Here is a 56642-nt window from a genome sequence, read left to right as displayed (position 1 = left end):
GCGACCCGCTACTACCGGGCGGTGTGGCGTCGGGACCGGTCGGCCGCCAGCGCCGCGTTCGGGCTGGCCCGGCTGCGGCTGGCCGACGGCGACCGGGCGGCGGCGGTGCGGTTCCTCGACGGCGTCCCCCGCGTGTCCCGGCACTACGACGCCGCCCAGGTCGCGGCCGTGCGGGTGCTGGCCGCCCGGCTCGGCGACGACCCGCCCGGCGCGGAGCACCTCAACGAGGCGGTGCGCCGCCTCGGCCGGCTGCGGCTGGACGGGGGCGCCCGGCACGGGGAGGCCCGCGACCGGATGACGGCGGTGCTCCGGCAGGCCGCCCTGGGCCGGGTCCTCGTGCACGGCGCCGCCGGCCTGGCCGGCGGCGAGACGCTGGGCGACGCGCCGTCGGAGCGGTCCCTGCGGCGGCTGCTGGAGAGCTCCCTGCGGGACCTGGCCCGGCAGGCGCGCACGGCCAACGACCACGGTGTCCTCGTCGACCGGGCGAACGCGGTCCGGCCACTGACCTTCCTGCGATCACGGTGAGGAGCGACCCGGTGTCCAGCGCGCTCGACTTCGACCTGCGGATCGACCACGACCGCTTCCTGTCCACGGGAGACCGCCAGTTGCACGCGATCCTCACCGTCACCGCGTCCGCCGGGGCGGGCGACGGCCCGGCGGAGGTCGACGGGGCCCGCTACGCGGAGGTGATCGTCGTCGACTGCTCCGGGTCCATGGCGCACCCGCCGACGAAGCTCGGCGCGGCCCGGCGGGCCACCGCCGCGGCCGTCGAGATGCTCCCGGACGGGGTCCGCTTCGCCGTGGTGGAGGGCACCCACGAGGCCCGGATGGTCTACCCCGCCCACCGGGGCCTGGCCGCCGCCGCACCGGCCACCCGGGACGCGGCCCGGCGCGAGCTGGGCCGGCTCGCCGCGGCCGGCGGCACGGCGATCGGCAGCTGGCTGGAGCTGGCCCGGGAGCTGCTGGCGGAGCACCCCGAGGCGATCCGGCACGCCCTGCTGCTCACCGACGGCCGCAACGAGCACGAGACGCCGCAGCGGCTCGCGGAGGTGCTGGCGGCCTGCGCGGGGCAGTTCGTCTGCGACGCCCGGGGCGTCGGCGACGCCTGGGAGCCCCGCGAGCTGACGCGCGTCGCCGAGGCGCTGCACGGCACCGCCGACGCGGTCCGTCGGCCCGAGGAGTTGGAGGCCGACTTCCGGGCGACCATGCGGGCCACGATGGCCAAGCGGGTGGCCCGGGCGGGCCTGCGGATCGCCGTGGTGCCGCCGGCGCGGGTGCTGTCCTGCCGGCAGGTGCATCCCACGATCATGGAGCTGCCCGTGACGCCGGTCGACGACCGGTCCGTGGCCTGCGCGACCGGCTCCTGGGGGGGCGGAGAGCCGGGAATACCACCTGTGCCTCGAGGTGGACCCGGCGGGCCGGCCGACGGGCGAGGACCTGCGGGTCGCCCGCGTCGACCTGCTGGTGGACGACGCCCCGGCCGCCCGGCCGGTGAACGTCCTGGCGCACTGGACGGAGGACCTGGCCCTGTCCAGCCGGATCGACCCGCGGGTGGCCCACTACACGGGGCAGGAGGAGCTGAGCCGGCTCATCGCCGACGGCTGCGACGCGTACGACACGGGCGACCGGGCGACCGCCGCGCAGCTGCTCGGCCGCGCGGTGGAGCTGGCCACCGCCGCCGGTGACGCGTTCCACCTGGAGCAGCTTCGGCTGCTCGTCGAGGACGTCGACGCCACCTCGGTACGCCTGCGCGACGACCTGCCCCGGCTCGACGTGATCAGCGTGGCCGTGCGGTCGTCGGTCACGGTGCGCGACCAGGGGCCGCGGGCGGCGTCGGGGCCCGTGCCGGCCGCCGACGCCCCGCCCCGGGTCTGCCCGGCCGGCCACCGCTCGCCGCCGGACGCCCGGTTCTGCCAGCGGTGCCGCCACGAGTTCACCGACCCCGCCGACGCCGGCCCGGTGCCGACGTGAGCGGCACGGCGCTGACCAGCACCACCCGGCGGACGCTGCTGCGGTTGCTGTGGGCGCTGCTCGCCGCGAACGCGGTCGCGCTGGCCGGCTGCCTCGCGGTCTTCCTCGGGGTGCAACGCACCACGGAGGCCGCGTACGACCGTTCCGTGCCGGCGATCCTGGCCGTGTACGACACCCAGGTCGCCCTGCGGGAGGCCCACGGCGCGGCGGTGGCCAGCTTCGCCGCCGGCACCCGGCTGCTCGCCGGCCCGGGCGAGGACTACCAGAACCAGATCGCCCGCGCGGGCCAGCACCTGGCCGAGGTCGCGGAGGACAACGCCGCCGGCGACGAGGGCAGTCGCGACATCCAGGTCGTCGAGGCGTCGCTGGTCACCTACACCGGTCTGATCGAGCGGGCCCACGCGCGCTTCGCCCAGCCCGGCGGCGGGGCGCTGGGCGCCGCCGCGCTGCGCGACGCGTCGGGCCTGTTGGAGGAGATCCTGGACCGCCTCGACCTGCTGAGAGGCAAGCAGGTCGCGGCGCTGGATCGGCAGGTCGACGGGACGTGGACGGGCCCCGCGATGGTCCTGCTCTGGCTGCTGCAGGTGCTCGTCCTCGGCGGGCTCCTGGTCGCCGCCCAGCTGTTCCTGCGCGACCGGTTCCGGCGGGTGCTCAACGCGCCGCTGCTGCTGGCGACGCTCGCGGTGGTGGCGATGGGCGGCACCACCGCGACGAGCCTGCGCTCGACCGACCAGCTCGCCGACGCCCGGACCGAGACGGGTTCGGCTGCCAGGGCCCGGGAGACGCAGCTCACCTCGCTGGTCGATCGGGACGCCGGGCGGCTGGCCGCCCTGCTCGCCGCCGCCTACGCACCGACGCCGTGCCCGGACACGGTCGCGCAGCCGCGCCCTCCCCGGAAGGCGGCGTCGGACGACGGGCCCGATTCTCCCGCCGGGAAGGCGTGGACGCACAGTCAGGAGGCCACCACGCTGGCGGCGCGGGGCGCGAACAGCCGCGGCGGCGAGATCGTCCTGCTCGCGGCGTCCCTACTCGCCGCCACCCTGGTGATCTTCGGGCTCCTGCCCCGACTAGAGGAATACAGGTATCGACAGCGATGAGACGCGGCGCGCTCGCCCTGGTCCCGGTCCTGCTCGTCGGCGCCGGCCTGGCCGCCTGCGCCCATTCCCCACCGCCGCGCACCCTGAGCGTCGTCGCGTCCTGGTCGACCGACGGCGAGGGCGCCACCGAGGAGGAGCGGAGGCGGCGCAGCGAAGCCGGGCCCTTCCTGGCGGTGTTGGACGCCTTCATGAAGGAGCACAAGCACAAGATCAAGGTCAACTACCAGGGCACCCGGGACGTCAGCCAGGTGCTGCGGTCCGGGGCCGACCGGGGCCGGCCGCCGGACGTCGCGGTGCTGCCCCGGCTCAACGACCTGAAGACGTACGTGCAGAGCGGCGACCTGTACCCGCTCGACGACGTCCTCGTCCCGGCCGAGCAGCCGGGCCTGGCACGGCAACTGCTCCAGCTCACGCCCCCGAACGGCACGCATGCCCGGGTGTACGGGCTGTCCGTCGCCGTGCACGCCAAGAGCCTGGTCTGGTATCGGACGGACGGCCCCGCCGGCCCCACCGTGCGCAGGTCCCCGGCGACGTGGGCGGAACTGGTCGCCCTGACCCGCGACATCGAGACGCGCGGGATCGTGCCGTGGTGCCTCGGGATGGGGGCGCAGCCGCAGTCCGGGTGGCCCGGCACCGACTGGATCGAGGACATCCTGCTGCACCGCTCCGGGCAGACCGTCTACCAGCGCTGGGCGGCGGGGCAGCAGGCGTGGAGTTCGCAAGAGGTGCGGGAGGCCTGGCAGGCGTGGGGCGCGCTGGTGGGGGCGGGGCGGCCCACCCGCACCCCCCTGCTCACCAACTTCGACGTGGCGGGGCGGGGCATGTTCGGCAGGAGCCCGAGTTGCCTCCTCGACCATCAGGGCTCGTTCATCGTCCGCACCTACCAGGGGTCCGATCCGGACAGTCCGCCACCCGCGGTCGGCTTCTTCCCCTCGCCCACGTTCGGCCCGACGGCGGGCGCGCCGGTGCGGGAGATCTCCGAGGACGTGGTGGGCATGTTCGCGGACTCGCCGGAGGCCCGGACGTTGATCCGTTTCCTGGCCGGCGAGCAGGCCCGCCAGGTGTGGCGGGCGGCGAACGGCGGCCTGGCCTTCACCCTCAACGCTCAGGCCACTGCGGCGGCCCACCCGGCGGGCCTGCCGCGCCGCATCGCGCAGACCCTCACCACCGCCACGCTCTGCCGCGACGCCTCGGACATGATGCCGGCGGCGATGACCGCCGCGTTCCACTCGGCCGTCCTGCAGTACCTGGACGATCCCGCGTTGCTGGGCAGCCTGTTGACCGAGCTGGATATCGTGCGGAGCCAGACGCGGGAGGACGAGTGGCTGGGGCTGCCGTGCCTCAGCCCACCGGGGTAGCCATCGAGAAGGGACAGTGGATGAGCGAGGTGGTCGAGTTCGCCCTCGACGGCGGGGGGACCGTGCTCGTGGCCGTGGACGAGACGCCGGGGATCGCCCCGGCGTCCGTCGCCGACAACGTGCTCCGCCGGGCCGGGGTGAGCTTCAACAAGGCGATCGGCCAGGCGCGGGACGCCGCGTCGGCCGCGCTGACCGAGTTCCGCTCCATGGTGGACCGACCGGACGAGGTGGAGATCAGCTTCGGGATCCAGCTGACGGCCGACGCGGGCGCGCTGATCGCCCGCACCGGCGTGCAGGGGCAGCTCCAGGTGACCGTGCGCTGGCACCGGGAGCCGAGCGCCTGAGCGGCGCCGTCGGGGTGACGTCGTCCGCCGGCGCTCACACCCCGTCCTGACCTGCGCGTACGCGGCGACATCGGGCCGCCCGGCGATCCGCCGGGCGGCCCTTCGCGTGCCCGGAGTCCATCCCGGCGACGCTGCGTGAGCGCGTCGGGACCGGGCGAACGGGATCGGCGCTGGGCTTGCGCGGGCTACTAAACCGGTCTAGCGTCCCTCTCCAACGGGGGGCGTTTGTTGCAGCGGTGTGAACCGAGCATTGCCGGACTATGGCCGAGAGGATGCCGCGCGTGGGACCGAGCCGACCGACCATCACCGACGTCGCGAAGGCGGCCGGAGTGTCCAAGGGCGCGGTGTCCTTCGCCCTCAACGGGCGTCCCGGGGTAGCCGAGGAGACCCGCGCCCGCATCCTGGCCGTGGCCGCGTCGCTGGGCTGGACCCCGAGCCACCGGGCCCGGGCCCTGTCCGCGTCGCGGGCGTTCAGCGTCGGCATGGTGATCGCGCGGCCGCCCGAGCTGCTCGGGGCCGACCCGTTCTACCCGTCGTTCATCGCCGGCGTGGAGCGGACCCTGTCCGACCGGGGGCAGTCGCTGGTGCTCCAGGTGGTGCCGGACCTGTCGGTGGAGGAGACCAGCTACCGCCGGCTCGCCACGGCCGAGCGGGTCGACGGGGTGTTCGTGCTCGACCTGCGGCTCGGCGACCCGCGGATCGCCCTGCTGGCCGAGCTGGGGCTGCCGGCGGTCACCATCGGCCGGCCGGACGTGCCCAGCAACCATCCCGCGCTGCTGGTCGACGACCGGCCCGGGGTCACGGCGGCCGTGGCCCACCTGGCGGGGCTCGGGCACCGCCGCATCGCCCACGTCTCGGGGCCGCTGCACTTCCTGCACGGCTCCGTGCGCCGCCAGGCGTGGGAGCAGGCCCTCGCCGACGCCGGCCTGACCGCCGGCCCGTGCGTCGAGTCGGACTTCTCGGCGGCCGGCGGTGCGCAGGCCACCCGCGCGCTGCTGGACACCGACGACCCGCCCACCGCGATCGTCTACGGCAACGACCTGATGGCGATCGCCGGCCTCTCGGTCGCCGTCCAGCTCGGCATCAGGGTGCCCGACGAGCTGTCGATCACCGGCTTCGACGACACGGAGCTCGCCGGCTACGTCACCCCCACCCTCACCACCGTCCGCACCGACCCCTTCGGCTGGGGCCGGGCCGCTGCGGACGCCCTGCTCGACCTCATCGACGGCCGGCCCGGCGCGGACATCCCCACCCCACCCGCGCCGCTGGTCGTGCGCGGATCGACGGCGCCACCGCCCACCCGACACCCCTGAACAGAGCCCACCACACCCCGACCCCAGCACCGCCTCACCCGCACCGCCGACGGCCACCGGCCCGGCGGGCGGACGAACCTGACCCCGTCCCGGATCGGAGAAGACATGAGACGGACCCTTCCCGCCGCCCTGCTGACCGTCGCCCTGGCCGCCACCGCCGGCTGCGGCGACTCCGGCGGCGGCGACGCCGGCAAGGCCAACGCCGCCCGCGGCCCGATCACCATCTGGCTGTCCAACAACGCCGAGGAGGTCGCCTGGGGCAAGGCGATGGTGCAGGCGTGGAACGCCCAGCACGCCGACCAGACGATCACCGCCCAGGAGATCCCGGCCGGCACCAGCTCCGAGGAGGTCATCGGGGCGGCCATCACCGCCGGCAACGCCCCGTGCCTGATCTTCAACACCGCCCCCGCCGCCGTGCCGCAGTTCCAGAAGCAGGGTGGCCTCGTCGCGCTCGACTCCTTCGCCGGCGCCACCGACTACATCACCGAACGCACGGGCGAGACGGCCGGGCAGTACAAGTCGCCGGACGGCAAGTTCTACCAGCTGCCGTGGAAGTCGAACCCGGTGATGATCTTCTACAACAAGAAGGTCTTCGCCAAGGCGGGCCTCGACCCGGAGAAGCCGCAGCTGGCCACGTACGACCAGTTCCTCGCCGCCGCCCGCAAGATCAAGTCTTCCGGCGCCGCCCCGGCCGCCATCTACCCCGCGCCGACCAGCGAGTTCTTCCAGTCCTGGTTCGACTTCTACCCACTGTTCGCCGCCGAGACCGGCGGCAAGCAGCTCCTCGACGGCGGCAAGCCACAGTTCAACTCCCCCGAGGGGCAGCGGGTCGCGGAGTTCTGGAAGACCCTCTACGCCGAGGGCCTGGCCCCCAGGGAGAAGTACAACGGCGACTCCTTCGCCGACGGCAAGGCCGCCATGGCCATCGTCGGCCCGTGGGCCATCTCGGTCTACCGGGACAAGGTCTCCTGGGGCGCCGTGCCGGTGCCCACCTCCACCGGCATCCCCGCCGACCAGGTGCGGACGTTCAGCGACGCCAAGAACGTCGCCATGTACTCGGCCTGCCAGAACCGCGCCACCGCCTGGGACGTGCTGACGTTCGCCACCAGCAAGGAGCAGGACGGCGCGCTGCTCACCGCCACCGGTCAGATGCCGCTGCGGGCCGACCTGCCGGCCGCCTACCCTGACTACTTCGCGAAGAACCCGGCCTACCAGGGCTTCGCCCAGCAGGCCGCGCGCACCGTCGAGGTGCCCAACGTGCCGAACTCGGTGGCGATCTGGCAGGCGTTCCGCGACGCGTACACCGAGTCGGTGATCTTCGGTAAGAAGCCGGTGCCCGACGCCCTCTCCGCCGCCGCGGAGAAGGCCGAGCAGCTCGCCGCCTCCTGATGGCCGCCGCCCACGCCGCAGCCGCCGCCAAGGCCGGGCCGGTGGCCGGCGGCGACGGCGCCGGACGCCGCGCCCCGCGCGGCCGGGTGGCGGCGGTGCTCGGCCGCCACCCGGTGGGCCTGCTCCTGGCCGCGCCGTACGCCGTGTTCGTCGCCGCGGTCTTCGCCTACCCGCTCGGGTTCGCGGTCTGGATGAGCTTCCACGACTACTTCTTCGCCGCCCCCGGCGCGGTGGTGGACCGGCCCTTCGTCGGGCTCGACAACTACCGCGCGGTGCTGACCGACCCGCAGGTGCGCCAGGCGTTCGGCAACATCGGCGTCTTCCTCGTCATCAACGTGCCGCTCACCGCCGGGCTGGCGCTGCTGCTGGCGGTGGCGCTGAACAGGGTGGTGCGGGCGCGGACGTTCCTGCGGGTCGCCTTCTACGTCCCGTACGTCACCGCGAGCGTCGCCGTCGTCGGGGTGTGGCTGTTCCTGTTCAACTCCGACGGGCTGGTCAACCGGGTGCTCGGTCCGCTGGCGCCCGACCCGTCCTGGCTGGTCAACGAGGGCCTCGCGATGCCGGTGATCGCCGTGTTCGTGGCCTGGAAGCAGCTCGGCTTCTTCATCCTGCTCTACCTCGCCGCGCTGCAGAACGTGCCGAAGGAGCTGTACGAGTCGGCGGCCGTGGACGGGGCGTCGGCGTGGGCCCGGTTCCGGTCGGTGACCGTGCCGGCGGTGCGCCCGGCGACCGCCCTGGTGGTCATCCTGGCCACCATCACCGGCGCGAACCTGTTCACCGAGCCGTACCTGCTCACCGGCGGCGGGGGGCCGAACGGGTCGTCGGCGTCGCCGGTGCTGGTCATGTACCAGCGCGGCATCCAGCAGGGCCAGCCCGACGTGGCCGCCGCCATCGGCGTGCTGCTGGTGATCGGCGTGCTGGTGGTCTCGGCGATCAACCGGCGGCTGCTGGAGAGGGACTGACATGCCACGCACCCCCGCGAAGCCCACCACCGGCGGCCGGCTGGCCACGGCGCTGCGCGCCGTCGCGCTGTTCGGCGGCGCGCTGGTCTTCCTGTTCCCCTTCTACTACATGTTCGTCGGCTCGTTGCAGGCCGAACCGGACACCTCCCCGGCCGGGGCGTTCCCGACCTCGGGGCTGACCCTGGACAACTACCGGGACATCAACGCCCGGGTCGACCTGCTCGGCTCCCTGGTCAACTCGGGGATCTTCACCGGCGGGGTGATCGCCTGCACGGTCGTCTTCGGCATCCTCGCCGGCTACGCGCTGGCCCGGCTGCGCTTCCGCGGCCGGGGCACGCTGTTCGCGCTCGTGCTGCTGGTGCAGGTGATCCCGTTCCAGCTCCTGCTGATCCCGCTGTACGTGCTGATCGTGCGCGGCTACGGGCTGGCCGACTCGTACCTCGGGATGATCCTGCCGTTCGCGATCAACACCACGGCCGTGTTCGTGTTCCGGCAGTTCTTCCTGCAGCTGCCCGACGAGCTGTTCGCCGCCGCCCGCGTCGACGGCGCGGGCGAGCTGCGGGTGCTCTGGTCGGTGGCGCTGCCGCTGGTGCGCCCGGCGCTGCTGACCGTCGTCCTGTTGACGTTCATCGGCCCGTGGAACGAGTTCCTGTGGCCGTTCCTGGTGACCAAGCAGGCGGACATGCAGCCGCTGGCGGTCTCGCTGGCCAACTACATCAGCAACGTGGCGGCCCGCGCCGCCAACCCGTACGGGGCGGTGCTGGCCGGGGCGTGCGTCCTGGCCGCCCCGGCGGTCGGCCTGTTCCTGGCCTTCCAGAAGCACTTCGTCTCCACCGACATCGGTTCCGGCGTGAAAGGTTGACGATGACTGTCTCCACCACCGTCCCCTACACCCTGACCAGGGTCGGCGTCGTGATGACGCCCGAGCCCGGCCAGCTTCTGGAGGCCGAGGGGGTGTTGAACCCGGCCAGCGGCCGCACCCCCGACGGGCGGCTGCACCTGCTGCCCCGCCTCGTGGCCGAGGGCAACGTGTCCCGCGTCGGCCTCGCCGAGGTCGCGCTGCGCGACGGCGTGCCGGCCGGGGTCCGCCGCGAGGGCGTCGTCCTGGCCCCCGACGAGGGCTGGGAGCGGGGCAAGAACAACGCCGGGGTCGAGGACCCCCGCACGACCTGGGTGCCGGACCTCGGCAAGCACCTGATGACGTACGTCGCGTACGGGCCGCTGGGCCCGCGCCTGGCCCTGGCGGTGTCGGAGGACCTGCGGCACTGGCGGCGGCTCGGGCCGGTGCAGTTCGGCTACCAGCCCGACCTGGACACCGACCTGAACATGTTCCCCAACAAGGACGCCGTGTTCTTCCCCGAGCCGGTGCCCGGCCCGGACGGGCGGGACTGCTTCGCGATGCTGCACCGGCCGATGTGGGACCTGGGCTGGTTCCGCCCCGGCGAGGGGGTGCACCTGCCCGCTGGCGTCACCGACGAGCGGCCCGGCATCTGGATCTCCTACGTGCCGGTCGACGAGGTGCGCGCCGATGTCGGGGCGCTCGTGCGGCTGCGCGGGCACCGCTGCGTGGCGCTGTCGGAGTTCGGCTACGAGGAGCTGAAGATCGGCGCGGGCCCGCCGCCGCTGCGGGTGCCCGAGGGCTGGCTGCTGATCCACCACGGGGTCACCGGCGAGATCCCCGAGGGCTTCGACCCCACCACCCAGCGCGTCGAGTACGCCGCCGGGGCGATGCTGCTCGACCCGGCCGACCCGTCGCGGGTGCTGGCCCGCACCGCCGAGCCGATCCTCGTGCCGGAGCTGGCCGAGGAGCGCAGCGGCACCGTGCCGAACGTGGTTTTCCCGACCGCCATCGAGGAGGTCGACGGCGTCCACTACGTCTTCTACGGCATGGCCGACTCCCGCATCGGCGTGGCCCGGCTGGACCGGCTGCCGTGACGACACCCCTGTCCCGACCGCACCGAGGAGCCACCGTGAAGCGCCGCACCCTGATGCTGGGCGGGCTCGCCCTGACCACTCCCCTGCTCGCCGGCTCCCCCGCCGGGGCCGCCCCGGCCGATCCTGCCGCCACGCCGTCCACCGCCACCGGGCCGGCCGGCGGGCCGCTGACGAACCTGGCGCACCTGGACTTCCTGCGCCAGGCCGTCGCCCCGCCCGCCCAGGACGGGCACACCACCTACCGGCTCGCCGAGTCCCCCGAGGTCGGCATGCTGTGGACGTACGCGGAGCCGGGGCCGGACGGCGACCTGCGCCGCGTCGGCGGCGGCGCGTACGACGCGGCCACCGACACCTGGGGGCAGGGCGCGTACAACGCCGACGACGTGTCCCGGGCCGCCGTGGTCTACCTGCGGCACTGGGCGCAGACCGGGGCGGCGGGCAGCCGGGACGCCTCCCAGGAACTGCTGCGCGGGCTGACCTACCTGCAGACGACGACCGGGCCGCACGCCGGCAACGTGGTGCTGTGGGCACAGCCCGACGGCACGCTCAACCCGAGCGCCGAGCCGGTGGAGCTGCCGGACCCGTCCGACAGCGGCCCGTCGTACTGGCTGGCCCGCACCGTGTGGGCGCTCGGCGAGGGGTACGCGGCCTGGCGCACCGCCGACGCCGGGTTCGCCGGTTTCCTGCGCCAGCGGCTCGACCTGGCCGTCGGGGCGCTGGAGCGGCAGGTCCTGTCCCGGTACGGCACCTACCAGACCGTCGACGGCGAGCGCACCCCCGCGTGGCTGATCGCCGACGGGGCCGACGCCACCGCCGAGGCGGTCCTCGGGCTGGCCGCGTACGTGCGGGCCGGCGGCGGGTCGGCGGCCCGCCGGGCGCTGCGCCGCTTCGCCGAGGGCATCGCCGCCCTCTCCGGTGGCGACGCCCGGCACTGGCCGTTCGGGGCGGTGCGCCCGTGGGCGCTGTCGCGGTCGATGTGGCACGGCTGGGGCTCGCAGATGCCGGCGGCGCTGGCCGCCGCCGGCAGGGCGCTCGGCGACCGGCGGCTGCTCGACCCGGCGGTCGCCGACTCCGCCACGTTCACCCCGTGGCTGCTCACCTCCGGCGGCCCGGACAACGGGCGGATCCCCACGCCGGTGGACCGCAGCCAGATCGCCTACGGCGTGGACTCCCGCCTGCAGTCGCTGCTCGCCGTCGCCGACGCCACCGGGCGCGACGGCTTCGACCGGCTCGCCGGGGTGGTCGCGGCCTGGTACTTCGGCGCGAACGCGGCCGGCGTGCCGGCGTACGACCCGGCGACGGGGCGCACGATCGACGGCATCTCCGGCGACGGGGCCGTCAACCGCAACTCCGGGGCCGAGTCGACCATCCACGGCCTGCTCAGCATGCTCGCCCTGGACGCCCGGCCGCAGGTGGCGCAGGCGGCCCGGCAGGGCCGGATCGTGGAGCGGGTCGGCACCCGGGTGGTCGAGGCGGAGCAGGGCGCGCGCGACGGCGGGGCCGCCGTGGTGACCCCGGCCTCGTCGTGGACCGGGGAGTCGTCGATCAGCGGCGGCAGCCTCGTGCGGATGCCCGCCGGGTCGACCGTGCGCTGGGAGCTGCCGCCGTCGGCTCAGCCGGAGCTGGTGCTGCCGGTGGTCGACCTGACCCCGGGCGCGTCGGCGGTCACCCGCTGGGCGGGCGTGTCCGGCGACGGCCGGGAGCTGCCGCTGGGCCAGGTGCGGCACGGGCAGGCCGGCGCGCAGGGCACCTCCCCCGCGCCGGGGGTGCTGCTGCCGGTGACCCCGTCCGGGCCGGGCGAGCTGCCGGCGGGGGCGACGGCGCTGGTGGCCACGGCCGCCGGGGACGGCGCGGTGGTCGACGCGGTCATGCTGGAGCCGCTGCTGTCCCGGTTCGTCGTCGCCGGGGACGGCCACGCCACGGCGGTGCTGCGCAGCGCCGCCCGCACGCCCCGCACGGCCACGCTCACCCTGCCCGGCGCGGGGCGGGCCGTCGTCGAGGCGTACGACTCGGCGGGGGTGCGCCGGTCGCGGACGGTGGTGTCCGGCGCGGCCGTGCCGGCGGTGGTGCTGCCCGGCGGCTTCACCGTCGTGCGGCGCTGACCGTCGGAGCCGCTGACCGTCGTGCGGCGCTGTTGATCGTGGCGCGGGGCCGGCCCGGACGTCGTCGGCCGGGCCGGCCCCCGCACGCGGGTCAGACCGCGACGACGCGGTTGTCCACGATGGAGCTGAACGTCGACTCGGGCGCGATGAGGCCCCACTTCACCATCCACCGGTAGGTGCGCTCGAACTCGGCCTCCGGGTAGGGCTCGGGGTCGATGTAGCGCAGCCGGCCGAGCCGGAAGTCCGCCGGCTCCAGCTTCACCAGGTCCTCGGGGACCTCGGCGACGAAGTGGTGCAGGTACGGCCGGATGTCCTCGTTGATCTTCTTGACGGCCCGGCGGACGGCCCGGTCGACGGCGGCGAAGGTCTCCGGGTCGACATCGGCGCTGGCGATCTCCGAGCCGACGTAGAACGCCTCGGTGACCAGCACGTAGCCGAGCTTCTCGGCGGCGGTGGTCCACGGCTCCATCAGGGCCACGGCGTCGATCTCGCCGTCGCGCAGCTTGCGGAACCGCTCGGCCGGCCCGCCGGCGTGCACCACCTTGATCTCGTCCTGCTCCAGGAAGCCCTCCAGGGACTGGATGGCCAGGTAGTGCGAGCCGTGGTGGAAGTTGACGCCGACGGTCCTGCCGGCCAGCCCCTGCGGGTGCTTGATGTCGGAGTCGGGCCGCACGAAGATCGCCTGGCTGGCCACGGAGGCGCGCTTGGCGATGATCTGCCCGCCGCGCTCGCTGTCGTGGGAGCGGCGGATCTGCCCCCACTCGCAGGCCCGGTAGAGGGAGACGTCGCCGCTCTCGAACGGCTTGGAGATGCCGCCGAACGAGCTGACCAGCTCGTGCTCCTCGATCGGCTTGAGCACCGCGTCGTACGAGCCGGGGGCGACCAGCTCCAGGTCGATGCCCTCCTCGGCGAAGTAGCCGTGTTCCAGGCCGACGAGGTACGGCAGGGTGAAGATGGCGCCGCTGCGGACGCTCCTGACCTTCTTGAGTGTCACCGGGGTGGTCCCTTCTGTGCTGGTTGGTGCTGTGCGTTATCTGGCGGGGGTAGCGGTCGGTGGTGCCGTCGGCGCGTCCTCGATCCCCACCACCTCCTCTCCGGCCGGCCGGTCGGGTGGCGGCCGGAACAGCCGCCACGTCGCGTACGCGCAGTACGCGGCGGTCGCCGCCACCAGCGCGTACGCGACGCGCAGGGCGGTGGTGAAGTCGTCGCCGGCCTCGGCGGCGACCCGGGCGATGTCGTCGGTCGGCTGGCCGGTCAGGGCCAGCACCGACACCACCACCGCGCCGAGGACGGCGACCCCGAGGTTGGTGCCGATCTGCCGGGAGGCGCTGGTGATGGCGCTGGCCACCCCGGCCCGCTCGCGGGGCAGGCTGTTCACGGCCGTGTTGGTGGCCGGCGGGTTGACCAGGCCCATGCCGGCGCCGAGCAGGAGGTAGCCGACGAGCAGCGGGGCCAGGCCCGCGTCGGTGGTGACGGTCAGGGCGAGCATGGTCATCGACGCCACGAACGACAGGTGCCCGACGGTGGCGGGCAGCCGGCCGCCGTGCCGGCCGACGATCCGGCCGGAGACGTTGGCGAGCACGAGCGTGCCGAGGGTGGTGGGCAGGGTGAGCAGGCCGGTGGCCAGCGGGCTGAACCCGCGCACCTGTTGCAGGTAGAACGTGTTGACGAAGGTGAACCCGCCCAGCGCCAGGTATGCCACGACCGCGGTGAGCACCGCGCCGCGCAGCGCGGGGATCGCCAGGTGGCGCGGGTCGAGCACGGGGTCGGGGCGGCGGCGGGCGGCCGGCACGTACCCGACGGCGGCGGCCACCGCCACGGCCACGGCGACCAGGACGGGCCCGCTCAGCCAGCCCCGACTCGGGCCGTCGATCAGCGCGAACGTGAAGCCGACCAGCACCAGGGCGGCCAGGGTGTTGCCCAGCCCGTCGAGGCGGCGGGGCGGGCCGTCGACGACGCCCGGCGGCAGCAGCCGGGTGCCCAGGTAGAGCACCGCCGCGCCGGCCACGCTGACGGCGAAGAGGCTGCGCCAGCCGGCGGCCTGCACCAGCACCCCGCCGACCAGGGGCCCGCAGGCGGCGGAGACCCCGGCCGTCGCGCTCCAGGTGCCCAGCGCCCGGCCGCGCCGCAGCGCGTCGGGGAACAGGTTGGCGATGAGGGCGAGGGCGGGCGGGGCCATCAGCGCGCCCCCGACGCCCTGCACGCCCCGGGCGGCGACCAGGGCGGGCGCGTGCGGGGCCACCCCGCACAGCAGCGACCCCGCGACGAACACCAGCAGCCCGACCCGGAACATCCGCCGCCGCCCGTACCGGTCGGCGACCGCGCCGCACAGCAGGGTGAGGCTGGCCCGCACCAGCGCGTTGCTGGTCGCCACCCACTGCAGCTCGACCGTGCTCAGCCGCAGGTCGCGCTGCACCGACGGCAGGGCCAGGTTCAGCGCCGCGCCGTCGAGGACGCCGAGGAACAGCGTCCCGCAGCACACCAGCAGGGCGGCGCGGCTGCGCCAGGTGAGGGTCATCGTCGGCTCAGAGCTTCTCGTACACCGGCTTGTCGGCCCGCTTCTTCAGCACGCCGACCTCGATGGCCAGGTCGATCTGCTTCTCCAGGTTGGCGAAGACGGTGTCGTCCCACACGTCGGCGTAGACGGGGGCGAGCCGCTCCGGCAGCAGCTCGATGGCCTTCTTCTCCTCGGCGGGGACGCCGTAGTCGGCGTGGTACTTCCCGATCAGGGCCGGGTCCTGCTTGATCAGCCGCCAGGCCTCCAGGGTGAAGTCGACGTACGCCTTCGCGGTCTCCCGGTTGGCGGCCAGCCAGTCGCGGCGCACGGCGGTGCCGTTGAGGAACAGCGGGCTGCTGTCGCCGGTCCCCTTCTGCCACAACTCGCCGACGGAGGCGAGCTGCCGGTTGCCGGAGCCGACGAGGCGGGTGGCGTTGGGCTCGATCGCGATGATCGCGTCGAGGTCGCCGCGTTCGTAGAGCGCGAGGTTGGCGATGGGCTGCCCGGTGAACAGCTTGAACTCCCGGTCGAAGCGGATGCCGTTGACCGCCGAGGCCAGGGCCGCGGCCCGGTAGGTGTCGCTGCTGGGCGGCTGCACGCCGACCTTCCTGCCCTTGAGGTCGGCGATGCTCTGGTACGGGCTGTCGGCCGGGACGATCCAGCGGCCGTGGTTCCACAGCGACGGCCCGACGATGACCACGTCGTGGCCGCTGGTGTTCACCTCGGTCGCGCCCAGCGGGCCGAACGCGTAGATGTCGAGCACGCCGGTGAGCAGCTGCTCCTGCCCCGCGCCGGGGCCGCCGCCGGCCTTGCGGTCGAGGCGGAGCCCGTGCTTGGCCTCCAGGCCGAACTGCTCGGCGACGGAGTCGCGGATCGCCCCCGCCGTGCCGGGGCTGCGGGGCTGCACCTTGGCGCTGCGGGTGCCGCCGCCACCGGCGGCGGCCGGCTCGTCGGTGCCGCACGCGGTCAGCAGGGTGGCCGCGCCGGCGCCGCCGGCGAGGAGCCCGGCGGCGCGCAGCAGGGATCGTCGGGTGAGGGGTGTCGTGGACACGGGGGTTCCTTCCAGGGTGAATCAGGCGGGTGCCCGGCCCGAGGGGTGAGGGCGGCGGGCCGGTGGCCGCGCCGGGGATGGGGCGGGCTCAGGTGAGGGCGGCGACGATGCGGCGGTGCACGTCGAACAGTTCGGGGTCCTCGGGGCTGCGGGGGCGCGGGCGGTCGATGCGGTACTCCCGCACCACCTCGGCGGGGCGTCCGCCGAGGACCACCACCCGGTCGGCGAGGAACGCCGCCTCCAGCGCGTTGTGGGTGACCAGCAGGCCGGTGCGCGGGGTGCGCAGCCAGAGCTGTTGCAGCAGCAGCCGCAGGCGGCGGGCGGTCAGCTCGTCCAGCGCGCTGAACGGCTCGTCGAGCAGCAGCACCTCCGGGCGTACGACGAACGCGCGGGCCACGGCGACGCGCTGGCGCTGCCCGCCGGAGAGCACCGACGGGTACGACCGGGCGTACTCGGTCAGGCCGACGGCGGCGAGGATCGGGGCGACCTCGGCGGCGTCGACGCCGGCCGCGGTCGCGGCGAGCCGCACGTTGGTCTCGACGGAGGTCCAGTCCAGCAGGCGGGGCTGCTGGAACACCATGCCGAGGCGGGGCCGCCCGCCGCCGGTGGAGACGGTGCCCGCATCGGGGCGTTCCAGGCCGGCGATCAGGTGCATCAGGGTCGTCTTGCCGGTGCCGGAGCCGCCGACGACGGCGACCAGCTCGTCGGGCGCGAGGGTGAGGGAGAAGTCGCGGAAGATCTGCTGCCGCTCGCCGGTGCGCCGGTTGGTGAACGCCTTGTCGACGCCGTCGAGGCTGATCCGCACGCTCATCGCAGCGCCACCCGCCGCCAGCGCACCGCGCGCCGTTCCAGGGTCTGCAGCAGCCCGTACTCGATGGCGGCCATGACCAGCGCGAAGGCGACGGTCCAGGCGAGCACGCCGGCCACGTTGTGCTGGGAGAACTCCAGGTTGAGCTGGTAGCCGACGCCGTCGGCGAGGCCGAAGATCTCCACCAGCACGATGACCTTCCAGGCCATCGCGATGCCCAGCCGCGCCCCGGTGAACAGGTCGGGGACGATGGCGGGCAGCCACACGTACCGCAGCCGGGTCAGCGCGTCGAGGCGGTAGACGTGCGCCATCTCGCCCAGCGCCGGGTCGACCGAGCGGACGCCCTGCGCGACGTTGATGGTCAGCGCGGGGGCCGCCGCGAGCGCCACGGTAAGGATCGGGTTGAGCAGGCTCACCCCGAACCAGATCACGCACAGCAGGGCCTTGACCAGGCCGGGGGTGGCCAGTCCGATGAGGACGGCGGGCTCCAGGAAGCGGCGCAGCCACTCGCTGCGGCCCATCGCGATGCCGGCGGCGACGGAGACGACGAACGCCGCCGCGAAGCCCAACGCGACGCGGGTGAGGGTGACCCGGACGTTGTCCCACAGCGCGCCGCTGGCGGCGATGTCGACCAGGTTGCGGGCGACGTCGCCGAGGCCGGGGATCAGCGCGCTGCCGGAGGCGTCGGCCATGAGCTGCCAGCCGGCCGCGAGCAGGCCGACGAGCAGCAGCGCGGGCAGCGGCCGGGTGAGGCGTCCCACGACGTCGGCGGCGGGCGGGCGGCCCGGCGGGGCGGGCGACCGCCCGCCGCCGAGCGCGACCTCCTCGGCGACGACAGGGTGCGTGACGGTCATCGACATCCCATCTTTCGGTACGCGGGCCGCGTCGTCCTCGACCGCGGCAGGTCATTGACCAGTGCGTACGCACCGATCTTCGATTCCCTATCCTGCCGGTAGGATTAGTAGGGTAGCAAGACGCGTCTCACCCATCGGGACAGCGGGTGTCGGGTAGCCGACAGCGTGCGAGCCGTGACCGTCCGTCAACCGCGCGCCCTCGCCGCGCCGGCTCGCCCCCGCCCGGAGCTGCGCCCCCACCCGACTTCCGTAGGGGGTCCCCTGAGGAGGGTCCGGGGCGGCCGGCCCACCGGTCCCGGGTTTTCTCCCCTGGCCGGGCGGGCGGCCCGCTGCGAGCGTGGGCCCATGGCTTCACTCTCCGTACGGCGCTGGCGTCAGCTCACGCTGTGGCTGCACGTGACGACGTCGGTGGGCTGGATGGCGCAGGCCCTCGCCCTCTGCGTGCTGCTCACCACCAGCCTCACCACGCCCGACCGGGACGTGGCCGTCGCCGCCACGTCCATGGCGCAGGTGCTCGACGGACGCCTGCTCGCGCCGCTGGCCAACGCCTCGGCGTTCACCGGGTTCATGCTCGCCGCCGCCACCGGTTGGGGTTTCTTCCGCTACCGCTGGGTGCTGGTGAAGTTCGTGATCACCCTGGTCCAGCTCCACCTCGGGATCTTCGTCCTCGGCTCGGCACTGGCCGACTCGGCGGCGGCGGCCACCACCGGCGCGCGGGGTCCCGCCGTGCCGCTGGCCGTCGGCTCGGCGCTGATGGCCGGCGCCATCGCCTTCCATGCCTGGGTGTCCGTGGCCAAGCCCTGGTCGACGACCCGCTGGATGCCGGCGGACCGGCGGCAGGTCGCCGGGACCGCGCCGCGCTGGGTCTTCGTGGCCACCGTCGTCGGCGTGGCCGCCGACCTCACCGTCGCCGCGCTGCTCGGCCACCCGGCGCCGCTGATCTCCCTGATCATCCTCGGCACGTGGCTGGTGCTGCGGCGACGCCAGACCAGGACCGCCGTCGACCGTTCTGGCGGGACCGCGCAGCCCGACGCCACGCCGGCGCCGACGCGGGCTGGCGCGGTTCGACGGTGACGCCCAGCCGACCGACCCGGCCGCTCCCCAGAGCGGAGATCTTGGAAGAAATGCGCCCCTCTGGGGGCCGAAATCTTCCAAGATTCACACCGGTTCCCGCTTCGATACCGGCTTCAAGCCCGCGCATTCGATACTGGCCGCCTCGATTGCATCGGGGCGGTTCGTCGTCGGACCGTCAACCCCGCCCGCAGGACGAAAATCTCCCGCCGGGCCACCGCGTCGCCCTTGGCGTCGAGCTGGTAGCCGTCGAGCCAGACCCAGTGGTCGTAGGTCACCAGGTCGTGCCGCACCTTGATCAGGCGGAACATCATCGGCTTCGCGAACTGGACGCTGCAGGCGGCAGTGATGTGGAGAACGTCGCCGGCGCTGAGTTCGATCATCGCCGGGGGCCGTAGCGTCGCCATGCCCTGATCCGGGCGCGGGCCAACTCCACCACGGGACACCCGCCGGTCGAGCGGCAAGCGGAACACCGCCGGTGCTTGTGCCAGTCGAGGGCACGCCAGGCGTCGACGATCAGCGGGGGCAGCCGACGCACGGTCATCAACCCATGACACCCACAGGGGTTGCATGGAGGCAACCCCTGTGAGGGTTGCCTCAGCCGATTCCGTCTGGTGCACCCCCCTGGGGCCATACCGTCAGATCGTGGAGCTGCTCGGGTTGGATGAGATCCGCGATTTGCTTGGCGGGATCAGCAAGCAGCGCGCCACGATCATCGTTGGCCGTAAGGGATTCCCCGACCCCGTCGTCACCTTGAAGATGGGCCGTGTCTGGGATGGCGCAGCCGTCCGGGCCTGGATCACGCAGAACCGCCCCAGCCCAGCCGACGAGGACTGACGACGACCGCGCCCGCCCCCGGGAGCGGAGGCGGGCGCGGCGGGTGGGGGTCAGCGCTGGGCGCGGAACAGCCAGTGCTGCTGCTCCACGGCGGCGGTGGCCCCGATGAGCAGGTCCTGCGAGATCGGGTCGCTGGTCGCGGTGTCGGCCACCGCCTGACGCAGCGTGCGGATCAGGGCGAACAGCGCGTCGACCACGACCTCGACGGCGGTGCCCTCCTCGACGTCGCCGTGGTCGAGGGTCGGCAGCGTCGACTGGGCGGCGACCGTCGCGGCCCGCCCGTCGGGGTTGAGCCCGACGGCGGCGGCCCGCTCGGCCACCTCGTCGGCGTACCGGCGGGCGAGGTCGGCGAGTTCGTCGAGTTGCAGGTGCAGGCTGCGGAAGTGCGGGCCGACCAGGTTCCAGTGCGCCTGCTTGGCCAGCATCCCCAGGTTGATCAGGTCCGCCAGCGCCTGCTGCAGCGCCTCGCCGGTGGTCTTGCGGTCCGTGGAGTCGAGGATGCCGTCGACAACGGCCATGGTTGTTCTCCGTTCAGGTGAGTGGGGCGGCGCACGCGCCGTGCGCCGGCGCCACCGTGGGCGAGGCCGGACCGCTCACGCGGCGATGAAGTCGAGCAGGTAGCGGTTGACCAGCTCCGGGTGCGTCCAGGCGATGTTGTGCGGGCCGCCCGGGATCACCTCGTAGCGCAGGTCGGCGATCAGCTCCGGCAGCCGGTTGGCGGTGGCGTCGATCGGCAGGATCCGGTCGGCGTCGCCGTGCAGCAGCAGCGTCGGCACGTCGATCTTGCCGAGGTCGGCGCGGAAGTCGGTCAGCCAGGTGTCGACGCAGGCGTACGCGGCGTACGCCGACGCGCCGACCGCGGTGATGAAGCTGTTCTGCCAGGCCTCGTCGCTGATCCGGGTGCCGCCCAGCACGTCGACGTTGTAGAAGTTGTCGAGGAAGCTCTTGAAGTACGCGGGCCGGTCGGCCACCACCGCCGCCTTGATGTCGGCGAAGACCTGCGCGTCGACGCCCTCGGGGTTGTCGTCGGTCTTGAGCAGGAACGGCGGCACCGCGCCCATCAGCACCGCCTTGCGCACCCGGCCCGAGCCGTGGGTGCCGAGGTAGCGGGTCACCTCGCCGGTGCCCATCGAGAAGCCGACCAGCACGACGTCGCGCAGGTCCAGGTGCTCCAGCAGGGTGTGCAGGTCGGCGGTGAAAGTGTCGTAGTCGTAGCCGACGGTCGGCTGGCTCGACTTGCCGAACCCGCGCCGGTCGTACGTGACCACCCGGTAGCCGGCCGCGAGCAGCTCCCGCGACTGCTTCTCCCAGGACGCCCCGTCGAGCGGGTAGCCGTGGATGAGCACGACGGGCGCGCCGGTGCCGTGGTCCTCGTAGTAGATGTCGATGTCGCCGCTGTTCTCTTCGCCGACCGTGACGTAGGGCATGTGCCGCTCCTGGTGCTGAGTGGGGGACCGTGGGCCCGTCGACGCCCCCGTCGCGTCGTGCGTGACCTGCCGTCGAGTCAACCGGCGCGGCGCGGCCCACACCACGAAGAAGACACGCAGAACTGCACGCCTACACCGTCGCCAGCAGCATGAGGCCCATCACCACGCCCATCGTGGCGTGGCAGAGGCCCTCGGCCCGCGCCCCGGCCACCCCCGGTCGGCCGGCGGGCACGTGGTCGCGCCAGGCCGGGGTCAGGCGTACGCCCCGGGCCGCCCACCAGCCCGCGGCGAGCAGCAGGTACCCGCCCAGGGCCAGGCTGACCAGCGGCGGCCACCAGCCCGCCGACGTGGCCGCGCCGTGCTGGCCGTGCGGCCCGGCGTGGCCGCCCGGCAGGCCGGTCATCCACACCATCGCCGCCGACGAGAGGGCGAAGTATCCGGTGGCCGCCCGCGAGCCGAGCGCCGCCGGGCGGCGTGCGGTCAGCGCCGCGAACCAGACCCCGGCCGGCACGAACAGGACGAGCCACACCGCCTGCGGCACCCCGAGCGCCCACACTATCGCGGTCATCGCCACGCCCATGAGCAGGTGCACGCCCTCGGCGATCCGGCACCGGGCGGCCCGGCCCGATCCCGCCCGCGCGGACGCCGGGCCCAGGAACCGGAACCCGTGGTAGGACGTCACGGCCATCAGGGCCAGCGTCATCGGCCATTGCAGCGCCGGGAACACCATGGGCTTGCTCCCCTCGTCCGACCGGTCCGGGCCCGTGGGCAGACGGTCAGGGCCGACGGTAGTCGGCGCGGGAGCCGGCGTCTGTGCGCGAAGTTGCCCTCTGCGTCCACACGGGACCGGCCGAGGTGTGTACGGTCGGGCGGTGACCGCGTCCCGGAGCATCGCAGACCCGATCAGCGACGACCTGCCCCACCTGGACCAGACCCGGCCGACCGCGCAGCGGGTGGCCCACCTGCTCGGGCGGATGAGCCTGGCGGAGAAGGTCGGCCAGATGATGCAGCTCGACTCCCACGGCGACCTGGCCGACCACATCCTGGGCAGGCACGTCGGGTCCATCCTGCACACCTCCCCCGCGCGGGTGGTCGAGGCGCACGAGCTGACCGCGCGCACCCGGCTGCGCATCCCGCTGCTGGTCGGCGAGGACTGCATCCACGGGCACTCGTTCTTCCCCGGCGCGACGATCTTCCCCACCCAGCTCGGCATGGCCGCCACCTGGTCGCCGGAGCTCGTCGAGCGGGTCGGGCGCGTCACCGCCGTCGAGGTGGCCCCGACCGGCGTGCACTGGACCTTCTCCCCCGTGCTGTGCATCGCCCGGGACCTGCGCTGGGGCCGGGTCGACGAGACGTTCGGCGAGGACCCGTTCCTGATCGGTGAGCTGGCCGCCGCGATGGTGCGCGGCTACCAGGGCGAGGACCTGGCCGACCCGACCGCCGTGCTGGCCACCGCCAAGCACTTCGCCGGCTACTCCGAGACCCAGGGCGGCCGGGACGCCACCGAGGCGGACCTGTCGCGGCGCAAGCTGCGCGCGTGGTTCCTGCCGCCGTTCGAGCGGGTGGCGCGCGAGGGGTGCCGCACGTTCATGCTCGGCTACCAGAGCACCGACGGCGTGCCGATCACCGTCAACGACTGGCTCCTGACCGACGTGCTGCGCGGCGAGTGGGGCTGGACGGGCATGCTCGTCACCGACTGGGACAACGTGGGCCGGATGGTCTGGGAGCAGCGGGTGCAGCCCGACCACGCGCACGCCGCCGCCGCGGCCGTCCGCGCCGGCAACAACATGATCATGACCACCCCGCAGTTCTTCCAGGGCGCCCAGGACGCGGTCGCGCGGGGCCTGCTGGTCGAGTCGGACCTCGACGACGCCGTCTCCCGCATCCTGGCCCTGAAGTTCGAGCTGGGCCTGTTCGAGGACCCCCGCCGGCCCGACGTCGCCCGGCAACGCGCGGTGATCGGCAGCGCGCCGCACGCCACGCTCAACCTGGAGGTCGCCCGCCGGTCGCTGGTGCTGCTGCGCAACGACGGGATGCTCCCGCTCGCGGGCGGGTTCGCGGCCGACGACGCCGGGCGCGCCCGGGGCGACGGCGGCCCGCCGCGCACGGTCGCGGTCGTCGGCCCGCTCGCCGACGACGCGCAGACCCAGCTCGGCGACTGGGCCGGCTCCTCCGGGCAGGCCGACTGGATGCGCGACGGCCAGCCCCGCGACATGATCACCACGGTCCTCGACGGGCTGCGCGCCCACGTGCCCGCCGGCTGGGCGGTCACCCACGCACGCGGCGCCGACATCCTCACCATGGCCCCCGACCCCGAGGGGGCGTTGTTCCCCGACGGCCAGCCCCGCCCGCAGGTCGTCCTGCCCTGCCCGCCGGACACGGCGCTGATCGCCGAGGCGGTCGCCGCCGCCGAGGGGGCCGACTACGTCGTCGCGGTCGTCGGCGACCGCATCGAGCTGGTCGGCGAGGGGTGCAGCACCGCGACGCTCAACCTGGTCGGCGGGCAGATCGCCCTGCTGGACGCCCTCGCCGCGACCGGCACGCCGATGGTCGTCGTGCTGCTCGCGTCCAAGCCGCTGGTGCTGCCCGACTCGGCGCTCGACGCCGCCGCCCTGCTCTGGGTGGCCAACCCGGGCATGCGGGGCGGCCGGGCGATCGCCGAGCTGCTGCTCGGCCTCGTCGAGCCCGCCGGGCGGCTGCCCATCTCGTTCGCCCGGCACGTCGGGCAGCAGCCCACCTACTACAACCAGATTCGTGGCCAGCACGGCTCCCGCTACGCCGACCTGACCCAGCGCCCCGCCTTCGCCTTCGGCGACGGCCTGTCGTACACGACCGTCGAGTACGCCGACCTGCGGGTCGCCCCGGGCGACCTCGCGCCGACGGACACCGTCCGCGCCGAGGTCACCGTCCGCAACACCGGGACCCGGCCGGTCCTGGAGACCGTCCAGGCGTACGTCAGCGACGACGTCACCTCCGTGAGCTGGGCGGACAAGGAGCTGAAGGCGTTCCGGCAGGTGGAGCTGGAGCCCGGGCGGAGCGCCACGGTGCGGATCGACGTCCCCGTCGCCGACTGCGCCATCGTCGACGGCCGGGGCGTGCGGGTGGTCGAGCCCGGCGACTTCACGCTGCTCGTCGGCCCGTCGTCGCGGGACGAGACGCTGCTGCGGGCCCCGTTCACCGTGCGGCCGGCGGGCTGAGGCCGGGGGCGGTTCAGCCGGCGTGCCGCTCGGCGCGGCGCAGCACCTCCGTGGCGGCGCGGATCACCGCCCGGTCCAGCAGCCTGCCGTGGGCGTCGGTCGCCACGCCGGAGCCGTCGCGGGCGGCCCGGTCCAGCGCGTCGACCACCTCCCGGGCGGCGGCCACCTCCGCCGGGCCGGGCGTGAAGACGGCGTTGATGGTCGCGAGCTGGCCGGGGTGGATGGCGCTGCGCGCCCGGAAGCCCTGGCGCAGCAGCGTCCGCGTGCCGGCCTCCAGCCGGTCCGGGTCGCGCAGCGTCGTCTCGACGGGGCCGACCGGCGCGACGATCCGCGCCCCGGCGGAGGCGACCACGACCTGCGAGCGGATCGGGGCGAGTTCGGCCCGGTCCGGCCCCGGTTGCAGGCCCAGTTCCCCCGCCAGGTCCGCCTCGCCGAGCCCGAGCCGCAGCACCCTCGGCGCGGCGGCGACCTGCGGGCAGGTGAGGATCCCCCGGGCGGTCTCGATCAGGGCGACGACCGCGAAGGTGGCCCCGGCCAGCCCGAGCCGGCGTTCCGCCCCGGCCAGCGCCCGGTCGACCTCGGCCAGCAGCTCCGGTTCCGCCTTCGGCACCCACACCCCGGCCGCCGCCGCGGAGAGCACCGCGACGTCCGCGTCGACCTGGTCGCTGTTGATCCGTACCCAGGTCTCGGTGGTGGCCGGGGCGGCCAGCGCGGCGGCGACCGCGCGGCGGGCCTCGGCCTTGCGGGCCGGGGTGACGGCGTCCTCCAGGTCGAGCACGAGCGCGTCGGCGCCCCGGCCGGGGGCCTTGCGCAGCAGTTCCTCCCGGTCCCCGGGGACGTAGAGGTAGCTGCGGGCGACAGCTGCCACGGCGCTACCGCCCGGCCCGGGGCACGTAGCGACCCTGGGGGCTGCCGGTGACCTTGCCGTCGACGAGGACGTGCTCGCCCCGGACGAAGGTGTCGGTGACCCGGGCGGTCAGCTCGAAGCCCTCGAACGGCGTGTACTCCTGGGTGGACTCGGAGTCCGCGGCCCGTACCGTCCAGGTGTGGTCGGTGTCGACCAGGCAGAGGTCGGCGTCGTAGCCCTCGGCGACGGCGCCCTTGCCGGCCAGGCCGAAGCGGCGGGCCGGGTTCCACGAGGTCAGCTCCGCGACCCGCGACAGCGGAAGGCCCCGGCGGCGGCCCTCGGTGAGCAGGCCGGGCAGCAGATACTCGGCCCCGCCGAAGCCGGACTTGGCGACGAAGACGTCGTCGCGGGGCTCACCGAACTTGACCTCGTCCTTGCAGCAGGCGTGGTCGCTGACCACCCAGTCGACGTGCCCGTCGAGGAGGTGGGCCCAGAGCGCCTCGACGTCGGCGCGCGGGCGCAGCGGCGGGTTCACCTTGCCGCCGAGGCCGTGCGCGGTGGTGATGTCGGCCAGCAGGTGCCCGATGGTCACCTCGCGGCGGAAGTCGATGTGCGGGAACGCCTCGGCCATCCGCAGGGCCGCGTCGAGCGCCTTGGCCGAGGACAGGTGCAGCAGGTTGATGGTGGGCAGGCCGGTCTCGTGGGCCAGGTACGAGGCGATGGAGACGGCGAGTCCCTCGGAGTGCGGCGGCCGGGAGGCGTGGTACGCCTCCAGCCCGCGCAGCCGGCCCTCCTGCTCCACCTGTCGGGTGTAGGCGCTCATGATCTCGGCGGTCTCACAGTGCAGCGACAGGGAGATCTGGTCGGCCAGCTCGGGGAAGCGTTCCCGGGCCGCCTGCACGCCGCGCATCACGAACTCGAAGTGGGCGTAGTCGTAGCGTTCGCCCTCGGGGATCATCAGGAACGAGTTCTGGTCGGCCGAGCGGCCGTGCAGGCCGTGCCCGCCGTAGAACATGAAGATCTTGAAGGAGGTCACCCCGAACCGGTCGACCAGGTCGGGCAGCTCGTCGATGTGCTCGCGCATCATCGGGGCCAGGTGGAAGCCGTAGTCGATGTGGGAGCGCCCGGCGCTGGCGGCGAGCACGTCGGGGAAGAAGTCCTCGTACCGGCCGCCCCGGTTGAGGTAGTACTGCCCGGTCCGCATGTAGGTCAGGGCGGTGGTGACGCCGCCCTGGGCGCTGGCGCGGCTCTCCGAGGCGGTGTCCTCGGCGAGCGGGTTGTAGATGCCCCAGTGCTGGTGGGCGTCGACGACGCCGGGGAAGGCGAGCTTCCCCTGCCCGTCGTGCACGGTCGCGGCGTCGGCCGGGTCGAGGCCCGGCGCGACGCGGGTGACCGTGCCCGCGGTGACGCCGATGTCCACCGTCTCGGTGTCGGGCCGGTCGTGCCGGACCAGGCGCACGTTGCGCAGCAGCAGGTCGAAGGTGGTCATGCGCTCACTCCTGTCGGGTGTCGGGTGCCGCGGCGGCGGCGAGCAGGTCGGCCAGTCGTCGCACGTCGGTGGCGGTGTCGAGGGCGGCGATCTCCCGCTCGACGGCCCCGGCGACGTCGGCGGGCAGCCGACCGGCGACGTTGTGCCGGAACTTCAGGGCCAGCTCGGCGGTGGTCAGCGGGCGGGCCGGCCCGCCCCGGTTGGCCAGGACCTCCTCGGTCCACTCCCGGCCGTCGCGGGTGACCACGCGCAGCACGGCCGGGAACTGGTGCGGGAAGATCTCGTCGCAGCGCTCGTCGGGCACCACGTCGACGCGGGCCATCACGGCCCGGCGGGACTCCTCGACGGCGAGGGCGTCGGTGAAGTCGTCCGGGCCGACGCCGAGCACCCCGCCGCCGTGCAGGCCGGCGGCGACCGCGTACGGGCCGCTGAACTGGGCCTCGTAGCCGGTGGTGGGACGGCGCTTGCGGTCGATGGGCTGCCCGATGGTGCGGATGACCGGGGTGGGCACGCCGAGGGTGACCGACTCGACGTCGGCCGGGCGTACGCCGCGTCGCCGCAGCGCCAGGGCCGCGTCGATGGCCGCGTGGGTGAAGTGGTTGGCCGGGTAGGGCTTGAAGAAGATGTCCGGCACGGCCCAGTCGACGCCCAGCCCCGCGGTGATCTCCGCCGGGTCGTACTCGCCGCGCAGGAACGCCTCGAAGAAGCCGAACCGGCCCTCCAGGACGGTGGGCGGGCCGGTGATGCCGTGCCGGGCCAGGGCCGCCGCGCTCACCGCCGAGTGCGCCGCCCAGCCGCAGTGGATCCGCTTGACGGTGCCGCCGGTGCGGTTGGCCTCGATCAGCCCGGCCGCCATGGAGGCGGCCACGCCCAGCGCGTCGAGGGTGCGCCCGGCGTCCAGCCCGAACAGCCGGGCGGCGGCGACCGCCCCGCCGAGGGTGCCGCAGATGGAGGTGGCGTGCTGGCCGTGCTCGAAGAAGACCGAGTTGCCGGCGGCGCGGTCGTAGCCGGCCATGCCGAGCCGCACGCAGACCTCCAGGCCCACCGCGACGGCGGCGACGGTCTCCCGGCCGGACGCGCCGGTGAGTTCGGCGGCGGCGAGCGCGGCCGGCACCACCGACGCGCTCGGGTGCAGCACCGACGGCAGGTGGGTGTCGTCGTAGTCCAGCGAGTGCGCGAGCACCCCGTTGGCGAACGCGGCCAGCGCGGCGGGCACCGGGTCGGCGACCCCGATCGCCCGGGCCTGCCCCCGCCCGCCCTGGTCGCGGACGTACGCGAGGGCGGCCCGGCTGCTCGGCAGGTCGACGGCGGCCACGCAGAGCCCGACGACGTCGAGCACCCGCTGGCGGACGCTGTCGACGACGGCGGCGGGCAGCGCGGCGGCGGGCGTGTCGGCGGCGAACGCGGCCAGGGCCCGCCCGAGGGTCGGCTCAGCCACGGCCGACCACCGCCAGCGGGCGCACCGGCGAGCCGGTGGCCCCGTACAGGGGCAGCGGGGCCAGCACGAAGGTGAACTCGTGCACCGCGTCGCGGGCGAGTTCCTCCAGCGCCATCGCCTCGATCAGGTAGACGCCGTGCTCGACCAGGAGGATCCGGTGCGCGGGCAGGCTGCTGTGACCCTGGCCGGGGCGCAGGCACTCGAAGGCGATGGTGTCGGCCCCGGCGGCGTGCACGCCGCGCGCGGCGAGCCATCGCGCCCCGTCGGCGCCCACGCCCGGCACGCCGGAGTCGTGGCCGACGTAGCGGGTGCGGTCGGGGTCGTCGAAGTGCCGGCCCCAGCCGCTGCGGATCAGCACCACGTCGCCGGGCTCCACGGGGGTGCCCTGCCGGTCGACGGCGGCGTCCAGGTCGGCCGGGGTGATCTCGTAGCCGGCCGGGCAGTCGGGCCGGCCGAGGGCGGCGGGGACGTCGAGCAGGACGCCCCGGCGGACCATCGGCGCGACGGTGTGCACGCCGAGTTCGGTGAACCGCCCGCCGGACTGGGCGGCGGCGGCGTCCGCGCCGCCGTGCAGCAGCCCGTCGTGGGAGACGTGGGCGAGGGCGTCGACGTGCGTGCCGACGTGGGTGCCCATCACCAGCAGGTCGTTGGCCGCCGAGCCGCCGTCGGCGCGGACCATGTCACCGTGCCGGCGCGGCATGGTCAGCCAGAACGGCGGGTGGTTCGGCGACTGGGGCATGCCGATCGAGAGCAGCCGGCCGAGGTCGTAGATCTCGACTCCGGCGCGGACGGCGTCGAGCAGCCGGTCGGCGTGGCGGGCGGTGGTCGTCACGGTTCCTCACGTTTCAGCGGTTCGGCCACGCCGTCAGGCGACGATGTGGCGGGCTCGGAGATCGGCGATCTCGGCCGGGTCGCAGCCGAGTTCGTCGATCAGCAGGGATTCGGTGTCGGCCCCGAGGGCGCGCCCGGTGAAGCGGATCCGTCCGGGGGTCGCGGACATCCGCCACATCACGTTGTGCATCCGCACCGGCCCGAGGTCGGCGTCGTCGACGGTGGTGAGCATCTCCGTGGCCCGCACGTGCGGGTCCTCGGCGATGTCGCGGGCGCTGTAGACGGGGGCGACGGCCGCGCCGGCCTCGGTGAACGCGCGGCTGACCTCGTCGCGGGTGCGCTGGGCGATCCACCCGCCGACGTACCCGTCGAGTTCGTCGGCGTGCCCGGCGCGGCCGGCGCCGGTGCGGAACCAGGGCTCGTCGATGACCTCGGGGTGGCCCACCAGGCGCAGCACCCGTTCGGCGATGGCCTGGGCGCTGGTGGAGACGGCGACCCACGCCCCGTCGCTGGTGCGGTAGGTGTTGCGGGGCGCGTTGTTGACCGACCGGTTGCCGTTGCGCTGCTCGACGACGCCGAGCTGGTCGTAGACGGTCGGGCCGGGACCGACCGCCGTCATGATCGGCTCCAGCAGGCTCAGGTCGACGACCTGACCCTCGCCGGTGCGGTCGCGGTGGCGCAGCGCCATCAGCACCGCCGAGGAGGCGGCGATGCCGCAGATGCTGTCGGCCAGGCCGAACGCGGGCAGGGTGGGCGGGCCGTCGGCGGCGCCGGTGAGGTGGGCGAAGCCGCTCATCGCCTCGGCGAGGGTGCCGAAGCCGGCGCGGGAGGCGTACGGGCCGGTCTGGCCGAAGCCGGTGATCCGGGCGATGACCAGGCCGGGGTTGACCGCGTGCAGCTGCGCCGGGCCGATCCCCCAGCGCTCCAGGGTGCCGGGGCGGAAGTTCTCCACCAGCACGTCGGCCCGGGCGGCCAGGCGCAGCAGCAGCGCCGCGCCCTCCGGGGCGGACAGGCTCAGCCCGATGGTGCGCTTGTTGCGGGAGATTTCCTTCCACCACAGCGGGTGGCCGTCCTTGGCCTTGCCGTGCCCCCGCATGCTGTCCCCGGCGGTCGGGTGCTCGATCTTCACGACGTCGGCGCCGAAGTCGCCGAGGATCTGGCAGCACAGCGGCCCGGCGAGAATCGTGGAGGCGTCCAGCACGCGCAGCCCGGCGAGCGGGCCGTCGGCGGGCGTGGTCGGTGTGGTCACGGCGGTCACCCCTCTGCCCGGTCGGCCGGCGGGTGGTAGCCCAGCTCGGCGGAGATGTCGGCGGCTGCGGCGGCCACCAGCGCCCCGTGGTCGGCGCAGACCTGCCGGGTGAACCGGTCCTGCGGCCCGCACAGGGAGATGGAGCCGAAGACCTGGCCGGTGCCGTACCGGATGGCGGCGGCGACGCTGCCCGCGCCGTTCTGCCGCTCTCCGATGCTCACCGCGTAGCCCTGCCGGCGGATGTGGGCCAGTTCGTCGCGCAGCACGGCCGGGTCGGTGATGGTCGAGGGGGTGACCCGCTCCAGCGGCTGGGCCAGGTACTCGTCGAGCTCCACGGCGGGCAGCGCCGCGAGGATGGCCTTGGACGACGAGCCGGAGTGCAGCGGGTGGCTGGTGCCCAGGGACACCGACATGCGGACCTCGTGCGGGGAGAGCACCTGGTCGATGTAGACCCGGATCGAGCCCTGCCGCACCGACAGGGTGGCGGTCTCGCCGGTGCGACGGACCAGCCGGACCAGGTACCGGCGGGCGATCTCCGGGACGTCCAGCGCGCGCAGGGCGGCCAGGCCCACCGCGAGCGCCCCGGCGCCGAGCCGGTAGCGCTTGGTGTCCTCGTCGAAGTCGAGGAACTCGTCGGCGGCCAGCTCCTTCAGGATCCGGTACGCGACCGCCTTCGGCAGCCCCAGCTCGCGGGCGATGGTGGACACCCCGAGGGTCTCCGGTGCCCGGGTGGCGATGATGTTGATGACGTCGAGGGCCCGGCCGAGGCCGGAGCGGACCCGCCGGTCATCGGGTGCGGCGAGGGGGGTGGTGGTCATGTCTGTCCTCACTGTGGGCGGACGCGGGCGGAAGGGTCACCGCCGGTCACGGTGGTGTCGCGGGGGTGCCCGGCGGCAATCCTCGCAACTGCCGCTGCCGTTCCACGGCGACGACGAGCGCCACCGAGGCGAGCACGACGGCACCGGCGAGCACCTGCCGGCCGGTGAGCCGCTCGTCGAGCACCACCATGCCCAGCAGCACCGCGATCACCGGGTTCACGTAGGCGTACGTGGCCACGAGTTGCAGGGGCGCGCGGCGCAGCAGCCAGGTGTAGACGCTGAACCCGACGACGGTGCAGACCAGCATCAGGTAGGTCCAGGCGACCCAGGAGCGGCCGGTGACCTCGGCCAGGCGCAGGCGATGCCACTCGCCGGCGGGCAGGGCGGCCACCGCCACGGCCGCGCCGCCGGCGAGCATCTGCCAGCCGGTGCCGACCAGGTGGTCGGCCGGGGCGGGCAGCCGTTGGGTCAGCGTCGAGCCGGCCGCCCAGACCATGGTGGACGCCACGATGGTGGCGATCCCGGCCAGGTGCAGGCGCTGGTCACCGGCGAGCACCAGCAGGGCCAGCCCGGCGAGTCCGCCGAGGACCCCCACGACGGCCGCCGGCCGGGGGCGCTGCCCGCCGCCGAGGCGGATCGCCAGCACCCACAGCGGCATCGCGGCGACGAGCAGGGAGGCCAGGCCGGACGACACGTACTGCTGGCCGACGGCGAGCAGGGCGCTGCCCGCCCCGACCATGAGGAGGCCGCCGGCCAGCACGCCGGGCCACCGGTCGCGGGGCAGGCGCAGCCGGTCCGCTCCGTTGCGGGCCGCGACCACCGCGAGCACCAGGGCCCCGGCGGCGAGGAACCGGCCGGCGGTGGAGACCATCGGCGGCAGGCTCTCCAGGGCCACCCGGTTGCCCAGGTAGGTGGAGCCCCACAGCAGGTAGACCGCGCCCAGCCCGGCGGCGAGCGCGGCCGGTTCCACCGGTGGTGGGCCCACCACCGGTGGCGCCGCCGCGGCGGTGGGTTCAGCGCCGGACATGGGACCGGGTCACGGGGTCACCGCCGGGGCGTCGAGGTCGCACTGGGCGGCCACGGCGTCGGCGAACGCCTCGGGCTGCTCGTCCGCCACGAAGTCGGTGCCGCCGGGGATGGTGACCAGCGGGGCGTGCGGCAGGGCGGCCCGCACCTGCGGCGTCATCCGGTCGACCAGGTCGTCGGCGCCGTGCAGCAGCACGGTCGGCACCGCCGCCAGGGCGGCCGTGTCCAGCCGGTGGTCGAAGACGGCCCGGTACGCGGTGGCGTAGTCCGGCCCGGTCAGCAGGTACTCGGCGACCTGCCGGTCCGCCTCGTCGGGGCTGAGCCGGGGGTAGAGCCCCCAGACGCGGTCCCAGATCACCCGCAGGTGCGACCCGTCGCGCTCCGGCGTGTAGCCGGGGGCGTACGTCGCCTTCTTCTGGGCGCGTTCGGCATCGTCGTAGAGCGGCAGCCCCTGCAGGATGAGCCGGCGGACCCGGTGCGGGGCCCGCAGGGCCGCCTCCGCGGCGATCACCGCGCCGGTGTGCTGGCCGAGCAGGTGCACCCGGTCCAGGCCGAGGGCGTCGGCGGTCTGCCAGAGCGCGGCGGCGTACTGCGGGATCGTCCACGGCTGCGGCGGGGCGTCGGACATCCCGAAGCCGGGGGTGTCCACGGCGACGACGTGCAGCCCGCGCCGGGCCAGCGGGGCCAGCGCCACGTCGTAGGTCGCCGACGACAGCGGCGACTGGTGCACGACGAGCAGGGTCGGGTGTCCCGGCGTCCCGGCGTGCCGGTAGTGGATTTGGCCCCGGGGCAGGTCGACGTAGCCGCGCGCGGCGTGGCCCCGCACCCGGGTCACGCGGTCACCGCCAGGGCGGCCATGACCTCGATGACGTGCCTGATGCCGTCGCGGTAGTCGTCGAGGCGGATGTTCTCGTTGGGCCCGTCCACCCCGGAGTCGGCGCGGGACACGCCGACGCCGACGATGGGCCGGGCGGCGAGGGCCCCCTGGTTGCCGATCCACTGGGTGTACGGCTCGATCACGGGCTCGGCGCCGTACGCGCGGCGGGCGGCGTCGGCGACCAGGGCGACGAACGGGTCGCGGTGGTCGGTCATGTTCGGCCGGCTCGTCGCCATCACCTCGATGTCGACGTCGCCGAAGCCGGTGGCGGCGAGGTGGTCGCGGACGGCGGCGAGGACCCGCTGCGGGTCCTGGCCGGGCACCAGCCGGATCTCGACCTTCGCGGCGGCGGTGGCGGGGATGCCGAGGGTGACGTCGTCGCGCATGTCGCCCCCGGCGATGCCGGCGACGGTCAGCGTCGGCACGGTGCGGATCGCCACGGCGGCCTGCCGGTCGTCGAGACCGCCGGTGAAGCCGCGCACGCCGGCCCGCTCGCGCAGGAAGTCGCCGTCGAACTCCACCTCGGCGAGCAGGTCACGCTCGGCGTCGGTGAGCGGGCGGACGTCGTCGGCGAAGCCGGGCACGGTGACCGTGCCGTCGGGGCGCTGCAACTGCGCCAGGGCGGCGGCGAGCCGGGCCGTCGCGGCCGGCAGCAGCGCGGTGTTCTGGCTGGTCAGGTCCCGGGGCAGGGTACGGACGGTGAGCCGCAGGTAGAGCACGCCCTTCTCGGCGAGCTTGAGCAGCGGCCGGTCCTGCCCGTCGCGCCACGAGTTCTCCCACAGCGCCGCGTCGCTGTCGAGCCGGTCGGCGTACGCCGCGCAGAACGAGCCGAGGCCGGGGCTGTGCAGCCACTGCTTGCCCTCGAAGATGAACCGGCTGGTCACCGGCGGGGTCAGGCCCGCCAGCCGCCAGGCGGCCACCGCGTGGATGCGCGACATCAGCGCGCCCTTGTCGTCGGCGACGCCCCGGGCGTAGAGGCGGCCGTCGTGGATCTCGGCCGCGTACGGCGGGCTGATCCAGTCGGCGTCGTCGCCGGCCGGTTCGACCTCGACGTCGTAGTGGGTGAAGTGCAGCAGCCGGCGCTGCCCCGCGCCGGGGATCTCGGCCAGCACGTACGGGTGGGACTGCTCCCACTCGATGATCTCGGCCTGGCCGCCCCAGCGGTGCACGGAGTCGGCGATGAACCGGGCGGTGGCCGCCATCTGGTCGGGCTCCTGCCGGCGGCTGCGGATGCGGCAGAGCTGCTGGAGTTCGGCGACGAACTCGTCGAAGTGGGTGTCCACCGCGGCGAGCGCGGCGGCGGTGTCCGGGTGGGGCATGGGTTCCTCCGCGGGGCTCAGTGGATGGTGACGCCGCCGTCGACGAAGACGGTCTGGCCGGTGACCATCGCGGCGGCGTCGCTGAGCAGGTAGGCGACGGCGTTGGCGACGTCGTCGGGGTGCGCCATCCGGCCGAGCGGGATGGTGGCCAGCTTCTCGGCGAGGTACGCGGCGTCGCCGCGCACGTCGGTGGTCATGTCGGTGGGGACGATGGTCGGGCCGACCGCGTTGACCCGGATGGCGTCGCGCGCCCACTCCAGGGCCAGCACCCGGGTCAGGTGCAGCACCCCGGCCTTGCTGACGCAGTAGCCGACGGTGTTCAGCACGGCGATGTGCCCGTTGGTGGAGCCGAGGTTCACCACGGCGCCCCGGGCGGCGCGCAGCGCCGGGTACGCCGCCTGGCACATCCGGAACGTGCCGGTGAGGTTGACGTCCAGGACGGTGGTGAAGTCCTCCTCGGTCATCGTGGCCGCCGGCCCCCGGCGGACCACGCCGGCGTTGTTGACCAGCAGGTCGAGCCGGCCGTGCCGGTCGAGGACCCCGGCGACCAGGCCCGCGCAGGAGCGCGCCGAGCGGATGTCGACCCGGTGGCGGCTGTGCGGCCCGCCGGGGTCGTCGACGTCGGCCAGGTCGGCGTGGGCGACGACCGCGCCCCGCGCGGCGAGGGTGGCGGCGATCCGCGCGCCGATGCCCCGCGCCGCGCCGGTGACCAGGGCGACCCGGCCGTCGAAGCGGTTGACGTCGCCGGTGCCGGTCATGCGCCGATCACCTTGGTGTCCTCGGCCCAGAAGGCGAGCCGACGCTGCAACAGCCGGATGACGAAGTGCGCGACCAGCCCCATCACCGACAGCACCACCAGCACGGCGAACATGCCGGCGATGTCGAAGTTGTAGTTGGTCTGCAGCAGCAGGTAGCCCAGGCCCTCCTTCGCGCCGATGAACTCGCCGACGACCGCGCCGAGGATGGCGAAGACGATGCCGATGTCCAGGCCGGCGAAGATGAACGGCAGCGCGCTGGGCAGCCGCACCATCCGGAAGATCTGCGCCCGGCTGGCCCCGAAGACGGTGAGCATCTGGATCCGGTCGGCGTCGGCGGCCCGCAGCCCCTCGATGACGTTGACCAGCATCGGGAAGAACGAGATGACGGCGGCCATGACCACCTTGCTGGTGAGCCCGAAGCCGAACCAGAGCACGAACAGCGGCGCGAGGGCGACCTTCGGCACGGTCTGGAACGCCACGATGTACGGCATCAGGGTGGCCTCGACCACCTTGATCTGGGAGATAAAGGTGCCCAGCAGCACGGCCGCGCCGACGCCGATGGCGAAGCCGAGCAGCGCCTCCTGGGTGGTGACCCAGAAGTGGCCCCAGAACTGCTCGTCGGTGAGCTGCCGGTGCAGCGCCTCGACGATCTGGGAGGGGCGGGGCAGCACGTACTCGTCGACGTCCAGCAGCCGGGTGCCGTACTCCCAGGCGAGCACGACCACGACGAAGACCGTGGGGACGAGCCAGAGCTGGGGGCGTTCGCGCAGGTCGACCCGGCGTCGCCGGGTGGCCGTCGGCCCGGGGGCCGGGGCGGTGGTGTCCACTACCTCGGTGTCTGTCATGGCGGCACCTCCTCAGTCGATGACGCCGGCGGCGTTGAAGTGGCGGCGGATGCGGTCGACGTAGACGCCGGCCCGGTCGGAGGACATGACGCCCAGGTCGCGGGGCCGGTCCAGGTCGATGGTGAGGATCTCGGCGATCCGGCCGGGGCGGGGGCTGAGCACCACCACCCGGTCGGAGAGGAAGACCGCCTCCGGGATGGAGTGGGTGACCAGCACCGCGGTCTGTCCGCTCTCCCGCCAGATGCGCAGCAGCTCGACGTTCATGTACTCGCGGGTCATCGCGTCGAGCGCGCCGAACGGCTCGTCCATCAGCAGGACGGCGGGGTCGTGCACCAGCGCACGGCAGATGCCGGCGCGCTGCTGCATGCCGCCACTGAGCTCGTGCGGGTACTTCCGCTCGAAGCCGGTCAGGCCCACCATGTCCAGCAGTTCCTGGGCGCGGGCCCGGTGCCGGGCGGGATCCAGCTTCTGGATCTCCGCCGGCACCATGACGTTGTCGAAGATGGTGCGCCAGGGCAGCAGCGTGGGGGCCTGGAACACCATCCCGACCTCGCGGAGGGGGCGGACCACCTCGGTGCCGGCGATCCGCACCGTGCCGGCCGTCTTCGGGCTCAACCCGGCGAGGATCTTGAGCAGGGTGGTCTTGCCGCAACCCGACGGGCCAACGACCGAGATGAACTCGCCGCGGCGTACGGTCAGGTTGATGTCGTGCAGGGCCTGGGTCGGTGCCGACCGGCGCGGCCGGTACTGCTTGTCCAGCCCGGCGACCTCGATCCAGGAGTCCTCCGACACCGTTGCCGGCTGCTGCGTCCGGCGACCCATCGCCTTGATGGCCATCGAATTCCCTTCCGCGTCCGCTGCCGCTACTTGGCGGGGTAGTTGGCGGCCTTGTCGAGCACCGCGGCCTTGTCGAAGTCGTTGGCCCCGGCGAGCAGGCCCGGCTCCCACACGTCGCCGAGCTGCACGTCGCCGGTGATCTGGCCGGCCTCCTTGGTGTACGCCTGGGTCTTGGTCCACTCCTGGTCGCTGATCGCGCCCCAGTCGCCGAACTGGTCGGGCGTGCCCGACGCCGGGGTGGCGGTCTTCAGCCAGGCGGTGAGGCTGCGGGTGTCGGCCGGCAACTGGTCGGCGGCCTGCTTGCCGGCGAGGATCTGCGGGAACACCTGGTAGCCGATCCGCATGGCGGCCTCCGGGTTCTTCGCGGAGAAGAGCATCGCCTTGTACGCCGCCCGCAGGAACCGGGTGTAGACGTCCTTGTTGTCGTCGAGCTTGCGGGCGCCGACGGCGAAGCTCAGCGACCGGATGCCGTCGAAGGCGTCGGGGTTGTCGAGGTACTTCAGCGTGATCCCGGAGTTCTCGATCACCGCGTACGCCTGGGTGTAGAGGGCCAGCATGTCGACCTTGCCGTCGTTGAGCGCGGCGGCGGCCGGCGCGCCGACGCCGACCGGCAGCAGCTCCACGTCCTTGGCCGGGTCGAGGCCGGCGGCGGCGACGAAGGCCCGGGCGTACGGCGCGGAGCCGGAGGCCAGGCTGATCACGCCGATCTTCTTGCCCTTGAGGTCGGCGCCGCCGGTGAGCGTGCTGTCCGGCTTCACCGCCATCACCCACGGCCAGTTCTGCACCAGGCCGCCGATGGCCTTGACCGGCACGTTCTTCTCGACCGCGCCGAGGATGGAACCGCTGTCGGCGGCGGTCAGGTCGGCGCTGCCCGAGGCGACGGCCTGCAGGGCGGCGACGGAGCCGTCGGTGTTGATCGTCTCGACGGTGAGCTTCTCCTCCGCGAAGTAGCCGAGCTCCTTGGCCACCGCGTAGACGGCCACCTCCTCCTTGGGACCGATGACCGCGGAGGCGATGGCGAAGGTCAGCTTCGCCGGTGCCCCCTCCTCGGCCGCCGCGTCGTCGCCGGAGCCCCCACATCCGGCCAGGGCCAGCGCGGCGACCAACACCGCCGGCAGCACACCCCACTTCTGCTTCATATCGACACCTCGTCCTCAGGGTTCTTTGGGTAGGGAAGATCGGCCGCGCGGGATCCACGCGGCGGGTGGGACGGTTCGGTGATGCCGGCCGTGGTGCGGCCGGTGGGCCGGGCGGCCCGGGGAGGGTCAGCGGGACGGGTCCCGCGACGCCACGGCGATGGCGAGGTCGTTGTAGACGTGCTGCTCGACGATCAGCCCGTCGCGCAGGACGAACACGTCGGCGTAGCGGATCCCGTCGAACGGCTCGCCGTCGGGCCACTGCCCGTACAGGCGGCCGAGGGAGGTCACCGAGACGCCGTCGGCGGCGGCGCCGACCAGGTACCGGTCGCGGTGCTTGCGCACCCACCGGTAGGTGCCGGTCGACGCCGACGCCAGCTCGGGCAGGGAGGCGAAGCGACGTCCGCCGGGGAAGACGATCAGCGCCCCCGGGGCGAGCAGCCGCCCGGCCCGGTCGAGGTCGCGGTCCTCGCAGAGCTGCAGGTAGTGGTCGACCAGCCCGGCGGCGTCCATCAGCCGCTCTTGCCGCTCAGGGCCGCTTCCCACTGGTCGCGCAGCGGGTGCTCGGCCGGGCCCTGCTCGGTGAGGATGCGCATCAGCCGGGTCAGCAGCAGGTCGCGTTCCCGGTCGAGCACGGCCTGCCCGTCGGCGTCGGCGGTGAAGCCGTCGAGGTCGCCGGGGCCGAGCACGTCGCGGCGGACGAGCAGTTGCTCCAGCGCCCGCAGCCGCTGCCGGTCGACGTGCAGCTCGGTGGAGAGCTGCAGCACCAGGTCGAGCAGCTTGCCGAGGCGGGGGTCGCCGAAGTAGTCGAACTCGGTGCTCATCACGCCTCCGGCTTCGTCGCGGCCAGCACGGCCCAGGGGAAGTGCCACTCGACCCGGTCGCCCCAGCCCTCGGGGCGTACGCCGTCGCGGCGCTCGTCGAACGGGGTCCAGCTCGCGTCGACCAGGCCGGCCTCGGCGCAGACGGCGAGCAGGTCGGAGCCGAACAGCGCGTGGAAGAACGGCTCGTTGTTGCGCTCGGCGTGCTCGTAGACGGTGGCGTCGCGCAGCGGGTCGCCGGTGAGCTGGAACTCCAGGAAGCGCAGCGCGCCACCGGGCTTGAGCAGGCGGGCCGCCTCGACGATCGTCTCCCGGATCGCCTCGGCGGGCATCTCGTGCAGGACCATCGTGCCGGTGACCACGTCGCAGGAGGCGTCGTCGAGGCCGGTGGCCCGCCCGTCGGCCTGCCGGTAGTCGATGGCCAGCCCCTGCGCCTCGGCCTCGGCGTGCGCCAGGCGCAGCCCGGGCGCGGCCAGGTCGACGCCGATGACCTGCGCCGACGGGTAGCGGCCGACCAGCGGGCGGGTGCTCTTGCCGAACCCGCAGCCGATGTCGACGACCCTGGTGGCCCCCGGCAGGTCCGGCAGCGCGGTCTCGGTGAACAGCCGGTGGAACTTGTAGCCGTCGTTGTCGCGCAGCATGACGATGCGCGCGCCGAACTCGTAGACGTAGGCGGACATGTCGTCGGAGAAGAAGCCGCCCGGCTGGATGTGGATGTCGTAGTCGGTGTACCAGGTGGGCAGGTCCACGTCGGGGTCGAGGGTGAGCGCGCCGAGCGGCTGCGCCGGCACCTCGGCGAGCTGGGCGGCCAGCTCGTCGCGGCGGCCCAGGACGGCCTCCCCGGCGGCCTTCCACAGCATCTTCTGCTGCACCCGCTCCAGGTGGCTGAACCACGGGTAGAGCGGCAGGTCGCGCAGGGTCGCGCCGGCGTCGGCGATGGTGGCCGCCGGTTCGCCGGTGGCGGCGTACTCCCGGGTCAGGGCGGGGTAGACGGTGTCCGCCCAGCGCTTGCGCAGGCCGAGGACGAAGTCCACGGCGGAGCGTTCGTCGAGGGTGAGTCGATCCTCGATGTCCAGCATGCGGATCTCCTTGCGTCGCGCCGGCCCGGTGAGGCGGGCGGCTCGGTGAGGGGATGCTCGGGTCGGTGCCGGCGGGGGTCCGCCACCGACGTGGTCAGTAGGCGAGGGCCACCGCGGCGGCGTCGGGGCTGTCGTGGCGGCCGAGGAACGCGCCGGCGAACCGGCCCTCGTAGACCGCCTCCAGCGTGGTGCGGGGTGAGTTGGCGTCACCGACGAGGTGGATCCGGGGTCCGTCGGGTGCCGCGTCCAGGTGGCGGAACAGGGTGTCGTCGGCGGCCGGCGCTGCGGCGTCGACGACGGCGGTGACGCCGGCGACGGGAACGTCGGCGCCGGCCAGTGGGCCGGTCAGGGCGATCGTGTCGCCGCCCACGACGCGGGGTGTCCGCAGTGGATGGACGACGACACCGAGTTCGGTGAAGCGCCGCAGCAGCGCCAGTCGGGAGTAGGTGGTGATCCGGGCGGCGAGGCTCGCCGTCGGGGAGACGAGGTGCACCCGGGCGCCCCGCCGGGCCAGCGCCTCGGCGACGGAGGACGCCGCCCAGGTGCCGTCGTCGTCGAGGACGACGTACGCGCCGGTGCCGGCGTCGGGCGCGGCGAGCAGGTCGACCGCCTGCCACAGGTCGAGCACGGGTGGCCCGCCGGGCAGGGCGCGGCGGGCGGGGCGGGAGCCGGTGGCCACCACCACGTCGTCGTATCCGCCGGCGCGTACCCCGGCGGCGGTGACCCGGTGGCCGAGGAGGATCTCGACGCCGGCGGCGTGGGCCTCGGCGGCGAGGTCGCGGGTGAGCAGGCCGAGCCGTTCCCGGCCGGGCACCCGGGCCGCGACGCGGACCTGGCCGCCGAGGTCGTCGGCCGCCTCGGCGAGGGTGACCCGGTGGCCGGCGCGGCGGGCGGCGGTGGCGGCGGCCAGGCCGGCCGGGCCGCCGCCGACCACCAGCACCCGACGGGCTGGCACGGGCCGACGCCGGGCCGCGGCCCACTCCCGTTCGACGCCGACCTCGGGGTTGACCACGCAGGTGATCGGCAGGCTGGCCTCGACGCGGGCGATGCAGCCCTGGTTGCAGGCCAGGCAGGAGCGCGTCTCGTGCTGCCGGCCCTCGACGGCCTTGCGGACCAGGTGCGGGTCGGCGATGTGCGGGCGGGCCAGGCCGACCAGGTCCGCCTCGCCCGCCACGATCAGTTCGGCCGCCTCGGGCAGGCTGTCGAGCCGGCAGACCGCCAGCACCGGCAGGTCGGGGAACTCCCGGGAGAACTGGGCGGCGTGGTGGCGGAAGGGCGCGTGCCCGAAGCTCATGTCGGCCATCTGGGTGGCCAGCGACCAGCTGCCGTGGTAGGCGGAGTGGCTGACGTGGACGTAGGCCAGCGGGTGGTCGGCGCGCAGCCGGGCGACGATCTCCACCATCGCGTCGGGGTCGAGCCCACCGGGGAGGAACTCGTCGGCGCTGATCCGCAGCCCGACCGGCAGGTCGGTGGCGGCGTGGACGGCGTCGAGCACCTCCCGGGTGAGCCGCATCCGGTTGGCCAGGCTGCCGCCGTAGTCGTCGTCGCGGCAGTTGGTGTGCGGGGAGAGGAACTGCTGGAGCAGGTGCCCGTGTCCGGCGTGGACCTCCAGCCCGTCGAAGCCGGCCCGCCGCATCCGGCGGGCGGCTGCGGCGAACGCGTCGACGACGGTGGCGAGGTCGCGCCGGCCCATGGCGTGCGGCACGTGCGCCCCGGCGGCCCACGCCACCGGGGAGGAGGACCAGGCGGCGGTGCGGGTGGCGTCGCCGTTGGCCTGCCGGCCGGCGTGCATGATCTGGGCGAAGATCCGGGCGCCGTGCTCGTGCACGGCGTCGGTGACCCGCTGGTACGCCGGGACGCACGCGTCGGTGAAGGCGCCGAGGCTGATGCTGCGTCCGGCGCTGGTGGGGTGCACCCGGATCGCCTCGGTGATGATCAGCCCGACGCCGCCACGGGCCCGCTCGGCGTGGTAGGCGGCGAGTCGGGCCGTGGGCTCGTTGTGCAGGCCGAAGTTGGTGGTGTGGCCCGGGACGAAGACCCGGTTGCGCAGGGTCAGCGAGGCGATGCGGACCGGCGAGAGGAGCTGCCGCAGCTTCTCGTCGACCATGCGCGGGCCTCCTGTCTGGACCTACCGCCCCCGACCGCAGACCGTTCGGGTGAACCGTACGCCGTTCGAACAAGAGGAACGCTAGGGCTGTCGTTCACCTCCCGTCAATGACTTACCAGTCAGTAACTTCACTTGAGACCGGGCCTTGACCTGCTGTTTCTCTCAGCCGAACGGGGCGGCACGCCGAGCGCATCGCACGCCTGCTCGTACATCCGGACCACCTCCTGGCGGATCTCGGCCCGCTCGCTGATCCGGCGGGCGAACGGGATCCGCACCGGCACCTCGATGCCGGCGACGGCGACGGCGAAGTCCATGCCGTCGGCGTCCAGCCCGGTCGCCCGCGCCCGGGTGGCGTCCGGGCAGCCGCCGAGGGTGCGGCAGATCAGCAGCGAGTCGTCGGCGTGGTCGGCGTTCATGTGCCGGCAGACCGCGTGCACGGTGTCGGCGTCGAACGGTTGCCCGGCGTCCGCGTCGAGCGGTTTGCCGGGGTCCGCGTCGGACGGGTGCCCGGCGTCGTCGGGCGCGGTTCGGTGCGGCCGGCCGGTCACGCCACGGCCTCCGTCGCCCCGGGGTCGGCGTCGGGCACGTGCCGGGCCAACGCGGCGAAGACCGCCGTGTTGTGCCGGTACGCCAGCAGCACCTCCTCCAGCAGGGCGGCCTCGGCCGCCGGGTCGAGCGGCAGGGCGTCCAGCCGCGCCCGGTAGGCGTCCTTGTACGCCTTCGGCCGGGTGATCCGGTCGAACGCGTAGAAGCCGGCCCCCGCCTGCCCGCTCAGCCCGTACCGCCGGGCGACGGCCCGGCCGATGTGCCGGCCGCCGGAGAGGTCGCCGAGGTAGCGGGTGTAGTGGTGGGCGACGAAGCGCTCCGGGGACGTGGTGGCGACGGCGCGGATCCGGTCGGCGTAGGCCCGCGTCGCGGGATGCACTGCGCTCCGCCGCGCCCAGTCCGGCCCGACCAGGTGCGTCAGGTCCGTCTCCAGCGCGGGCAGCCGGGTCAACGCGTCGTCGACGAACGGCCCGGCGAGCGGGTCGTCGCGCATCGCCTCGGCGGCCGACTCCAACGCCTGGTACAGGGCGTGGTGCTGCACCACGAGGTCGACGTAGCCGGCGAGGTCCACGTCGCCGGCGACCAGCGCCGTGACGTAGCGCTGACTCTCGGCGGCGGCGTGGGCCCCCTGGCTGGCGGCCCGCAGCCGGGCCGAGAACGGGATGGGTGGCGTGCTCATCTATTCCTCCGGAACGGCGGTGCGGTGGGCCGGGCCCCGGCGGGGCACGACCAGCGGCAGGCGGGTACGCGGGTGCGGCACGACCTCGATGTCGTGCCGGTAGACCTCGCTGAGCAGGGGTGCGGTCAGGACGGCGGCCGGTGCCCCGGTGGCCCGTACCCGTCCGTCGGCGAGCAGGGTCATCCGGTCGGCGTACGCCCCGGCCAGGGCGAGGTCGTGCAGCACCACCACGACGGCGTCCCCGGCCTCGGCGCGGTCGCGGGCGATCCGCATGACCAGCTCCTGGTGGTGCAGGTCGAGGGCGGCGGTCGGCTCGTCGAGCAGCAGCACCCCGGCCCGCTGCGCCAGCGCCCGGGCCAACGCCGCGCGGGCCTGCTCGCCGCCGGAGAGGGTGGGGAACGGCCGGGCGGCGAACCGGATCACGTCGCAGCGCCGCATGCTCTCGGCGACGATCGCGTCGTCGTGCGCCTGTTCGGGCCGCCCGGTCCAGGGCGCGCGCCCCATCCGGACGACGTCGACGACGGCGAACGGGAAGCTCAGGGTGTGCCGCTGGGTCAGCACCGCCCGGCGCATCGCCAGTTCCACGGCCGACCATCCGCCGAGGGGCCGGCCGTCGACCTCGACGGTCCCGGCCACGGCCGGCAGGTCGCCGCTGGCGGCGGCCAGCAGGGTGGACTTGCCGGCGCCGTTGGGCCCGACCAGGGCGTGCACCTCACCGGCGCGGACGGCGAGGTCGACGCCGTCGAGGACCGGCCGGCCGGCGCGTTCGACCCGCAGCCCGGCGACCCGGATCCGGGTGCTGCCCGGCGTCGCCGGGGTCGGCGGCTGCGGTGCCGACCTCCGGCCGAGCACGCGCAGCCGCACCCGCCCGCGCGAAAGTCCTGGGCCGCCGGAGGGGGTCGGGTTCCCGGGCCCGGTCACGCCCAGCCTCCCGCGCGGTCCCTGGTGCGCCGCAGCAGCCAGAAGAACGCGGGCCCGCCGACGACCGCGGTGAGCACCCCCAGCGGCAGTTCCTGGTAGTCGACGAGGGTGCGGGCGGCGAGGTCGGCGGCGACGACCACGATCGCGCCGCCGAGCGCGCTGGCCGGCAGCAGCAGCCGGTGCCCGGGGCCGGCGACCATCCGCACCAGGTGCGGCACGACCAGGCCGACGAAGCTGATGATGCCGGTGAAGGCGACCGCGGCCGCGCCGAGCAGCGCGGTCACCACGATCATCCGCACGCGCAGCCGTTCCACGTCGACGCCGAGGTGGCGGGCGGACCGTTCGCCGAGGGCGAGCAGGTCGAGCCGGCGGGCGTCGGCGAGGGTGGCGGCCAGGCCGACCGCGAGGCAGGGGGCGGCCAGCCCGACGGCCGACCAGCTCGCCTGGGCGAGGCTGCCGAGGTTCCAGAACGCGATGGCCTGCACGCCGGACTCGTCGGCGACGAACATCAGCAGCCCGATGGCGGCACCGGCGACGGCGTTGACGGCGACGCCGGTGAGCACGAGGGTGACCACCTCGGTCCGGCCGCCGGAGCGGGCGAGCGTGTAGACCAGCCAGGTGGTGGCGAGCCCGCCGGCGAACGCGGCGGCCGGCACCGTCCAGCCACCGAGGACGGTGACGCCGGTGACGATGGCCAGGGCCGCGCCGAGGGCCGCGCCCGCGGAGACGCCGATGACGCCGGGTTCGGCCAGCGGGTTGCCGAAGACGCCCTGCATCACCGCCCCGGAGCAGCCGAGCGCCGCGCCGACCACGGCGGCGAGCGTCACCCGGGGGAAACGGACGAGCCACAGCGCGCTCTCGCCGTGCGGGGCGGCGGGGCGGGGACCGACGTCCAGGCCGAGCCGGTGCAGCACCGAGCCGAGCACCTCCGCAGGGGCGACCGCCACCTGCCCCCGGCCGGCGGCGAGCAGGGCGACCAGCAGCAGGCCGGCGGCGAGCCCGGCGAGCAGGAGCGCAGCGCGCCGGGTCCCGCCGGGCCGGGCGTCCTGCGGCGCGGCGTCCACGGTGGCCGGTGGGGTGTCGGTGGCCGGTGGGGTGTCGGTGGCGGTCACGACCGGCCCTGGCAGTGCAGCGCGTCGGCCAGGGCCCGCACGACCCGGCCGGAGCGGGTGCCGAAGGTGAGCAGGACGCCGTCGTCCATGTCGACGATCCGGCGGGCGGCCCCGGCGGGGGTCTGCGCCACGCCGGGGAGCCCGAGCAGGCCGTCGACGCCGCCGACGGACGCCAGCCCGCCGCTCATCACCAGGATCACGTCGGGGGCCGCGTTGATCAGGCCCTCGCTGGTCAGCGGCCGGAACTTCGCCAGGCCGATCGCGGTGCCGGCGTCCACCCCGCCGGCCGCCTCGATCATCGCGTCGGAGCCGGCGCCCCGGCCGCCGATCAGGTAGACCCCGGCGGTGCCGCGCAGGTAGAGGAAGGCGACGCGGGGCGACGCATCGTCGGGCACGCCGTCGCGGGCGGCGGCGATCTCGCCCTGGACCCGGGCGACGAGCCGCTCGCCGGCCTCGCCGACGCCGAGCGCGGCGGCGATCGCCCGCACGTGTGCGGGTACGGCGTCGAGGGTCTGCTCGGCGGCGACGAGGACGACGGGGATGCCGGCGGCGCGCAGCTGGCGCAGCGTCTCGGGTGGGCCGATGCTGTCGTCGGCGAGGACCACGGTGGGGGCGAGGGCGAGCACCGCCTCGGCGGACAGGTCGTGCCCGGCGGGGGTGACCACGGGCAGGTGCGCGGCGGCCGGGAAGGTGGTCGAGGTGTCCCGGCCGACGACGTTGCCGCCGAGGCCGAGGCTGAACACGATCTCGGCGATCGAGCCGTAAAGGTTGACGGGCAGGATCCGCGTCGCGTCGGTGACCGTGGTGGCGACGCCGTCGGCGGAGGTGACGGTGACCGGCAGGGCCGGGGTCGGCACGGGGTCGAGCGGGGTGACGTCGGTGTCGGGCAGGGCGGCGGTGACCGGGCCGCAGGAGGTGGCGGAGGGGGTCTCGCCGCCGGCCGCCGGGGCGGTGCAGCCGGTCAGGGCGCCGGCGAGCAGCAGCAGGGCGGCCAGCGGCGCAAGGCCCCGGACGGGCACGACCGCACGGCGGGCGACGGCACGGCGGGTCACGGGGCGGCCTTTCGCCGACGGCGGCGCAGGCCGGCGAGCAGCGTCAGCCCGAGCAGCGGCAGGACCAGCGCGGCGAGCCACCAGCCGCCGGTGCCGGAGGCGGCGCTGACCCGGGTGACCTGGGCGGCGGGGTCGACGGTGCCGCCCGGGGCGGCGACCGCGTCGGCGCCGGTGGCGGCCGGCGCCGCGCTGCCGGCGGGCGCGGCGGCGACCGGGGCGGCGGCCGTGGTGGCGGCCGGCGGGGCGGTGGTGCGCGCGGCGGGCCCGGTGGTGGCCGTGCCGGCGGTCCCGGTGCTGGCCGGCGCGGCGCTGGTACGGGCGGGGGTGGCCGCGGCGGCGAAGGTGATCGGCACCCGGACGTCCTGGGACCGGTCGGCGGGGCGGGTGTGGTCGGCGCGGGTGGCCACCACGCACCGGCGGACGGTGCAGTCCACGTCGCCGATGCGGGTGCCGACGGTGAGGGTGACCCGGAACGACCCGCCCGCTCCGTACGGCACGGCCAGTCCCTCCCCGTAGGAGGGTGGGTTGGAGGAGATCCAGTGCGAGGCGCCGGTGCTCCCGGTGGTGTCGGCGCCGCCGCCGCACGGGCTGGGCGCGGCACCGGCGCCGTTGTCCACGCAGTAGGCGACGTAGATGCCCTTGGTGACGTCGTAGCCGGTGCCGGAGACGGTGACGCTCGCGCCCGCGCGGGCGACGCCGCTGCTGGGCGTGACGGTGAGCACCTGCCCGCCGGCCCCTCGGCCGGTGCCGGCGTGGGCCGGCACCGCACCGGCGGCGACACCAAGGGTGATCAGTGTTGCGGTCAGGACGGCGCGACGCAGTGCTCGCATCAGGCTCCCCACATGACGGATCCGGCCGGCTGACGCACCGACCGTGACTAAGGTTTGCCTAACCTAAGCGACACTTCCCCAGTTCACAAGGGGTTCTTCGGGCCAAGATCTTCGACCCCTCGCCCCTGTGCCGTCGCAGTTAGGTTTGCCTAACCTCAACCACTGTCCGTATTGGGCGTGAGAAAGGAACAGCATGGTCCGATCCAGAACCGGTGCCGGCCGGTGGCGGTCGCTGCGGTGGGCGACGGTCGCCCTCCTCGGCGCCTCGGCCGCACTCGTCGGCGCCGCACCCGCCTCGGCGGCCGGGGCCGACATCAGCACCGGCAGCCTCACCTGGGGCTTCAAGTCGTCGTTCCGCAACTACGTCAACACCGGCAACGGCAACCCGCCGATCGCGGCGAGCAACGGGGCCAGCATCAACAGCGACGGCACGTTCACCTTCCCCGCGAAGGGCGGCACGTACGACGCCGACACGGGCGCCATCGACGCCGAGTACGGCGGGACCGTGGTCTTCTCGTACCCGGCGCACATGTTCACCATCACCCTGGCCAACCCGACGGTCGCCGTCTCCGGCGGCACCGCCGCCCTGAAGGCGGACGTCGACCTGGCCACCACCGCCGCCGAGCCGGTCTCGGTCCGCCAGGCCACCATCGCCACCATCGCCGTCACCGGGGGCAACCCGGGCGGCAGCGGCGGCACGGTGACCGCGACCGACCTGGCGGCGACGCTGACCGCCGAGGGCGCCAGCGCGTTCAACGGCTTCTACGCGGCCGGCGCGGCGCTCGACCCGCTGTCGTTCACCTTCTCCACCGGTGGCGGCGGCGAGCCGGTCGGCCCGGCGGTCGCCGTCAGCCCGTCCACCGGCGTCGACCCGGCCGGGGCGACGATCACGGTCGAGGGCAGCGGCTTCGACCCGGAGGCCAACGGGGCGGCCGGCATCTACGTCTCCTTCGGCCCGAAGGTCGACGAGCACTGGACGAACGCCGGCGTCCTCCAGGTCACCAAGTGGGTGAGCAAGACGAACGAGCCGACGGAGGCCCGCGACCGGCTCAACGCCGACGGCACGTTCCGCACCACCCTGCCGATCAGCGCGGTCTACACCGACCGCACCGGCGCGCAGGTCGACTGCACTCAGGTGCAGTGCTACGTGATCACCTTCGCCGCCCGCGGCTCGGCCGACCGTAGCCAGGACACCTTCACCCCGGTCACGTTCCGCAGCACCCCGGTGGGCGGCGGCGACGCCGACCAGCAGATCACCGCCACCGTCACCGGCGGCGCGCTGACCCTCGGCGTGGCCGGCTCCACGGTCGCGCTGCCGGCGGTCAGCAACGGTCAGGTCGCCAGCGGGGCGCTGAACACCGCCACGGTGGCCGACCTGCGCGGCACCAACGCCGGCTGGAGCCTGGTCGGGCAGGTCTCCGACTTCGCCTCGGCCGGCGGCGGCAGCATCGACGCGGACAACCTCGGCTGGGTGCCGAGCGCGTCCGTCGTCACCGACGGCCTCGCCGGCACGCCCGGCGTGGTCACCCCGGGCGCGGCCGCCGCGCCCGGGACCGGCCTGGGCACGGCGCGCGCGCTGTGCACCTCGGCCAGCGGCGCGAGCAACGGCACCTTCGGCTGCGGCGCCCAGCTCAACCTCGGGATCCCGGCGTCCGCCCCGGCGGGCGACTACACCGCGGTCCTGACGCTCACCCTCTCCTGATCACGGCACCACCCGGTGGGACGGGCCCCGCGCCCGTCCCACCGGCCCGACCACCTGCGGAGCCCGGCATGCCCCTGCCCACCGCCCTGTCCCGGGCGAGCGTCGCCCTCGCCGCCGCGCTGCTCACGGCGGCGACCCTGCCCGCGCCGGCCGACGCCGCGCCCGCCCCGTCGCCGAGCGTCGACGCCACCGACCGCACCGGCGCGGCCCGGTGGGCCGTGCAGCCCTCCAGCGCCAAGGGACCGACCGGGCGCAACTACTTCATCTACGACCTGGCCCCGGGCAGCACCCTGACCGACCACGTCGGCATCACCAACCTCGGCGACCGCCCGCTCACCTTCGACGTGTACGGCACCGACGCGTACACCACCGCCGACGGCGCGTTCGCGCTGCTGCCGGCCGACCAGCCCGCCACCGACGTGGGCTCGTGGATCCGGTTCGAGCGGCGGGCCTGGACGGTCCCGCCCGGCGAACGGGTCGACATCCCGTTCCGCCTCGCCGTGCCGGCCGACGCCACCCCGGGCGACCACGCCGGCGGGGTGATCGGCGCGGTCGCCCGCGCCCGGACCACCGCCGACGGGCAGCGGGTCCTGGTCGACCAGCGCCTCGCCGCCCGGGTCCACCTGCGGGTCACCGGCCCGGTCCGCCCCGCCGTCACCGTCGAGTCGGTCGACCTCTCGTACGACAACCCGATCGACCCGTTCGCCGGCGGCGACCTCGTGGTCCGCTACCGGGTGCGCAACACCGGCAACGTCCGGGTCACCGGCAGCGGCACGGTGCGCGTCGCCGGGCCCTTCGGCTGGGAACAGGCCCGCACCTCCCCCACCGACCTGCCGGAGCTGCTGCCCGGGGGCACCTTCACCGTCACCGAGCGGATCACCGGCGTGCCCCCGCTGCTGCGGCTGACCGCCGAGGTCGACCTCGCGGCGACCACCACGGACACCGCGCTGCCGCCGGTGCTGCGCTCCGCCGGGGTCTGGGCCCCGCCGTGGGTGCCGCTGGCGCTGCTCGCGGTCGCCGGCTGCTGGGGCGGGCTGCGGTGGTGGCGGCGGCGCCGCGCCCCCGGCGACGGTGGGCGGGCCACCGTGGACGCCGGGCGGGCGACGGCATGACCGCCCGGACCCGCGCCGCCGCCCCGCTGGCCCTGGTCGCGGCCCTGGCGCTGGCGCCCGGGGCGGCCGGGGCCCCCGAGGACGGGCCCGGCGTCACCCTGCCCGCCGGGCCGCTGCGCGTCGGGCAGCGGGTGCTGGTCGGCCTCGACGGCTGGCCCGCCGGCACGGTGCAGGTCGAGGTGTGCGGCAACGCCGCCCGGCGCGGGGCGCTGGACTGCGCGACGGGCGACGCCACGCACGCCCAGGTGCCGCCGTCCGGCCGCGCCCGGCTGCCGCTGCTGCTGGCCGCCCCGCCGGTGGCCTGCCCCTGCGTGCTGCGCGTCCGGACGCCGACCGGCACGGCCGCCGCCACCGCCGACCTGCCGCTGACCGGGGTGGACGCGCCGCCCGCCGCGCCGGGCGTCCCGGCCGCGCTGGCCCTGGACGCGTTGCGCGCCGACGACCGGTCCGGACCGGGCGGCTGGTTCGGCCTGCCGGGCGAGCTGGCCGTGCGGTTCACCCTGCGCAACCCCGGCACCGAGGACGTCACCGACCCGCCGTTCACGCTGCTCGTCGGGCCGCCCGGCCGGGCCCGGACCATCGTGGCCGCCCCGGCGATCGGCACCGTAGCCGCCGGGGCCACCCGCGACTACCTGATCACGGTGCCCACGGGCGCGGCCCCGTACGGGAGGTTCGAGATCGACGGCCGGATCGAGGTGCCCGGCCGCCCGGTCGCCTTCACGGTGCAGGCCGCCCGGCGGCCCTGGGGCCTGCCGGTGGCCGCGGCGGTCCTCACGGCGGCGCTGCTGCTCGCCCGACGGGGCGGCCGGGCATCGGCGCGGTGACCCGTTTCCGCAGCTCGGATGCCGTCCCGACGGTGTCACTCGCCCCTTCCCAATGCGGGCGGGAGGTGAAAGGCTGTCGGAGAGCCCGGCGCACCGCACGCCCGGCACCCGCCCCGGGCGCGGCCACGACGGTTGGCACGACGGTCCCGGGCGGACGTCCTTCCTGACTGTCCCCCGCCCTGCCGGATGAAGGGACCGCCCGCCGATGAGCGAAGCGCTGCGCTGGCCGATGACGCTGGCGCTGGCCGTCGTGGCCCCCTACTTCGCGTCCCGGCTCCTGCGGCCGGCGGCCGGCGGCGGGCCGGCACGCCCCGCCCGGCACCGCGGCTGCGACGCCGCCCACCTGCTCATGGCGGTGGCGATGACGGCGATGGTGTGGACGGTCGCCGTGCCCGGGGCGGTGTGGGTGGCCGTGTTCGCGCCGGCCGCGCTGTGGTTCGTGGTGCTCGCCGCCCGTTCGCCGGGCCGGCTGCCGCACGGGTCCCGGGCGGTCACCTGGTACTTCGCGGTCTCCATGGCGGCGATGGCCTGGATGGCCTGGCCGAGCGGGCACCCGGGGGGCGGGGGCCATCACGGCGGCCCGGCGGGGGCTCTCTGGTGGCCTTCGGTGGTCAGCCTCGCCCTGGGCGGATACCTGCTGCTCACCGCCGGCTGGTGGGCCGGTCGCGGCCTGCGGCTGACGCCGTGGTGGCCGGACCAGGCCGGGGCTGTCGCGTCCCCGGCCGGTCCCGCCGTGCGGGTGGAGGGCCTCTGTCACGCCACGATGGGGGCGGTGATGGGGCTGATGCTGCTGGCGATGGTGTGAGGCGGGGGCGGTCAGGCCCGGTCCGCGCGCAGCGCGGCCCGCCACCCGCCGGCGGCGCTGACGTCCCGGGCGTCGCGTACCCCGTGGTCGCTGGCCAGGAAGCCGGTCACGGTCGTGCCGTCATCCAGGCCGACCGGCCCGAGCCCGAGCGGCGGCGGGATGCTGCCCAGCAGCGCGCCGACCGCCTGCTGCGGCAGCTGCCACACCTCGACGGCGATGCCGCCGTCGGGTCCGTCGCCGGTGAACACCAGGCCGGGCCGGGCGACGCCGGGGCCGGGCAGCCGGTAGAGCCGGTACCCGGGGGCCGTGCGGGCCCGGGTGTGCAGCCGCCCGCCGAGCGCGACGAGCTGCGGGTTGAGCGGCATCCCGGTCAGGTGCGCCCCGGCGACCGCGACCAGCGCGGTCCCCGGTGACGGCGCGTCCACCCCGCGCGGCGGCTCGCCGCACCAGCGGGCGGCCAGGTCGAGCAGCGGCAGGTCGGCGAAGGCCGGCGCGACGAACTGCACCCCGAAGGGCAGGCCGTCGGCCCGGGCGCCGGCCGGCACGGCCACCGCGCACAGGTCCAGCAGGTTGACGAAGTTGGTGTACGTGCCGAGCCGGCTGTTGACGCCGACCGGGTCGGCGGCGACCTCCGCGAGGGTGGGGTGTCCCGGCGTGACCGGCAGCAGCAGGGCGTCGACGTCCAGCCAGACCTGCTCGGTGGCCCGGCGCAGCGCGGCGAGCCGGTCCAGCGCGGCGAACACGTCGGGGCCGGCGACGTCCCGGCCGGGTGTCACGATGCTGCGGACCGTCGGGTCCACGCCGGCACCGGACAGGTGCGCCCCGAACGCGGCCCACCGCTCGGCGACCCACGGCCCGCCGTACAGCAGGGCGGCGGCGGCCAGGAACGGACCGAGGTCGACGGGCACCACCTGGGCGGCCACCGTGTCGAGCCGGCGCAGCGCCGCCGCCCAGGCCGCCCGGTGGGGCGGGTCGAGGTCCAGGTCACCGGCGGGCACCGCGACCGTACGCATCCGGGCGGCCACGCCGGGCGGCGGGGCCGGCGGAGCCGGCCGCGACCACGGGTCGTCGGGGTCGGCCCAGGCCAGCACGTCGAGGGCGGACGCGGCCCCGGCCACCGTGCGGGTGAACGTGGTGACGCAGTCCAGCGACCGGCAGGCCGGCAGCAGCCCACGGGTGGAGACCAGCCCACGGGTCGGCTTGAGCCCGACGAGGCCGTTGAACGCAGCCGGCACCCGGCCGGAGCCGGCCGTGTCGGTGCCCAGCGCCAGCGGCACCAGGCCGGATGCCACCGCGACGGCGCTGCCGGAGCTGCTTCCGCCGCTGACGTGCGCCGGGCTGTGGACGCTGTGGCAGGCGCCGTACGGGCTGCGGGTGCCGACGAGGCCGGTGGCGAACTGGTCCATGTTGGTCTTGCCGACCGGGGCCGCGCCGGCCGCCACCAGGCGGCGTACGGCGGTGGCGGACGTGGCCGCCGGCCGGTCGGCCAGGTCGGGGCAGGCCGCCGTGGTCGGGTAGCCGGCGACGTCCAGGTTGTCCTTGACGGCGAACCGGACGCCGGCCAGCGGCCCGTCGGGCGCCTCGGCGGCGAACCGCGCCACCGCCTCCGGGGAGAACTCCGTGATCCAGACCGGTTGCCGCGTCACGACGCCCACCCGAGCAGCCGCACCGGGGTCGGGTCGTAGCCGTTGCACGGGTTGTTCACCTGTGGACAGTTGCTGATCAGGACCAGGATGTCGCGCTCCGCGCGGAGTTCGACGTGCTTGCCGGGGGCGGAGACGCCGTCTTCGAAGGTGAGCCCGCCGGCCTCGGTCAGCGGCACGTTCATGAAGAAGTTGATGTTGTGGGTGAGGTCCCGCTTCTCCAGCCCGCCGGCCACGGCGTAGCGCAGGAACGTGCTCCGGCAGGCGTGCTGGTGGCGGGTGTGTTCGCCGTAGCGCACGACGTTGCTCTCCTTGGCGCACGCGCCGCCGAGGGTGTCGTGCCGGCCGCAGGTGTCGTCGACGATCGTGGCCAGCGGGTCGAGGCGCACGCTGCGCAGCACCGAGCCGGTGGTCAGGTACGCCGAGCCCTGCGCGCGGACGGTGTCCACGGCGCTGTACCGGTTGGCGGTGTCCCGCGCGTCGTACAGCAGGGTGTCCACGGCCTGGTTGCCGTGCAGGTCGACGATGCGCAGCCGGCCGCCGGCCGGGATCTCGCCGAGCCAGCCGTCGCCGGCCGCGACGGTCACGTCGAACAGGACCTCCGGGTCCACCGGGGCGCTCATCGCGCGCTCCGCTCGGCGGCGGCCAGCGCCCGGGCGGACTCGGCCCGGAACGCCCGGCTGGGGTCGTCGGCGGGCGCGGGGTCGCCGGGGGCGACCACGGCCCGTACGCCGGCCGGCCGCCACCGCGCAGCCGGGTCCAGCGGGTGCGGGGCGGTGGCGAACACCACCAACAGGTCCTGTTCGGCCCGCAGGCACACCCAGTCGCCGGCCGCGGTGTGCCCCGGGACGTAGCCGAGGGTGCCGCGCTCGTCGCCGCCGGGTCGCACCTTGACGAACCAGTTGACGGTGGCGTGCAGGTCGCGCTCGCCGAGGCCGTGCCCGTACAGCTCGTCGAGCAGCAGGCTGCGGGCGCTGCGCCGCCATCCGTTGCGGTCGCGCCCGTAGTCCGACGGGCCGAACCGGGCCAGGTCGGCGTCGACGCTGTGGCCGGTGATCGCGTCGTGCCAGTCCGACGAGGAGCCGGTCACCGAGGCCAGCGCCCTGCCCATGTCCGACATCAGCACCATCGGCGGGTGGATCCGCGCCGACATCTGCGCCTTCAGGGTGTCCGGCACGTTGAGCCGTTCCCACCGGTCGTCCGCCGCGTACAGCAGCATGCTGGCGACCGCGTCGGCGCCCAGCGCCGCCAGGCGCAGGGTGCTGCCGCGCCTCAGGATAAGTGACCAGGCAGCGCCGCCCGGGACGTCGTGCTGGTAGCCGCTGGCGTCGGCCATCAGGTCTCCTTGTCGGATCGAAGTAGGAACCGGGCGATCCGTTCGCCGATCACCACTGCGGGCATCGCAGTGGTCGCCCGCGGGATCGTCGGCATGATCGAGCAGTCCGCGACGAAGCAGCCCGCGACGCCGTGCACCTGCCCGTCGTGGCCGACAACAGTCGTGGGATCGGTGGCGGGGCCCATCTTGCAGGTGCCGACCGGGTGCCAGTAGTTGTCGGGGTTGGCCTGGATGTGGCGTACCAGGCTGGCCCGGTCGGCCAGCTCCGGCCCCGGCCGCAGCTCGCGCCCGACCAGCTCACGCACTGCGGGCGAGGCGGCGATGGCCCGCAGCGCTTCGATGCCCTCGGCGAGCACCTGGGCGTCGTGGCCCTCGGGGTCGCTCAGGAAACGGTGGTCGATGAGCGGGTTGGCCTCCGGGTCGAGCGAGCGGATACGCACGTGGCCCCGGGAGCGCGGCAGCAGGGCACCGACGCCGCAGCTCCACCGCTTCTGCTCGCCCCGGTGGGTGGGGCTGTAGGGCAGGAAGTGCATGTCGAAGACGTCGGGGTCGAACGACGACGCCGCTTTGGCCATCGCCTGTTCGTCGGGGGCCCAGCCGCTCTCGCGCGCCCGCCGCATGGCGGCGCTCATCGCGTCGGAGCCGGCCCAGCTCATCAGCAGGAACGGTTGGTCGTGCAGGTTCTCCCCGACACCGGGCAGGTCGCTGACGACGTCGATGTCCAGCTCCTTGAGCAGGCGCGGATCGCCGATGCCGGAGCGTTGCAGGACCTGCGGCGAGTTGTAGGCGCCCCCGCAGACGACGACGCGATCGGCGTGCACGACATGCGACTCGCCGCGCCAGAGCACCACGACGCCGGTGGCTCTGCCCGCGGTGACGAGGACCCGGTCGACGTGCGCCGCACCGACGATCCGGAGATTCGCCAGGTGCCGGACCGGGTCGAGGTAGGCGAATGCGGTGTTCCATCGGATGCCGTCGACGATGTTGTTGTCCTCTGGCGCGAACCCGACCGTCTCGTCGAGGTCGTTGAGCGTCTCCAGCTGTGGCAGACCGATGGCGGTTCCGCCGTCGTACCACGCCCGCTGCCAGGGCGTCAGCTCCTCGGCGCGGTACCGCTTGACCCGCATCATCTCGGTGGCCTCGGCGAAGAGCGGTCGCAGTTCGTCGGTGCTCCACCCGGGGTTGCCGGCGGCGGCCCAGTCGTCGTAGTCGCGCCGGTGGCCCCAGGTCTGGGTGGTCCCGTTGAAGTCGGAACAGCCCCCGATGGCGCGGGCCCGCTCGAAGGCGACCCTGGTGGGCAGGGTGTCGCCGGAGTCGTAGCCCCAGTCGTGGGAGTGGCCGAGCCGGGTGGCGTCGAGGATGTCCGCGGGCCACGCGGCGGAGCCGAAGGGACCGAAATCCGGCCCGGCCTCCAGCACGAGCGTGTCCACCCCGGCCAGGGCGAGTCTCGCCGCGACGACGTTGCCGCTCGTGCCGCCGCCGACGACGACGGTCCCCGCCTCCCGGGGCAGATGATCAGGCATGCCAGGTCCCCCCACTTGTCCTTGTCAGTCCGCGAATCCGGGCCCGTGCACCACCGTCGCGCCGACCACCGTGCGCAGCACCGGGCGGGCGGCGGCCTCGGCCAGCTCCGCCAACGGCGAACTGAGCGGGTCGACCTCCAGCTCGACCCAGTCGGCGAGATAGCCGGGTGCGAGCCGACCGCGCTCGCGCTCGGCAAAGCAGTAGTACGCCGCCGAGGTGGTGTACATCGCCAGCGCCTCCGCCGCGGTGACCGCCTGATCGGGTCCGAGCGGTCCGCTCCAGCCGCGGACCTGCCGGCTGCGCGCCTGCCACATGCCGAACAGCGGCGCCATGGGGAAGTCGGGTCCGTCGGAGCCGCCCGCGACGGTGACACCGGCGTCGAGCCAGGCGCGCAGCGGCGCGAGTGGGACCTCCTCCCCGAACTGCCTGGCGATGCCGGCGCCGACGCGCCACTGCATCGACGGCTGGCTGGAAAGGACGACGCCCAGCCGGGCCGCACGGGCCATGTCGGCGGGCGCCGGCCACAGGTACGAGTGCATGATCGAGAATCGCAGGGGCGCAATCGGCCACCGCGCGTCGACGCGTTCGAAGTGGTCCAGTGCGAGCGTGACGGCGGCGTCGCCGACGGCGTGCACGGCGACGGAGTGGCCGTTCTGCGCGCAGTGCGCGACGAGTTCGGCGAAGACGTCGGCGGGACAGGTCAGGTTGCCGTGGTAGGAGGGCCGCCCCGGCCACGGCCGGGAGATGAGCGCGGTGCCGAACCCTCCGGCGCCGTCGAGGTAGATCTTCAGCGGGCCGCGCCGGAAGCGGGAGTCACCGCGACCGGTGCCCACGCCCTCGGCGCCGAGCCCGGCGAGGAACCGCGC

At 74.8% G+C, this 56642-nt stretch carries 55 protein-coding genes (2 of these 55 cut by a window edge); 18 read left to right on the top strand and 37 right to left on the bottom strand.

What is annotated here, in order from left to right; all coding sequences use genetic code 11:
- From GA0070558_RS17980 to GA0070558_RS17930, 11 genes are all read left to right on the top strand, one after another.
- Nucleotides 1-525, top strand: the 3' portion of a protein-coding gene (locus GA0070558_RS17980; protein ID WP_091281444.1) for a tetratricopeptide repeat protein. It extends 597 nt beyond the left edge of the window; the window shows 525 of its 1122 coding nt (coding positions 598-1122); its start codon lies beyond the left edge, outside the window; the stop codon is at nt 523-525.
- Between the two features lie 11 nt (nt 526-536).
- The gene (locus tag GA0070558_RS17975) at nt 537-1685 is read left to right on the top strand and encodes a vWA domain-containing protein (protein WP_091281441.1); all 1149 of its coding nucleotides are present in this window, start codon (nt 537-539) and stop codon (nt 1683-1685) included.
- 282 nt (nt 1686-1967) lie between these two features.
- Nucleotides 1968-3068, top strand: a complete 1101-nt coding sequence (locus GA0070558_RS17970) for a GlnX family signal transduction membrane protein (RefSeq protein ID WP_091281438.1) — start codon at nt 1968-1970, stop codon at nt 3066-3068.
- Entirely contained in the window at nt 3065-4426 is a 1362-nt protein-coding gene (locus GA0070558_RS17965; protein WP_091281434.1) for an ABC transporter substrate-binding protein, read from the top strand. Before GA0070558_RS17970 ends, GA0070558_RS17965 begins: the two co-directional genes overlap by 4 nt.
- Nucleotides 4427-4446: 20 nt before the next feature.
- Nucleotides 4447-4770 (top strand): CU044_2847 family protein, encoded by a 324-nt coding sequence (locus tag GA0070558_RS17960; RefSeq protein ID WP_091281431.1) that lies wholly within the window; start codon nt 4447-4449, stop codon nt 4768-4770.
- A gap of 281 nt (nt 4771-5051) precedes the next feature.
- Nucleotides 5052-6083, top strand: coding sequence for a LacI family DNA-binding transcriptional regulator (locus GA0070558_RS17955; RefSeq protein ID WP_218107012.1), 1032 nt, complete (start codon nt 5052-5054; stop codon nt 6081-6083).
- A gap of 105 nt (nt 6084-6188) precedes the next feature.
- A complete protein-coding gene (locus GA0070558_RS17950; RefSeq protein WP_091281426.1) occupies nt 6189-7472 on the top strand; it encodes an extracellular solute-binding protein in 1284 nt (427 codons plus the stop codon).
- Nucleotides 7472-8434, top strand: coding sequence for a carbohydrate ABC transporter permease (locus tag GA0070558_RS17945; protein ID WP_091281423.1), 963 nt, complete (start codon nt 7472-7474; stop codon nt 8432-8434). Before GA0070558_RS17950 ends, GA0070558_RS17945 begins: the two co-directional genes overlap by 1 nt.
- Nucleotide 8435: 1 nt before the next feature.
- Entirely contained in the window at nt 8436-9296 is an 861-nt protein-coding gene (locus GA0070558_RS17940; protein WP_218107011.1) for a carbohydrate ABC transporter permease, read from the top strand.
- A 2-nt stretch (nt 9297-9298) separates the two neighbouring features.
- Entirely contained in the window at nt 9299-10369 is a 1071-nt protein-coding gene (locus GA0070558_RS17935; protein WP_091281420.1) for a glycoside hydrolase family 130 protein, read from the top strand.
- A gap of 35 nt (nt 10370-10404) precedes the next feature.
- Complete coding sequence (locus GA0070558_RS17930) at nt 10405-12471, top strand: hypothetical protein (protein ID WP_218107010.1); 2067 nt, start codon at nt 10405-10407, stop codon at nt 12469-12471.
- 91 nt (nt 12472-12562) lie between these two features.
- Here GA0070558_RS17930 and GA0070558_RS17925 read toward each other — a convergent pair whose 3' ends face one another.
- From GA0070558_RS17925 to GA0070558_RS17905, 5 genes are all read right to left on the bottom strand, one after another.
- Nucleotides 12563-13465, bottom strand: coding sequence for an ABC transporter substrate-binding protein (locus GA0070558_RS17925; RefSeq protein WP_091281417.1), 903 nt, complete (start codon nt 13463-13465; stop codon nt 12563-12565).
- Between the two features lie 36 nt (nt 13466-13501).
- On the bottom strand, nt 13502-14989 hold the full coding sequence (locus GA0070558_RS17920) for an MFS transporter (protein WP_091281414.1): 1488 nt from the start codon (nt 14987-14989) through the stop codon (nt 13502-13504).
- 7 nt (nt 14990-14996) lie between these two features.
- Nucleotides 14997-16019, bottom strand: a complete 1023-nt coding sequence (locus GA0070558_RS17915) for an ABC transporter substrate-binding protein (RefSeq protein ID WP_176734256.1) — start codon at nt 16017-16019, stop codon at nt 14997-14999.
- A gap of 88 nt (nt 16020-16107) precedes the next feature.
- A complete protein-coding gene (locus GA0070558_RS17910) occupies nt 16108-16830 on the bottom strand; it encodes an ABC transporter ATP-binding protein (RefSeq protein WP_077939789.1) in 723 nt (240 codons plus the stop codon).
- On the bottom strand, nt 16827-17681 hold the full coding sequence (locus tag GA0070558_RS17905; RefSeq protein WP_198956743.1) for an ABC transporter permease: 855 nt from the start codon (nt 17679-17681) through the stop codon (nt 16827-16829). Before GA0070558_RS17905 ends, GA0070558_RS17910 begins: the two co-directional genes overlap by 4 nt.
- Before the next feature lie 345 nt (nt 17682-18026).
- Between GA0070558_RS17905 and GA0070558_RS17900 the strand changes: the two genes are divergently transcribed.
- Nucleotides 18027-18755, top strand: a complete 729-nt coding sequence (locus tag GA0070558_RS17900) for a hypothetical protein (RefSeq protein ID WP_218107009.1) — start codon at nt 18027-18029, stop codon at nt 18753-18755.
- 113 nt (nt 18756-18868) lie between these two features.
- Here GA0070558_RS17900 and GA0070558_RS17895 read toward each other — a convergent pair whose 3' ends face one another.
- Complete coding sequence (locus GA0070558_RS17895) at nt 18869-19135, bottom strand: hypothetical protein (RefSeq protein ID WP_091281580.1); 267 nt, start codon at nt 19133-19135, stop codon at nt 18869-18871.
- A gap of 262 nt (nt 19136-19397) precedes the next feature.
- Between GA0070558_RS17895 and GA0070558_RS17890 the strand changes: the two genes are divergently transcribed.
- Complete coding sequence (locus GA0070558_RS17890) at nt 19398-19589, top strand: hypothetical protein (RefSeq protein WP_091281578.1); 192 nt, start codon at nt 19398-19400, stop codon at nt 19587-19589.
- 50 nt (nt 19590-19639) lie between these two features.
- Here the strand turns inward: GA0070558_RS17890 and GA0070558_RS17885 are convergent, their stop codons facing one another.
- From GA0070558_RS17885 to GA0070558_RS17875, 3 genes are all read right to left on the bottom strand, one after another.
- Nucleotides 19640-20107, bottom strand: coding sequence for a Dps family protein (locus GA0070558_RS17885; RefSeq protein ID WP_091281407.1), 468 nt, complete (start codon nt 20105-20107; stop codon nt 19640-19642).
- Between the two features lie 75 nt (nt 20108-20182).
- On the bottom strand, nt 20183-21016 hold the full coding sequence (locus GA0070558_RS17880; protein WP_091281403.1) for an alpha/beta fold hydrolase: 834 nt from the start codon (nt 21014-21016) through the stop codon (nt 20183-20185).
- A 130-nt stretch (nt 21017-21146) separates the two neighbouring features.
- Entirely contained in the window at nt 21147-21746 is a 600-nt protein-coding gene (locus tag GA0070558_RS17875; RefSeq protein ID WP_176734255.1) for a DUF5134 domain-containing protein, read from the bottom strand.
- Nucleotides 21747-21888: 142 nt separating this feature from the next.
- On the opposite strand from GA0070558_RS17875, the gene GA0070558_RS17870 reads away from it, so the two are divergent.
- A complete protein-coding gene (locus GA0070558_RS17870) occupies nt 21889-24213 on the top strand; it encodes an exo-beta-d-1,3/1,6-glucosidase (RefSeq protein ID WP_256091994.1) in 2325 nt (774 codons plus the stop codon).
- A gap of 13 nt (nt 24214-24226) precedes the next feature.
- Here the strand turns inward: GA0070558_RS17870 and GA0070558_RS17865 are convergent, their stop codons facing one another.
- The 23 genes from GA0070558_RS17865 to GA0070558_RS17755 form a co-directional block, all read right to left on the bottom strand.
- Nucleotides 24227-25081 (bottom strand): HpcH/HpaI aldolase/citrate lyase family protein, encoded by an 855-nt coding sequence (locus GA0070558_RS17865; RefSeq protein WP_091281391.1) that lies wholly within the window; start codon nt 25079-25081, stop codon nt 24227-24229.
- Nucleotides 25082-25085: 4 nt separating this feature from the next.
- The gene (locus GA0070558_RS17860; RefSeq protein ID WP_077939783.1) at nt 25086-26549 is read right to left on the bottom strand and encodes a dihydroorotase; all 1464 of its coding nucleotides are present in this window, start codon (nt 26547-26549) and stop codon (nt 25086-25088) included.
- A 4-nt stretch (nt 26550-26553) separates the two neighbouring features.
- Nucleotides 26554-27987 carry an MmgE/PrpD family protein gene (locus tag GA0070558_RS17855; RefSeq protein ID WP_091281388.1) on the bottom strand — a complete coding sequence of 478 codons (1434 nt, stop codon included), beginning with the start codon at nt 27985-27987 and terminating at the stop codon, nt 26554-26556.
- The gene (locus tag GA0070558_RS17850; protein ID WP_091281385.1) at nt 27980-28819 is read right to left on the bottom strand and encodes a cyclase family protein; all 840 of its coding nucleotides are present in this window, start codon (nt 28817-28819) and stop codon (nt 27980-27982) included. Before GA0070558_RS17850 ends, GA0070558_RS17855 begins: the two co-directional genes overlap by 8 nt.
- 33 nt (nt 28820-28852) lie before the next feature.
- The gene (locus GA0070558_RS17845; RefSeq protein ID WP_091281574.1) at nt 28853-30067 is read right to left on the bottom strand and encodes a CaiB/BaiF CoA transferase family protein; all 1215 of its coding nucleotides are present in this window, start codon (nt 30065-30067) and stop codon (nt 28853-28855) included.
- Between the two features lie 5 nt (nt 30068-30072).
- Nucleotides 30073-30885, bottom strand: coding sequence for an IclR family transcriptional regulator (locus GA0070558_RS17840; protein WP_077939778.1), 813 nt, complete (start codon nt 30883-30885; stop codon nt 30073-30075).
- Nucleotides 30886-30931: 46 nt separating this feature from the next.
- Nucleotides 30932-31912: an EamA family transporter gene (locus GA0070558_RS17835; protein WP_091281383.1), complete on the bottom strand. Its 981-nt coding sequence runs from the start codon at nt 31910-31912 to the stop codon at nt 30932-30934.
- A gap of 9 nt (nt 31913-31921) precedes the next feature.
- Complete coding sequence (locus GA0070558_RS17830) at nt 31922-32746, bottom strand: alpha/beta fold hydrolase (protein WP_091281380.1); 825 nt, start codon at nt 32744-32746, stop codon at nt 31922-31924.
- Complete coding sequence (locus tag GA0070558_RS17825; RefSeq protein ID WP_091281376.1) at nt 32743-34107, bottom strand: M20/M25/M40 family metallo-hydrolase; 1365 nt, start codon at nt 34105-34107, stop codon at nt 32743-32745. The genes GA0070558_RS17830 and GA0070558_RS17825 overlap by 4 nt, the downstream gene beginning before the upstream one ends.
- A gap of 17 nt (nt 34108-34124) precedes the next feature.
- Nucleotides 34125-34865, bottom strand: a complete 741-nt coding sequence (locus GA0070558_RS17820) for an SDR family NAD(P)-dependent oxidoreductase (protein ID WP_077939774.1) — start codon at nt 34863-34865, stop codon at nt 34125-34127.
- Complete coding sequence (locus tag GA0070558_RS17815) at nt 34862-35710, bottom strand: ABC transporter permease (RefSeq protein ID WP_077939773.1); 849 nt, start codon at nt 35708-35710, stop codon at nt 34862-34864. Before GA0070558_RS17815 ends, GA0070558_RS17820 begins: the two co-directional genes overlap by 4 nt.
- A 12-nt stretch (nt 35711-35722) precedes the next feature.
- On the bottom strand, nt 35723-36547 hold the full coding sequence (locus GA0070558_RS17810) for an ABC transporter ATP-binding protein (RefSeq protein WP_176734254.1): 825 nt from the start codon (nt 36545-36547) through the stop codon (nt 35723-35725).
- Nucleotides 36548-36573: 26 nt separating this feature from the next.
- Entirely contained in the window at nt 36574-37686 is a 1113-nt protein-coding gene (locus GA0070558_RS17805; RefSeq protein WP_077939772.1) for an ABC transporter substrate-binding protein, read from the bottom strand.
- A 126-nt stretch (nt 37687-37812) separates the two neighbouring features.
- Nucleotides 37813-38196: a nuclear transport factor 2 family protein gene (locus tag GA0070558_RS17800; protein WP_077939771.1), complete on the bottom strand. Its 384-nt coding sequence runs from the start codon at nt 38194-38196 to the stop codon at nt 37813-37815.
- On the bottom strand, nt 38196-38507 hold the full coding sequence (locus tag GA0070558_RS17795; RefSeq protein WP_077939770.1) for a hypothetical protein: 312 nt from the start codon (nt 38505-38507) through the stop codon (nt 38196-38198). Before GA0070558_RS17795 ends, GA0070558_RS17800 begins: the two co-directional genes overlap by 1 nt.
- A complete protein-coding gene (locus tag GA0070558_RS17790; RefSeq protein WP_077939769.1) occupies nt 38507-39583 on the bottom strand; it encodes a class I SAM-dependent methyltransferase in 1077 nt (358 codons plus the stop codon). Before GA0070558_RS17790 ends, GA0070558_RS17795 begins: the two co-directional genes overlap by 1 nt.
- Nucleotides 39584-39677: 94 nt before the next feature.
- Nucleotides 39678-41690, bottom strand: a complete 2013-nt coding sequence (locus GA0070558_RS17785; protein WP_091281373.1) for an oxidoreductase — start codon at nt 41688-41690, stop codon at nt 39678-39680.
- Nucleotides 41691-41818: 128 nt separating this feature from the next.
- Complete coding sequence (locus GA0070558_RS17780; protein WP_228986567.1) at nt 41819-42238, bottom strand: DUF2470 domain-containing protein; 420 nt, start codon at nt 42236-42238, stop codon at nt 41819-41821.
- Nucleotides 42235-42915, bottom strand: coding sequence for a biliverdin-producing heme oxygenase (locus tag GA0070558_RS34460; RefSeq protein ID WP_077939767.1), 681 nt, complete (start codon nt 42913-42915; stop codon nt 42235-42237). Before GA0070558_RS34460 ends, GA0070558_RS17780 begins: the two co-directional genes overlap by 4 nt.
- A complete protein-coding gene (locus tag GA0070558_RS34455) occupies nt 42916-43767 on the bottom strand; it encodes a heme ABC transporter ATP-binding protein (protein WP_256091993.1) in 852 nt (283 codons plus the stop codon).
- Nucleotides 43768-43832: 65 nt separating this feature from the next.
- A complete protein-coding gene (locus GA0070558_RS17765) occupies nt 43833-44948 on the bottom strand; it encodes a FecCD family ABC transporter permease (RefSeq protein ID WP_077939765.1) in 1116 nt (371 codons plus the stop codon).
- Nucleotides 44945-46000 carry a heme/hemin ABC transporter substrate-binding protein gene (locus GA0070558_RS17760; RefSeq protein ID WP_228986565.1) on the bottom strand — a complete coding sequence of 352 codons (1056 nt, stop codon included), beginning with the start codon at nt 45998-46000 and terminating at the stop codon, nt 44945-44947. The genes GA0070558_RS17765 and GA0070558_RS17760 overlap by 4 nt, the downstream gene beginning before the upstream one ends.
- Nucleotides 45997-46830 (bottom strand): neocarzinostatin apoprotein domain-containing protein, encoded by an 834-nt coding sequence (locus GA0070558_RS17755; protein WP_091281369.1) that lies wholly within the window; start codon nt 46828-46830, stop codon nt 45997-45999. Before GA0070558_RS17755 ends, GA0070558_RS17760 begins: the two co-directional genes overlap by 4 nt.
- 193 nt (nt 46831-47023) lie before the next feature.
- Between GA0070558_RS17755 and GA0070558_RS17750 the strand changes: the two genes are divergently transcribed.
- The 4 genes from GA0070558_RS17750 (at nt 47024) to GA0070558_RS17735 (ending at nt 51273) form a co-directional block, all read left to right on the top strand.
- On the top strand, nt 47024-48532 hold the full coding sequence (locus tag GA0070558_RS17750) for an HtaA domain-containing protein (RefSeq protein WP_077939758.1): 1509 nt from the start codon (nt 47024-47026) through the stop codon (nt 48530-48532).
- A gap of 68 nt (nt 48533-48600) precedes the next feature.
- A complete protein-coding gene (locus GA0070558_RS17745; protein ID WP_091281365.1) occupies nt 48601-49644 on the top strand; it encodes a WxL protein peptidoglycan domain-containing protein in 1044 nt (347 codons plus the stop codon).
- Nucleotides 49641-50468 carry a hypothetical protein gene (locus GA0070558_RS17740; RefSeq protein ID WP_141722236.1) on the top strand — a complete coding sequence of 276 codons (828 nt, stop codon included), beginning with the start codon at nt 49641-49643 and terminating at the stop codon, nt 50466-50468. Before GA0070558_RS17745 ends, GA0070558_RS17740 begins: the two co-directional genes overlap by 4 nt.
- 205 nt (nt 50469-50673) lie before the next feature.
- Nucleotides 50674-51273, top strand: a complete 600-nt coding sequence (locus GA0070558_RS17735) for a DUF5134 domain-containing protein (RefSeq protein WP_077939755.1) — start codon at nt 50674-50676, stop codon at nt 51271-51273.
- An 11-nt stretch (nt 51274-51284) separates the two neighbouring features.
- Here GA0070558_RS17735 and atzF read toward each other — a convergent pair whose 3' ends face one another.
- The 5 genes in view from atzF to GA0070558_RS17710 are tightly spaced (at most 24 nt apart) and all read right to left on the bottom strand, a layout consistent with a single transcriptional unit that may run on beyond the window.
- A complete protein-coding gene (gene atzF, locus GA0070558_RS17730; protein WP_091281571.1) occupies nt 51285-52919 on the bottom strand; it encodes an allophanate hydrolase in 1635 nt (544 codons plus the stop codon).
- Nucleotides 52916-53539: an urea amidolyase associated protein UAAP2 gene (locus tag GA0070558_RS17725; RefSeq protein WP_077939754.1), complete on the bottom strand. Its 624-nt coding sequence runs from the start codon at nt 53537-53539 to the stop codon at nt 52916-52918. The genes atzF and GA0070558_RS17725 overlap by 4 nt, the downstream gene beginning before the upstream one ends.
- Complete coding sequence (locus tag GA0070558_RS17720; RefSeq protein WP_091281358.1) at nt 53536-54252, bottom strand: urea amidolyase associated protein UAAP1; 717 nt, start codon at nt 54250-54252, stop codon at nt 53536-53538. Before GA0070558_RS17720 ends, GA0070558_RS17725 begins: the two co-directional genes overlap by 4 nt.
- Entirely contained in the window at nt 54252-55775 is a 1524-nt protein-coding gene (locus GA0070558_RS17715) for a GMC family oxidoreductase (protein WP_077939752.1), read from the bottom strand. Before GA0070558_RS17715 ends, GA0070558_RS17720 begins: the two co-directional genes overlap by 1 nt.
- Nucleotides 55776-55799: 24 nt before the next feature.
- Nucleotides 55800-56642, bottom strand: partial view of an amidohydrolase gene (locus GA0070558_RS17710; RefSeq protein ID WP_077939751.1) — the 3' portion only. It continues 807 nt past the right edge of the window; the window shows 843 of its 1650 coding nt (coding positions 808-1650); its start codon lies off the right edge, out of view; the stop codon is at nt 55800-55802.

This window comes from Micromonospora haikouensis (genome assembly GCF_900091595.1).
GTDB classification, from domain to species: Bacteria; Actinomycetota; Actinomycetes; order Mycobacteriales; family Micromonosporaceae; genus Micromonospora; species Micromonospora haikouensis.
Note: the sequence above shows the minus strand (reverse complement) of the source record. Positions and strands in the feature narration are given on the sequence as shown.

Coding starts and splice junctions, on each gene's coding strand:
- GA0070558_RS17965 (WP_091281434.1), top strand. CDS start 3,065: ATGAGACGCGGCGCGCTCGCCCTGGTCCCGGTCCTGCTCGTCGGCGCC.
- GA0070558_RS17960 (WP_091281431.1), top strand. CDS start 4,447: ATGAGCGAGGTGGTCGAGTTCGCCCTCGACGGCGGGGGGACCGTGCTC.
- GA0070558_RS17950 (WP_091281426.1), top strand. CDS start 6,189: ATGAGACGGACCCTTCCCGCCGCCCTGCTGACCGTCGCCCTGGCCGCC.
- GA0070558_RS17945 (WP_091281423.1), top strand. CDS start 7,472: ATGGCCGCCGCCCACGCCGCAGCCGCCGCCAAGGCCGGGCCGGTGGCC.
- GA0070558_RS17940 (WP_218107011.1), top strand. CDS start 8,436: ATGCCACGCACCCCCGCGAAGCCCACCACCGGCGGCCGGCTGGCCACG.
- GA0070558_RS17935 (WP_091281420.1), top strand. CDS start 9,299: ATGACTGTCTCCACCACCGTCCCCTACACCCTGACCAGGGTCGGCGTC.
- GA0070558_RS17920 (WP_091281414.1), bottom strand. CDS start 14,989: ATGACCCTCACCTGGCGCAGCCGCGCCGCCCTGCTGGTGTGCTGCGGG.
- GA0070558_RS17910 (WP_077939789.1), bottom strand. CDS start 16,830: ATGAGCGTGCGGATCAGCCTCGACGGCGTCGACAAGGCGTTCACCAAC.
- GA0070558_RS17905 (WP_198956743.1), bottom strand. CDS start 17,681: ATGACCGTCACGCACCCTGTCGTCGCCGAGGAGGTCGCGCTCGGCGGC.
- GA0070558_RS17900 (WP_218107009.1), top strand. CDS start 18,027: ATGGCTTCACTCTCCGTACGGCGCTGGCGTCAGCTCACGCTGTGGCTG.
- GA0070558_RS17895 (WP_091281580.1), bottom strand. CDS start 19,135: ATGATCGAACTCAGCGCCGGCGACGTTCTCCACATCACTGCCGCCTGC.
- GA0070558_RS17885 (WP_091281407.1), bottom strand. CDS start 20,107: ATGGCCGTTGTCGACGGCATCCTCGACTCCACGGACCGCAAGACCACC.
- GA0070558_RS17880 (WP_091281403.1), bottom strand. CDS start 21,016: ATGCCCTACGTCACGGTCGGCGAAGAGAACAGCGGCGACATCGACATC.
- GA0070558_RS17875 (WP_176734255.1), bottom strand. CDS start 21,746: ATGGTGTTCCCGGCGCTGCAATGGCCGATGACGCTGGCCCTGATGGCC.
- GA0070558_RS17860 (WP_077939783.1), bottom strand. CDS start 26,549: ATGACCACCTTCGACCTGCTGCTGCGCAACGTGCGCCTGGTCCGGCAC.
- GA0070558_RS17840 (WP_077939778.1), bottom strand. CDS start 30,885: ATGACCACCACCCCCCTCGCCGCACCCGATGACCGGCGGGTCCGCTCC.
- GA0070558_RS17835 (WP_091281383.1), bottom strand. CDS start 31,912: ATGTCCGGCGCTGAACCCACCGCCGCGGCGGCGCCACCGGTGGTGGGC.
- GA0070558_RS17825 (WP_091281376.1), bottom strand. CDS start 34,107: ATGCCCCACCCGGACACCGCCGCCGCGCTCGCCGCGGTGGACACCCAC.
- GA0070558_RS17820 (WP_077939774.1), bottom strand. CDS start 34,865: ATGACCGGCACCGGCGACGTCAACCGCTTCGACGGCCGGGTCGCCCTG.
- GA0070558_RS17815 (WP_077939773.1), bottom strand. CDS start 35,710: ATGACAGACACCGAGGTAGTGGACACCACCGCCCCGGCCCCCGGGCCG.
- GA0070558_RS17810 (WP_176734254.1), bottom strand. CDS start 36,547: ATGGCCATCAAGGCGATGGGTCGCCGGACGCAGCAGCCGGCAACGGTG.
- GA0070558_RS17805 (WP_077939772.1), bottom strand. CDS start 37,686: ATGAAGCAGAAGTGGGGTGTGCTGCCGGCGGTGTTGGTCGCCGCGCTG.
- GA0070558_RS17800 (WP_077939771.1), bottom strand. CDS start 38,196: ATGGACGCCGCCGGGCTGGTCGACCACTACCTGCAGCTCTGCGAGGAC.
- GA0070558_RS17795 (WP_077939770.1), bottom strand. CDS start 38,507: ATGAGCACCGAGTTCGACTACTTCGGCGACCCCCGCCTCGGCAAGCTG.
- GA0070558_RS17790 (WP_077939769.1), bottom strand. CDS start 39,583: ATGCTGGACATCGAGGATCGACTCACCCTCGACGAACGCTCCGCCGTG.
- GA0070558_RS17785 (WP_091281373.1), bottom strand. CDS start 41,690: ATGGTCGACGAGAAGCTGCGGCAGCTCCTCTCGCCGGTCCGCATCGCC.
- GA0070558_RS34460 (WP_077939767.1), bottom strand. CDS start 42,915: ATGAGCACGCCACCCATCCCGTTCTCGGCCCGGCTGCGGGCCGCCAGC.
- GA0070558_RS17755 (WP_091281369.1), bottom strand. CDS start 46,830: ATGCGAGCACTGCGTCGCGCCGTCCTGACCGCAACACTGATCACCCTT.
- GA0070558_RS17750 (WP_077939758.1), top strand. CDS start 47,024: ATGGTCCGATCCAGAACCGGTGCCGGCCGGTGGCGGTCGCTGCGGTGG.
- GA0070558_RS17745 (WP_091281365.1), top strand. CDS start 48,601: ATGCCCCTGCCCACCGCCCTGTCCCGGGCGAGCGTCGCCCTCGCCGCC.
- GA0070558_RS17740 (WP_141722236.1), top strand. CDS start 49,641: ATGACCGCCCGGACCCGCGCCGCCGCCCCGCTGGCCCTGGTCGCGGCC.
- GA0070558_RS17735 (WP_077939755.1), top strand. CDS start 50,674: ATGAGCGAAGCGCTGCGCTGGCCGATGACGCTGGCGCTGGCCGTCGTG.
- GA0070558_RS17725 (WP_077939754.1), bottom strand. CDS start 53,539: ATGAGCGCCCCGGTGGACCCGGAGGTCCTGTTCGACGTGACCGTCGCG.
- GA0070558_RS17720 (WP_091281358.1), bottom strand. CDS start 54,252: ATGGCCGACGCCAGCGGCTACCAGCACGACGTCCCGGGCGGCGCTGCC.
- GA0070558_RS17715 (WP_077939752.1), bottom strand. CDS start 55,775: ATGCCTGATCATCTGCCCCGGGAGGCGGGGACCGTCGTCGTCGGCGGC.